Below are 57,671 nucleotides of genomic sequence, written 5' to 3'. Positions count from 1 at the left end.
TCATATATTATGAAAAACAGATAAACAGGAGAAAGGAGCAGTGTCTGATTTAAAAGAAATCACATGTCTTTTGCCGGAACGGTTAAAGCGGATTGTAGAGACGGAAGTTATGGTGCCGGGGAAAAACGGATTTTGTAAGCTTTCGGAAATACGAATAAGGATTAACCGTCCGGCAATTCTTATGTACAATAATAATAAAGAGAAAGTTATTGAAAATATAAAGATAACATCTGATGATATTGCATACATTATACAGATGGTGACAAGGTATTCAATGTATGCATATCAGGACAGTATACGTCAGGGATATGTGACTGTAAAAGGCGGCCACCGCATAGGTGTGGCAGGGCAGGCGATAACCCGGGACGGACATATATGCGGACAGAAATATATATCATATATAAATATACGTGTTGCACATGAAGTGGTTGGGTGTGCAGACGAAATAATTGATTTTATATGCAGCGGCGGATTTAAAAATACACTTGTCGTATCACCGCCGGGCTGTGGTAAAACAACGATTCTGCGTGATATTATAAGACATATTTCATATGGCATTGGATGTGTTCCGCTAAAAGTTGCCATTGTTGATGAACGTTCTGAAATAGCCTCGAGCCATGTCGGAATTCCGCAGAATGATATAGGAATACGCACAGATGTTCTTGATATGGGGCTTAAAAGCGAGGGGATGATTATGCTTGTAAGGTCAATGTCACCTCAGGTTGTTGCCGTTGATGAAATAGGAAGCATGGAAGATGTAATGGCAATAAAGCAGATTATAAACTGCGGATGTCATATCCTTGCATCAATACACGGTTATGGAATTGCAGACTGTATGAACAGACGTGAGCTTGCAGGGATGTTTGGAGCTAATGGATTTGAAAGAATAGTTGTACTTTCGGACAAGAATGGTGCAGGAACGATAGAAGAAATGAGGGCTGTAAAAAATGGGGGATTATAATGGATATCATAAAAATTACAGGGGCAGCAGTTGTTCTTATGTCGAGTTTTATGCTTGGAATGTACTTTGTTGTAGTAAATAAGACACGTATAAAAAATCTTGCAGATATAGATGAGACATGGAGAACAATATCGGCAGAAATCAGATTTCAGTCGGGAAGTCTCCCCGAGATATTTAAAAGATTTGCATTGCATGAGTATTCATTTGGCATAAAAGCACTTTATAAAGACGTATATGAGAATATGGTGGTTGACAGTGAAAAGGCAGCATTTGAAATTATATGGAGGGAGAGCGTCAGAAATAACGCATCAAAAAGTTGTTTTTTAAGGGAAGATGAAGAGTTTCTTATGCAGTTTGGAAATATGCCGGTGCATCTTGATATACAGACGCAGACGGACTTTGTCAATCATATGATAAGTATGCTTGATGACAGAATAAAAAAAGCACAGGATAAAACGGACAGCCAATGCCGGATATACAGATGTATGGGTATTGCAGCAGGAGTTTTTCTTGTGCTTGTTTTGATTTAAGGAGGGGTGCCGGTGGAGGTAAGTCTGATATTTAAAATTGCGGCAGTTGGAATTCTTGTATCGGTGTTAAGCCAGGTGTTAAAGCACAGCGGCAGGGAGGAGCATGCATTTCTTACAAGTCTTGCAGGACTTCTGCTGGTGCTTTACTGGCTGGTGCCGATAATTGTGAATCTGTTTGAAAATATGAAAAAACTGTTTGATTTTTAATGCTTTTAACAGACTGGAGTGTGCTTTATGAGTGTTTTAAAAATAGCTTCAACGGCTGTGTGTGCCGTGTTTTTTGCGATGATTTTAAAAAATGCGGGAAGCCAGCTATATGTGCTTGTGACGATGGCTGTATCTGTGCTTATTATTATTGCGGTTGCCGGGAAAATATCCGGAATTATTTCACAGATAACGAAGCTGTCATCATACCTTAGTAATGCGGGGCAGTATATGGCACTTATGATAAAAATAATAGGAATTACATATGTGGTGCAGTTTACATCAGATTTGTGCCGTGACAGCGGATACAGTGCATTGGCTGGACAGGTTGAGGTGTTTGGAAAAATAACAATAGCAGCAGTGAGTATTCCTGTTGTAAGCATGCTTCTTGAGACGGTGGAAAAATGCGTGGGATATTAAAAAAATTATTGTGTGGCGTGTTAGTATTTTTATATGCAGCATCATTTGTGATGTTGGCTTATACAAGTGTAAATGCTGAGTCTGTGACGGAAAAAAGCGGAAATTCTGTGGAAACAGATAATGATGGGGATACGGAAAATGCTGAATATGGATTATCTGTTGACGATTACGATTTTTCTGAAATTGATGAAATTATGAAAAAATACAGTTATGACAGGGAAAATACGGATTTTGAAAGTCTGGTGAAAAGCATAGCAGAAAGTGATTATTCACAGACAGGCATTATTAATGTGGTTATAAAGAATTTTCTGGCAGTTTTCAGGGAAAATACTGATACAGTTATAAAAATAATTATGCTTTCACTTCTGTCGGCAGGAATTAATTTTATTATTCCGTCATTTAATAAAAAACAGGTTTCAGATATATCGGAGATAATGCTTTATACAGGACTGGTAGTTATTGTTTCGGGATTTTTTTATTCATCATGTGTAGAGTGTGTGAATGCTATTGATGCCGGCCTTAAAATATATAAAGCGGTAATACCGGCTTTTCTTTCGGCTGTAACATTTATGACAGGGAGTGTGACAAGCGGTGTTTACTATGAAATGATGCTTCTTATGATAACAGTTGTTAACATTATATTTAAAAATGTGCTTCTGGGGCTTATTAAAGTGGATTTTATGCTTATTGTGGCAGATGCGTTTACAAAGAGCGAAAGATTTTCCAATATATGTAAATTTATTCCACCTGTTATTAAATGGACATGCAGAATTGTAATTACACTGTTTTCAGGAGCCGGATGGATTAAGGGGATGATAACTCCTGTTAAAGAGAGTGCAAAGAAAAAAGCGGTATATAAAGTGCTTAAAGTGCTGCCGGGAATAGGAGATTCAGCAGAAACGGTTTCTTTTACGATATTTTCGGCGGGAAGTGTGATAAAAAATGCAATAGGCATCGGAGGTGTTATATTGATAATATCGGCTGTAAGCCTGCCTGTGATAAAACTTTTAAGTTTTACTGTAATATTAAAGTTTACTGCTGCTGCAGTCCAGCCGGTTGCCGATAAAAAGTTCGCGAATATACTTGATGCTTCGGGAACGGTGACTGGTCTTATGACGCTTCTTGTTGTTATGTCGGCATGTCTTTTTATATTGTTTACTGCGATAGTGTGCACAGTTACAAATAATAGTTGAGGAATAAAATATGGATAAGCTTCTTGGCTGGGTAAAACAGATATTTGTCATAAGCATTTTGTCAGAACTTGTAATTCATATTCTGCCTGATGAAAAATATGAAGGAGTTGTAAGGCTTCTGTGCGGCTGTATGATAACTGCTGCCTGTATAATGCCTGTGCTTAATATTATAAATGCGGAATATGATGCGGATATTGATTTATTTGCAAAAACTTCACAGATAAGTGAACTTAGGTCACAAATAAGATTTTCAGGAAAAGACTCGTCAGATGTCATGATTGAAAAATATATAGAAACACAGCAGGAATTCGTCACGAAAAAGGTTATGGAAGAGGGATTTACGCCATCAGAGGTTGAAATAGTAATTGACACAGATGAAGACAGTGATACATATCTTGATGTCCAGAAAATAAATATTGCAATTGATAAAAAAGATAAAAAAATATTTTATGGTGAAAATAATAAAGAAATTGTGATATCGGAAAAAGTTATTAATCTTCGTAGCAGCATAGCACAATATTATGAATTAAATTCCGGGCTTGTTAATATTTATATTTTATAAGAATGTGGTGTCATAACGGATGTCTTTACCGGTGCCCGCATTAAGAGGCACGGAAAGGGGAATTTGTTTTATGGATAACGGATTAGTTGAAAAAATGTTGAATAAATCGGGAAAGGAAAAAATATTAATAGTATTACTCATAGGAGTATTGCTCCTTGTAATTGCAATTCCTGTAAAAAGTGACAAAACAGGCGGATATGTATCGGGCAGTGATACATACAAAACTTCTGACGAAGAAATATCGGATTATGATGTATATATGGAACAGCGTATAGAAAAGATTCTGTCACAGGTGGACGGAGTCGGCAAAGTTAATGTTATGGTTACGCTTGAAAATACGGATGATACAGCTATAGGCGGTGTTGTTATTGTGGCACAGGGAGGTGATAACGGTTCGGTTGTATCTAATATTACATCAGCACTTGAGGCGTTGCTTGGAATACCCGTCCATAAAATAAAAGTATTAAAAATGTCATAATTAGGGAGGCAGTTTTGAAAAAAATCAAAAAAAATCAGGTTATTATCACGGCACTTGCCATTATGATAGCTGTTGCAGGCTACATAAATTATACGGGGAATTTATCGGATATTATTTCAGTCAAAGATACTAAAGATGCAAGTTCAGACGGAGTTGTAATTGATGAGAATACGGGCGAAATTGTAAATAATGATGCAGAGCCGGATGACAATTCACTCATGGAGCCGGGTAGTGTCATGCTCACATCAGGAAGCAGCGTGTCGGACAGTATTATATCTGAAGCAAAGTTAAACAGGGAACAGCTTCGTGCAAAAAATAAAGAAATGCTTATGGAAATAGTAAATAATGAATCGCTTGATGAAGCAGCAAAGCAGGCCGCTGTAAATAAGCTTGCTGATATAAGTGATACATCGCAAAAGGAAATTGCAGCTGAACTTCTTCTTGAGGCAAAAGGATTTTCTAATGCGGTAGTGTCTGTGACTGATGGAAATGTGGATGTTGTAATTAACAGTACAAAGCTTGATGATACGTTAAGAGCACAGGTTGAAGATATTGTTAAAAGAAAAACAGGAGTAAGTGCAGATAAGATTACAATAAATATTTGCAATAATTAGGATTTTTTATTATAATGAACCTAATAACAATTTGACTTAGGAGGTTCACTATGACTAAAGAGTTTGAAGATAAAGGAAATAATTATTCTATTCGTGAGAATGTAAACATTGGCGAGGTTCGTGTTGCTGATGAAGTCGTTGCCATTATAGCAGGACTTGCAGCTACGGAAGTTGAGGGTGTTGAGTCTATGGCAGGCAATATTACGAATGAACTTGTTGCAAAACTCGGAATGAAGAATCTTTCAAAAGGTGTTAAGGTTACGGTTGAGGATAAGACAGTTACAGTTGATCTTGCACTAAATATAAGATTTGGATATGAGATTCCAAAAGTATCAAAGAAGGTACAGGAAAAAGTAAAATCAGCAATTGAAACTATGACAGGTCTTGATGTTGTAGCAGTTAATATCAAAATTGCAGGCGTGAACATTGAAGCAGAATAAGTTGTCTGAATAATTCAGGCAGGCTCATTAAACGCCAGACCGTATTTATAATATAAGCGGTCTGGCTTTAAAATTATACAAACAGGAAATGGAGAAAATTTTATGACAAGATCAGTTATGAGGGAACATATTTTTAAGATACTTTTTCGTGCAGAATTTTATGACACACAAGAGATGGCACAGCAGATTAATTATTATCTTGAAGAAGTTCCTAAGGTTACTGAAAAAGAAGTGAATGAGATTACAGGTAAAGTGCTTAATATTGTAGATAAGATACCTGAGATTGATGAGATGATTAACTCAGTATCAAAGAGCTGGCCAACAAGCCGTCTTGGCAAATCAGAGCTTACAATTATGCGTCTTGCCGTATATGAAATTAAGTTTGACGAAGATATTCCTACTAATGTAGCAATTAACGAAGCTGTTGAACTTGCAAAGAAATACGGTGCTGACAATGCACCTTCATTTATCAATGGTGTGCTTGCACAGCTGGCAGACTGATTAGCATATTGGGGAGAATAATGTAATGGCGGGCGTATATACGGTTGCACAGATGAATTCTTATATAAAAAATATGTTCCGTCAGGATTTTGTCCTTAGCAGGGTTGATGTCAGGGGAGAAGTGTCAAATTGTAAGTATCACACTTCCGGACATATATATTTTACTTTGAAAGATGAGAGCGGGACACTTGCGGCGGTAATGTTTGCAGGACAGGCCAAAAATCTGTCTTTCAGGCTTGAAAACGGCATGAAAGTTGTTGTCAGCGGAAGAATCGATGTTTATGAGCGTGATGGAAAATATCAGATTTATGTAAATAATATTACAGCTGACGGCATAGGAGATTTATATAAAAAGTTTGAAGAGCTGAAGTCGTATTATGAAGAGATGGGATATTTCTCAAATGAGTACAAGCGTCCGATTCCGCAATATGCTTCAAGGATAGGTATTGTCACTGCTTCGACAGGTGCTGCCATACATGATATTTTAAATATTGCACACAGAAGAAATCCCTACGTTTCGCTCACGCTTTATCCGGCTCTTGTACAGGGAAAGAATGCTGCACAAAGCATAGCACAAGGCATACGCACGCTTGATGCGATGAATTTTGATGTTATTATTGTCGGCCGTGGCGGTGGTTCTATAGAAGATTTGTGGGCTTTTAATGAAGAACCTGTAATTGAAGCAGTCTTTAATTCCAATACGCCGGTCATATCTGCGGTTGGACATGAGACTGATTTTACGATAACTGATTTTGTTGCTGATTTGCGTGCACCAACGCCGTCAGCGGCAGCAGAACTTGCAGTATCTGATATATCTGTTACACAGTCACGGATTGAAGGATATATGGAACTGTTAAACCAGTTGATGGAACGAAAGTTATACATGTACAGGTCACAGCTTGAAAATAAAAAACTGAAACTTGAACATTTAAGCCCGATGACAATTCTTGACAGCAGAAGGCATCAGCTTATCCAGACAGGACAGCGTATGGAAAATGCAATGAATAATATATTATTGTCAAGAAAGCACCAGCTTGAAATATATGCTTCAAAGCTTCATGGTCTGTCACCGCTTGAAAAACTAAGCCAGGGATATTCTTATGTTGAAAGTATACAGGGAAAACCTGTTAATTCAGTGAAAAATATTGATGCCGGCGACAAAGTAAAAATATATTTTAAAGATGGAAATGTTGATGCACAGGTGCTGGAGGTAAATAATGGCAAAATCAGCGACAATTGAGGAATCATTTGAAAAACTTGATAAAATTGTGTCACAGTTAGAAGACGGAAGCCTTTCCATGAATGAAGCGTTTAAGCTTTATAAAGAAGGCGTCCAGCTTGTAAATAACTGCAATAATATGTTGGACAAGGTTGAAAAACAGCTTGTTGTTCTTAACGGAAGTGAGGAAACGGATGATGTTTAAAGATGAGTTAGATAACCGTTTATTATATATTAATTCTGTGATTAAGGAATTTCTGCCGGAATCTGATAACGAATTATATAAAAAGATTATAGATGCCGCATGTTACAGCGTTGAGGCGGGCGGCAAAAGAATACGCCCGATGATAATGCTTGAGACATACAGGCTTTGTGGCGGAAAAGATGAAGAAATTGTAAAGCCGTTTATGGCTGCACTTGAATATATACATACATATTCACTTGTTCATGATGATCTTCCTGCTATGGATAATGATGATTACAGACGTGGAAGGCTTACAACTCATAAGGTATTTGGTGAAGATTTTGGAATTCTTGCAGGTGATGCACTTCTTAATTATGCATATGAGGTGATGACATCGGCAGTTTGTGCAGCTTCACCGGAAAATATGAAAAACTGTGCCGGTGCGGCAGCGGTTATAGCAAGGAAAGCCGGTATTTTTGGAATGGTCGGTGGACAGTCGCTTGATGTGCTGCTTACAGACAAGCCTGTAAATGAAAAAGAGATGGAATTTATATTTAATCTTAAAACAGGTGCACTTATTGAAGCGGCATTTATGGCAGGTGCAATACTTGCAGGAGCCGGTAAGGAGTGTGTCAGCCAGCTTGAAAAGGCAGGAAATCTTGTTGGTGTGGCGTTCCAGATTAAGGACGATATCCTCGATGTCACAAGTACACAGGAAGTTCTTGGAAAGCCGGTATTCAGTGATGAAAAGAATAATAAGACAACATATGTAACGCTTTATGGAATGGAAAAAGCCGCTGCTGATGTAGAAAATATGTCGGAAAAAGCTGAGAGCATCGTAAAGAGTATTGGAGATAATGAATTTTTAATTGAGCTTATAAATAAACTGATTAGCAGGGAAAAATAATTATGATTCTTGAAAAAATCAATAAACCTAATGATATTAAAAAACTTGATCCAATTGAATATAATCAGTTAGCATACGAGATAAGGCAGTTTCTTATTGAAAATATAAGCAAAACAGGCGGACATCTGGCATCTAACTTAGGTGTGGTTGAACTTACAATGGCTTTACATATTGTATTTAATCTGCCACAGGATAAGCTTATATGGGATGTAGGACATCAGTCTTACACACATAAGATTCTTACAGGTAGAAAAGACCTTTTTGGAGGGCTTCGCAAGTTTGGGGGAATGAGTGGCTTTCCTAAGAGGAATGAGAGCGATTATGATGCGTTTGATACAGGACACAGCTCGACATCTATTTCGGCAGGACTCGGATATGCCTGTGCAAGAGATGTAAGAAAACAACATTATGATGTTATTTCTGTCATAGGAGACGGTGCACTCACAGGCGGTATGGCATACGAGGCGTTAAACAATGCATCGCGTGTAAAGGGCAGCTTTATTATTGTTCTGAATGATAATACAATGTCTATCTCGAAAAATGTCGGTGGTGTTTCTGAGATGTTAAGTAACATACGTTCCTCAGATTCGTATTATGACCTGAAAGACAGTGTTGCCAATACACTCTATAAGCTGCCTAACGGAGACAAGCTTGTTGAATCAATTAAAAAGAAAAAGAGTAATCTGAAACAGATAATTTTTCCGGGACAGATGTTTGAAAGCATGGGGATTTCTTATCTTGGTCCTGTAAATGGACATGATATTGATAAGCTTATAAAAATCTTCAGAATAGCGAAAAGAATTGACAAACCTGTCCTTGTCCATGTTGTAACACAGAAAGGGCATGGGTACAGGCCGGCAGAGAGAAATCCAAGTAAATTCCACGGAATTGCACCATTTGATATAAAGACGGGTGAACTGCTCAAAAAATCGGACAAACCGACATATTCGGATGTATTTTCCGATGAAATATGCGAGCTTGCAAAAAATGATGATAAGATTGCTGCTATAACAGCTGCGATGCCAGACGGAACGGGGCTTGCAAAGTTTGCAAGATGGTTTCCTGAAAGATTTTATGATGTCGGGATTGCGGAGGAGCATGCTGTCACATTTAGTGCTGGACTTGCGGCAGGCGGATTGAAACCTGTCTTTGCAGTATATTCGTCATTTTTGCAGCGTGCATTTGACCAGATACTGCATGATGTGTGTATACAGCAGCTTCATGTTGTATTTGCGATTGACAGGGCCGGACTTGTCGGAAGCGACGGTGAGACACATCAGGGAATATTTGATTTATCATTTTTAAATTGTATTCCTAACATGACAATTTTTGCACCAAAAGATGGGGAAGAGTTAAAGCTTGGACTTCGTTTCGGACTGCAGGATTACAATGGTCCTTTTGCAATAAGATATCCAAGAGGAGAAGTAACGGACGCTTTTGATGATTTTGAAACAATGCCCGTTGTCTACGGAAAAGCAGAGATGATTCATAAAGGCAGTGAAATAGCACTTGTTGCGGTTGGCTCAATGGTTGAGACGGCATGTGAAGTAAGAAAGATTCTTAAAGAAAAAGGATTAGATGTCACAGTTGTTAATGAACGTTTTATTAAGCCGATTGATGCCGGCATGATTCATAAATTGTCATTTGACCACAAACTGATAGTTACAATGGAGGAAAATGTAGGACTTGGCGGATTTGGAGATACAGTCTGTCAATATGCAGATGATTCACAGCTTGATGTGAAAGTGCTTAATATTGCACTTCCTGATGATTATGTTGAACATGGCAATGTATCAATTCTCAAAAAAGAAGAAGGAATTGACGCAGCAGGTGTGGCAGACAGAGTGTTATCATTTTATACAAATATATAGAGGAAAAAGATATGGCAAAAGAAAGATTGGATGTTCTTCTTGTGAACAGAGGACTGGCTGTTTCAAGGGAAAAAGCAAAAGCAGTTATTATGTCAGGCTGCGTATATGTAGACGGACAGAAAGAAGATAAGGCTGGTTCTACATTTTCTGAAGAGGCACAGATAGAAGTAAGAGGCAATACACTTAAATATGTAAGCCGTGGCGGACTCAAATTAGAGAAGGCTATGGAGAATTTTGACGTTACGCTTGAAGGTAAAGTATGCATGGATGTAGGTTCGTCAACAGGCGGTTTTACGGACTGCATGCTCCAGAACGGTGCGGTTAAGGTTTATGCTGTAGATGTGGGACATGGACAGCTTGCATGGAAACTCCGTAATGATGAGCGTGTTGTCTGCATGGAAAAGACAAATATACGATATGTAACACCGGAAGATATTGCGGACAAAATCCAGTTCTCAAGCATTGACGTTTCATTTATTTCGCTTACAAAGGTTCTTGGCCCTGTAAAGGCACTTCTTGCCAAAGACGGACAGATTGTATGTCTTATAAAACCACAATTTGAAGCCGGCAGGGAAAAAGTGGGCAAACATGGCGTTGTCCGTGACCCGGCTGTACATCTTGAGGTTATAAATATGGTTATTGATTTTGCTGTTTCAATTGGATTTGAAATTAAAAATCTTACATTTTCACCGGTAAAAGGACCGGAGGGAAACATTGAATATCTTTTACATCTTCAAAATCATGCAGAGGGAACATATGAAGAAGTTCCTGTTGATGCATCCACAGTTGTAGAAGAGGCACATGCTGCACTTGACAAATAAACAGGAGTTGGCAACTACCATGAGAAAATTCTATGTTATTTCAAACAAAAACAAGGACCCTGAACAGGTTTGTGCAAAAAAAATCTGTGATTATATTATAAATGCAGGGGGAGAATGTGAATATTACAGTTCTGACAAAATCCAGCAGTCAGATGATTATAATTATACTGACAAATCAATTGTACCTGAAGATACAGAATGTGCTATTGTTCTTGGAGGCGACGGGACGCTTCTTCAGGCAGCGAGAGATTTAAATGAGCTTAATATACCTCTTTTTGGCGTAAATATCGGAACGCTGGGTTTCCTTACAGATGCCGATATGACATCATTTGGCAGTGCAATTGATGACATACTTGCCGGAAATTATGAGATAGACAGACGAATGATGCTTAATGGCAGGATTTTTCGTAAAGGGCAGCAGATATATGAAAATACAGCACTTAATGATATTGTTATCAACAGATGCGGAAATCTTCGTGTTATAGATTTTGATATTTATGTTAATGACCAGTATTTAAGTTCATATTCTGCTGATGGTGTGATTATTTCGACAGCTACAGGCTCGACAGCGTACAGCCTTTCAGCCGGTGGACCGATTATACAGCCGAATGCGGAACTTATGATGCTGACACCTATATGTCCTCATACGCTTAATAAAAGAAGTATTGTATTTGGTGCAAAAGATACTATTACAATAGTTATGAGTGATAACAAGCGGGTGCTTGAAGAAAGAATAGCAACATATGATGGTGAAAAGTTTTATAATGTTATTACAGATGATAAAATTGTGATAACAAAATCAGATAAAGTTTCTTCATTTATAAAAACGAATAAAGACAGTTTCTTGCAGCGTATTCGCGAAAAGCTTATGTGAGCCGCAAAAGGAGGGTATTGTGAAATCTGAAAGACATAGAAAAATTCTTGAAATTATAAATAAAAATGACATAGAGACACAGGAAGAACTTGCGGCAGCCCTTATTGATGCAGGCTTTAATGTAACGCAGGCAACAGTTTCAAGAGATATAAAAATGCTTAATCTCACAAAAATGGTTGTGAACGGACACAAAAAGTATGTTGTGTTTAAAAATGACAATAATAATATGAATGATAAGTATATACGTGTCCTTCGTGACGGTTTTTCTGATATGGATATGGCACAGAATATTCTTGTCATAAAGACAGTTCCGGGGATGGCGATGGCTGTGTGTGCGGCACTTGATGCGATTGATTATCAGGAGATTGTTGGCACAATTGCAGGCGATGATACGATAATGTGTGCTGTACGTTCTGTTGAGGATACAAAAAAACTTATGGAAAAATTAAAAAACATATTGAATTAATAGTGATTAAAGTATATAATGGATATATCGAACAGATGTTTTAAAGAACGGGAGTGATTATATGCTGACTAATCTACATGTAAAGAATCTGGCACTTATTGAAGAGGCAGATATTAATTTTTTTGACGGACTTAATATAATGACAGGTGAGACAGGTGCGGGCAAGTCTATTATACTTGGCTCTGTTAATATTGCACTTGGCGGCAAAGTTACAGCTGACATTATAAGAAAGGGGGCAGAGTATGCCCTTACGGAACTTGCTTTTCATATTGATGATAAGAAAAAAATAGCTGCACTTAAAGATATGGATATTGAAGATGCACAGGATGGAGATGTTATTATATCAAGAAAGATTATGCCCGGACGCTCGCAGATTAAAGTTAATGGAATGATCTGTACTGTATCACAGGTAAAAAGTATAGCATCACTTCTTATAGATATTCATGGTCAGCATGACAGTCAGCTTCTGTTAAAAGAAAGCAGCCATCTTGATATGATTGATTTGTATGGCGGCAGCACAGTTTCAGATGTCAGGAAAAGATATGATGTAGTATATAAACAGTACAGGGAAGCTTTATCACAGCTTGAGCAGATGGATACAGATGAGGAGAGCAGACAGCGTGAGATTTCATTTATTGAATTTGAACTGCATGAGATTGCATCAGCAGACCTGAAACGTGGAGAGGATGAAGAACTTGAAAGCAGATTCAGAAAGATGTCTAATTCACAAAGAATTATATCTGATTTATCAACAGCAGTGCAGCTTCTGTCAGAAGGTTCTGATAATGTCATGGATATGATGGGGATAGCTGTCAAATCGGTTATTGAGGCATCATCATTTGATGAGTCACTTAAATCAGTTGCGGATTCGTGTTCTTGTGCTGAAGATATGATTTCGGATGTATGCAGACAGATTTCTGATTATGTTAATGATTCTTCTTATGATGAGGAAGAATATAAAGAAGTCGAAGAAAGACTTGATATGATTAATTCTTTTAAGCTCAAGTATGGAAGGACTATAGATGATATTCTTGAATATGCCGATAAAAGGCAGGAGAAACTTGATGCACTGTATCATTATGATGCATCACTTGCCCAGCTGAAAGAGACTGTTCATGAAAAGGAAGAAGAGTTACAAAAGCTTGCGGATGAACTTACAGCTGCAAGAAAGAAAGCAGCATCTGGCTTTTGCAAAAAAGTAAGTGAAGGGTTATCTGAGCTTAATTTTCTTAATCATGAATTTAATGCTGAATTTGAACAGACAGGTCATTTTACTTCTAATGGAGGCGACTCTGTTAAGTTTATGATATCAACAAATGTCGGTGAGCCATTAAAACCGCTTTCAAAAGTTGCTTCGGGCGGTGAACTGTCAAGAATAATGCTTGCGATAAAGACTGTTATGGCAGGAAAAGATGATACGCAGACGCTTATATTTGATGAGATAGATGCTGGAATAAGCGGACGTACAGCCCAGCTTGTCGGTGAAAAGTTAAAACAGCTGTCTTGTGGACACCAGATAATATGCATAACACATCTTCCTCAGATTGCATCTATGGCTGATACGCATTTTGTTATAGAAAAGACGGCATCCGGTGATGTTACAACAACAGATATACGCCAGCTTTCAGATGAGAATAGCATTGATGAACTTGCAAGACTGCTTGGTGGAAGTGCAATAACGGATGCTGTAAGAAATAATGCAGTCGAAATGAAAAATATGGCAAAGGCATTTTTGAAAAAATAGACATTTATGGCAGGATTATGTTGCTAATTTGACAGTAATAACCTGATTTATTATTAATTGAAATGCAGATACTATTTTTATAAATCCTAATTTGTTTAAAGTGCGAAGGACATTTTGTGCAGGAGAATTCCTGTGTTATAAGTGTTTTGTGCAGGTTTGTACAGGAGGAATTTTATGAAAGGTATGTGCAGTTTAAAAAAGAAAATACATGCAAAAACAATTCTGTCTGTGCTTGCAGGAATAATAGCCGGTATTGCAATATTTGCAGGCGGATGTATATATGTTTACAATGTGTGCAGTGATATACCGCAGCAGATATATGTTGTATGCAATCAGGATACAACAATTGATTTGAATGTTCCTGTTGTTGCAACTGCAGATGCGGGGGTGGATACGAGTGCAGATCTGTCAAAGCCGTTTACTGTAAAGGCTGACACAACAGGCGATTATGAGCTTGCACTCAAATTATTCGGCATTATACCTCTTCCGTCTGTCAATGTATGTGTAGTAGATGAAAAGTATCTGTATCCGGGCGGATTTCAGGTTGGGCTATACCTGAAAACAGAGGGAATCTATGTTGCAGGAACAGGTGAGTTCAAAGACAGCACAGGTAATATGGTCTGTCCGGGTATGGAGGCAGTTCAGGCGGGAGATTATATAACAGCAGTTGATGGAAGTTATATTAATTATAAATATGAGCTTAATAAATATATCCAGACTAAAAAGGAGGAGCCCGTTGTACTTACAGTCAAAAGAGACAGTGGTATTTTTGATACATCTGTGACACCGGTACGTACTGATGAGGGGGATTATAAGGTCGGAATATGGGTTAAGGATGACGCACAGGGGATAGGTACGCTTACTTATATTGATTCTGATAATAATTTTGCGGCACTTGGACATGGAATCAGTGTCAATCAGTCGCAACAGACATTAAGCATTAATTCGGGAAGCCTGTATAATACCAGAATAGTTTCAATTGTAAAAGGACAAAAAGGAACGCCGGGAGAATTTATCGGAACAATTGATTATAAAGGGGTTAACAGGATTGGCAATATTGAAAAGAATTCTGTGTGCGGAGTGTTTGGGAGTATGACTAAGGATATGGTAAATGAGTATGGAATAACTCCCGTGAAAGTCGGTTTTAGTCAGGAAGTCCATAAAGGAAAAGCATATATCAGGATGTATGCGGATGGTGGTTTTAAAGATTATGAGATAAAAATAACCGGCTTGTCATATAGTTCGGATAAGAATATTACTTTAAAAGTTGTATCAGATGAACTCATAGACAAAACTAATGGCGTTGTTCAGGGAATGAGTGGATGTCCTATAATTCAGGATGATAAGATAGTTGGTGCTGTGACGCATGTTTTTATTGATGACCCATCATGCGGATATGGGATATTTATTGAGAATATGCTGCCGGACTGATTGGACGGCATGATTATGTCGAATCATGTCGAATGGTGCGATAAATATATATTGATTATTTCTCCGTCAGAAAATATAATAAAATTCGATATAAAATTTTTTGAGCGGAGGGCAGAAAAATGGGATGTTTAAAAATAGCAATTGCAGATGATAACGAAAATATGCTGCGTGCATTAGGTCAGGTTATTAATGGGGAGAGCGACATGAACCTTGTTGGTACTGCAACTAACGGTAAAGACACATATGATATTATAAAGAGCAAAGAGCCTGATGTTGTTCTGCTTGATATTATTATGCCTAACGGAGATGGGCTTGCTGTTATGCAGAAAGTCCAGCAGGATAAAGAGATAAAGAAAGAACCGGCATTTATTATAATAAGTGCAGTTGGAAAAGAAAGTGTTACGGAAGATGCTTTCAATATGGGAGCGGTATATTACTTTATGAAACCATTCAGCAATGATGCACTTTTAAGCAAAATAAGATATGTAAAAAATGAAGTGAAAAAGAAAAATTCGGCTGCGACAGACAAAAATATATGTACGGCTGATAATATGGCTGTTAATGAAAGAAATCTTGAAGCTGATATAACAGGCATGATTCATGATATAGGGATTCCTGCACATATAAAAGGGTATCAGTATCTTCGTGATTCAATAATGCTTTCGGTAAAAGACCGTGATGTAATTAACAGTATCACAAAAATATTATATCCGACTATAGCAAAGATGTATCAGACAACATCGAGCCGTGTTGAAAGAGCAATCCGTCATGCAATAGAGGTTGCATGGAACAGGGGAAATACAGAAACACTTAATGATTTGTTTGGATATACAATAAGCAATAGAAAAGGCAAGCCTACAAATTCGGAATTTATTGCTCTTATTGCAGATAAAATCAGGCTTGAGTATAACATTAAATAGTACGTGGGTATTATATACGACATAAAAATCTTGCGTATAAAGCACAAATATATTATAATAATCTTATATGGATAAAAAATATTATTATAAGTTATAGAGGTTTGTGTTAATGCGTAAAAGAATAATAAGATCGCTTACAGCGACAGTTTTAATTACATCAATCATGGGAATGACAGTTCTTGCGGATGAAGTTACTGATATTAAGAACCAGCAGAACAGTCTTGCACAGGAAAAGCAGAATGTAGAGGATGAACTCGCATTTCTTCTCACTCAGATGGACGAGCTTGAATTATCAATGGCTCAGAAGAATGATGAGATAGAGCAGGCTAACAAAGATCTTGCATCTGCACAGCAGAAGTTTAACTCACAGCAGGATGATATGAAATTGAGAATCAAATACATGTATGAAGATCAGTCAACAAGTCTTTCAGAAGTATTTCTTTCATCAAAGAACATGAGCGAAGTGCTTAATAAGGCTGAATATGTACAGCAGGTATATGATTATGACAGAAGCAAGCTTGATGAGATGTCTAATACTGCAAAGAGTATTTCGAATCTTATGGTAAGTCTTGAGAATGATAAAAAGTCACTTGAAAATATGGCATCAGAACTTACATCAAAGCAGGCTCTTTTGTATACAACTCTTGATGATTTGAATTCAAAAGATGCAGATTTGTCATCAAAACTTAAAGATGCACAGCAAAGAGCAGCTGCGGCAGTTGCTGCGAAGGCTGCACAGGCTGCTACAACGGCAAGTTCAAATGTAACAGCACCAACAACTGCTAATAATGATTCAGCACTTGCATCTAATGTTGTTTCGCTTGCATATTCACTTCTTGGAGTTCCATATGTGTCAGGCGGTTCAAGTCCTTCAGGTTTTGACTGTTCAGGATTTACGTCATATCTTTACAGACAGTATGGTGTATCTTTGTCAAGATCATCATCTGCACAGGCATATGGTGGTGAATCAGTTCCACTTGCAAGTGCACAGCCGGGTGATATTATATGTTATCCAGGACATGTTGCATTATATATTGGTGGTGGACAGATTATTCATGCTCCTTATCCGGGTGAAGTTGTAAAAGTTGCATCTGTTAATATTATGAGTATTACTGACGTAAGACGTTATTGGTAATTGCATGTTTTCATGCAGAAGGAGGGCGTAATGAAAAATGTTTTGTTTATTGCATCTGAGGCAGTGCCATTTATAAAGACAGGCGGACTTGCAGATGTTGTTGGTTCACTTCCAAAGTATTTTAACAAGGATGAATTCGATGTTCGTGTCATGATTCCAAAGTATACATGTATACCATGGGAATACCGCAAAGATATGGTTTATAAGACACACTTTTATATTGATCTGGCATGGCGTTCACAGTATGTTGGCGTGTTTGAACTTCAATATAATGGAATTACATTTTATTTTATTGACAATGAGTTCTATTTTTCAGGACCTAAACCATACAGCTGGATTCATGAAGATATAGAAAAGTTTGCATTTTTCAGTAAAGCAGCTCTTTCAGCTATTCCGGTTCTCGGATTTAAGCCGGATATTATTCATTGCCATGACTGGCAGACAGGACTTATTCCTGTATATCTCAAAGAAAGATTCTCACAGGGTGAATTTTATCAGGGAATTAAGTCAATTATAACAATACATAATCTCAAGTTTCAGGGAATATGGGACATTAAAAAAGTTAAAGACATTACAGGACTTCCGGATAGTTATTTTACACCTGATAAGCTTGAAGCGTATAATGATGCCAATTATTTAAAGGGCGGAATTGTATATGCTGACAGAGTTACAACTGTAAGTGCCACATATGCGGAAGAGATAAAGACTCCTTTTTACGGAGAGCATCTTGACGGACTTATGAATGCACGTGCTAATTGTCTTTCTGGTATTGTAAATGGTATCGATTATGATGTATACAATCCTGAGACAGATAAGAGTCTTGCTGCTAATTATAATCAGGTTACATTCCGTAAGGAGAAATGGAAGAACAAGGTTGCACTTCAGAAGGAACTTGGACTTACAGAGGATAAAGGCAAGTTCATGATTGGTATTGTATCAAGACTTACAGACCAGAAAGGATTTGACCTTGTGGCATATGTCATGGATCAGATTTGTGCGGAGGATGTACAGCTTGTTGTACTCGGCACAGGTGATGAAAAATATGAAAATATGTTCAGACATTATGAATGGAAATATAATGACAGAGTTTCTGCTAATATATATTATTCAGAAGATATGTCTCACAAAGTATATGCTGCCTGCGATGCTTTTCTTATGCCATCACTTTTTGAGCCTTGCGGACTCAGCCAGCTTATGAGCCTTCGTTATGGAACTGTTCCTATTGTAAGAGAAACAGGCGGTCTTAAAGATACAGTTGAGCCATATAATGAATATGAGAGTACAGGAACAGGATTTTCATTTGCTAATTATAATGCACATGAGATGCTTGGCATTATTAATTATGCCAAGAGTGTATATTATAATCATAAACGTGAATGGAATAAGATCGTTGACCGTGGAATGAAAGCAGATTTTTCATGGGATAATTCGGCACGTAAGTATGAAGAATTATACAGAGAATTATAAAAAAATACTTGCTTTTGCTGCAACAATATGTTAGACTATTAAAGTCTTGCGGATGTGGCGGAATGGCAGACGCAGCAGACTCAAAATCTGCCGGTGGCAACATCGTGCGGGTTCAAGTCCCGCCATCCGCATTGTATAAACCTGTCAGGGAATTTCTCTGACAGGTTTATTTTTTTGATTAATAATGATATACTATTATTATTGCAGACCATTGAGGATTGGAGACTGGCTATGATTGATTGTAAGAAGATTCAGAAAATGATTGTGCCTTTTTCAAAAGGCGAGCTGACACTCAAAGCAGAAGAAATGTTTGTTAAACATCTGGAACAATGCCAGGACTGCCGGGAAGAATTTGAAATTTATTATATAGTTGAATATGGACTTAATGAGGCTGCGACCAAAGAACTTAGCGAAAAGTATAAAAAATATCTTCATGATTATGATTTCAGCGGTCTTGTGGAAGAAAAATTAAAAGACAGTGAGAATAAGATTGCGGGAGTTAAAAAATTCAATCATCTTCTGCATATGTGTCTGTTGTTTGTAAATGCGTGTATGATAATGACAGTGCTGATAATAGCTGTAATAATATATTTGTAAGGAGACATGATGAGTAAAAAGTTAATTTTGATTGATGGACATAGTATTTTAAACAGGGCGTTTTTTGGAATACCTGATTTGACTAATTCAGAGGGGATTCATACTAATGCGATGTATGGTTTCCTTAATATTATGTTTAAATTTATAGATGAAGAAAAGCCGGATTATATAACTGTTGCTTTTGATTTGAGCGAGCCGACATTCAGACATAAAGCATATGAGGCGTATAAGGGAACAAGAAAGCCTATGGCACCTGAATTGAAACAGCAGGTACCGCTTATCAAAGAACTTCTACGCACGATGAATATTACAGTTATAGAAAAAGCCGGATATGAAGCTGATGATATTATTGGAACTATTGCAAAAAGGAGTGCGGCGGCTGGAATTGATGTGTCTGTTATTTCAGGTGACAGGGATTTACTGCAGCTTGCAGAAGAAAAAATACAGATTCGTATACCTAAGACAAAAAAAGGTGTCACAGAAGTAGAAAATTATTATCCTGAGGATGTTGTGGCACTTTATGGTGTTACACCGCTTGAATTTATTGATATGAAAGCACTTATGGGTGATACTTCTGATAATATTCCGGGAGCACCGGGAGTCGGACCAAAGACGGCATCTGCGATTATACAGAAGTATCACTCCGTTGATAATGTTCTGGCACATCTTGATGAATTAAAGCCGCCAAAGGCACAAAAGTCAATTACAGAAAATGCCGAACAGGTCAAAATGAGTAGATTCCTTGCGGAAATTAATATAAATGTTCCGCTGGATTATAATATAGAAAATGCTGAAATAGGAGATTTCTATAATCCGGCCTCATATGAATTGTTTAAAAAATATAATTTTAAAACAATGCTCAAAAGATTTGACAAAGATATGACAGCAGCTCCAAAGGCTGATGTTCTGAAAGATATTGTTGTAATACAGGAATTGGGCGATTCTGAAAATATTATAAAAAAAGCTTGTGAAGTTATAAATAATGGCGGAAATCTTGGATTGTCAATCATTCATGAAGAAAAATGCATATATGGTCTTGGAATCTGCCTTTCGGAAAAAGAGACATATTTTATAATAAAACAGGGATTTATAACAGATGAATATTTAAAAGATGCCGTACAAAAATTAGGTGTACTGTCTGATGCAAATAAAAAAAGGCAGATACGTGTATTTGATTTAAAGGAAATTCTGTGGGCGTTTGAAAAAGATGGAAATCTTAAGATTTCGCAGGATGCTTTTGTTGATGTAAGCATAGCTTCATATCTGTTAAAACCTAATGATGAAAATTATGAGCCGGAGCAGATCGCTTTACAGTATCTTAATATAACATTTCCTTCAAAATCGGAGCTGTTTGGAAAAGCAGGAGTGCAGGAGATGCTTATGACAAAGCTGGACGAACTTGCAGAATATGCATGTGAATCAGCTTATGTGAGTCTTTTTAGTGCTGATTTGATATTAAAAGAACTTGAAAATGAAAATATGACAGAGCTTTTTGCTAATATAGAAATGCCGCTTGTGTTTGTACTTTATGATATGCAGAAAGAGGGCGTACGCGTTGATAAAGAGGGGCTGAAATCTTATGGTGAAGTTCTGGGCGACCGTATACAGGTACTTGAAAAAGAAATATACGATGAGGCCGGTGAAGAGTTCAATATAAATTCACCAAAACAGCTTGGCATTATTTTGTTTGAAAAGATGAACATGCCGTACAAAAAGAAAACAAAGAGCGGATATTCAACTGCTGCCGATGTGCTTGACAAGCTTGCTCCTGAGTATCCGTTTGTTAAAAAAATTCTTGAGTACAGACAGCTTGCAAAGTTAAAATCTACTTATGCAGACGGTCTTGCAGCATATATAAGCGAAGACGGAAGAATTCATGGCAAATTCAACCAGACAATAACTGCGACCGGAAGAATAAGCAGTACAGAGCCTAATTTGCAGAATATACCGATAAGAATGGAACTTGGACGACAGATTAGAAAAGTATTTATACCAAAAGAAGGATGTGTTTTTCTGGATGCCGATTATTCACAGATTGAACTAAGAATTATGGCACATATGTCAAAAGATGAGAAGCTTATTGAGGCATATAATATGGCTGAAGATATTCACAGGATAACAGCTTCACAGGTGTTTGGTGTTCCGTTTGATGAAGTTACTGATTTGCAGCGAAGAAATGCTAAAGCAGTAAATTTTGGCATTATTTATGGTATCAGTTCATTTGGATTAAGTCAGGATCTTAGTATTTCAAGAAAAGAAGCATCTGATTATATTGAGCAGTATTTTAAAACATATCCTAAAATAAAAGGATATATTGATTCGATGGTTGAAGATGCGAAAAAAACAGGATATTCACTTACAATGTTTAACAGAAGACGTCCTATTCCGGAATTAAAATCAAGCAATTTTATGCAGCGTTCATTTGGTGAAAGAGTTGCAATGAATGCACCGATTCAGGGAACGGCGGCAGATATAATCAAACTTGCAATGATAAGAGTATATGATGCGTTGAAAAAAGGCGGATACAAGTCAAAGCTTCTATTGCAGATTCATGATGAACTTCTTGTTGAGACTTATCCTGATGAAATAGAAGATGTAAAGAAGATAATTGAGGACGGAATGAAAAATGCAGTTAAGCTGTCTGTTCCGCTTGAAATTGATATGAAACAGGGAAATAACTGGCTTGAAGCACATTAAGCACATAATTTTCAGTAAAAGTATATGTTTTATAATGTTGAAAGAATGGTAGAGAGTTATGAAAGTGATAGGAATAACCGGGGGCGTTGGCTGTGGTAAAAGTACAGTGCTTAATCTTATAAAAGAAAATTTTAATGCACTTATTATCATGGCGGATGATGTTGCAAAAGACCTGATGAAAAAAGGCAAAAAAGGATATGATGAAACAATTGCTTTTTTTGGAGACGAAATTATAGATGAGACAACTGGTGAAATAGACAGACCGAAGCTTGCATCAGTTATATTTTCTAACCCGAACAAGAGGATTGTTTTAAATAGTATAATTCATCCGGTTGTAAAAAAAGAGATAGTGTCAATGATAACACAGGCAAAAATAGATGATAAATATGACTATATATTTGTTGAAGCGGCACTTCTTCTTGATGACCATTACAATGTTTTCTGCGATGAGACATGGTATATATATGCTGATGAAGATTCAAGAAGAAAAAGATTGAAAGAAAGCCGTGGTTATTCTGATGAAAAGATTGACGGAATCATAAAAAGCCAGCTTGGTGAGGAAGAGTTTAAGAAAGGCTGTGATATAGTGGTCGATAACAGTGGTAACATCAATGATACGTATGCACAGCTTGTTAAATTATTGCAGATGTGATATATTTTTACTAATTTTAGGAAAGGGCTGATTGATATGACAGATTTAAAGGCCATAAAAGATGATCTGGTTTTTGGACTGGATATAGGAACACGAAGTATTGTCGGAGTTGTTGGATACCTTTCACATCAGGTTTTTCATGTTGTGGCAATGGCTGAAGAAAAGCATGCAACAAGAGCAATGCTTGATGGACAGATTCATGATATATATAAAGTCGGTGATACAATACGACGGGTAAAGAACAGTCTCGAAAGACAGATCGGATTTGCTCTTACAGATGTTTGTATTGCAGCAGCCGGACGTGTGTTAAAAACAGTAAATGCATCGGCAGAGTATGCGTTTGAAAATGAGACGAGGGTAACGCAGGAACATATTTATTCACTTAATCTTCTTGCGGTTGAAAAGGCACATGCACAGGTTAATGAAAACAGTACGGATATACATTATTACTGTGTTGGAAATACACCCGTTAACTACAAACTTAACAGTTTTGATATAAGTAACCTTGAGGGACATAAAGCAGAAAAAATCGGAGTTGAACTTATTGCAACATTTCTTCCTGAGGAAGTCGTTGACGGACTTTATCAGGCAGTTGAATATGCAGGACTTCATGTGGCAAGCCTTACACTCGAGCCTATTGCGGCTATGAATGTTGCTATTCCGGAACAGTACAGGCTTCTTAATATCGGACTTATAGATGTCGGTGCGGGGACATCGGATATATGTCTCACAAAAGATGGAAGCATTATAGCATATGGAATGATTCCACTTGCTGGTGATGAAATAACAGAAGTTATTGCAAAGACTTATCTTGTTGATTTTAATACTGCTGAGCAGATTAAAGTTGAAGCAAGTGATAAAAAAGAAGGGATTGTTGAGTTCAGGGATATAATGGGACTTACACAGAAAATTCCGGCAGAGCAGATACTTAAAGATTCGGAATCTGTTATAGATAAAATGGCTGATGCTGCAGCCCAAAAGATAATAGAGCTTAACGGGAACAGACCTGTAAATGCGGTATTTGTTGTTGGCGGCGGCGGAAAGATGGCAAGCTATACACAAAAGGTAGCTGAACATCTAGGCATTATGGCAGAGAGAGTAGCTGTGCGTGGAGAAGAAGTGCTCGGTTCAATTTCGTTTGATATTGACGGATTTAAAAAAGATTCATTATATGTAACACCAATCGGAATATGTACGAATTATTACACACAGAAAAACAGTTTTATGTTTGTTACTGTCAATGGTGAGAGAATAAAAATGTATGATAATAACAGACTTACAGTTGTTGATGCTGTTATGCAGGTAGGTTTTCCTAATGAAAAACTATTCCCACAGAGAGGCGGACAGCTTGAGTTTACTGTAAACGGAAAGACACGCCTTATACGTGGCGAGGCGGGCGATGGTGCTGTTATTATGATTAATGGGAAAAATGCCAATCTCAATACAAAGATTGAGCAGAATGATATTATAGAAGTTAAAGAATCAACAGCAGGTGCGAAAGCGTCAACAACAATCGGCCAGCTTGATGAATTCAAGGCGACTGTTTCATTTATAGTAGATGATAAAAAAGTAAACTGTCCAAGATTTGCATATGTAAATGGAGAGTTGAAATCAGAGTTTTATGAGATAAATAATGGCGATGATATTTCCATGGCTGATTTTTACACGGTTGAGCAGTTGTTTACTTTTCTTGATATGGATATGTCAAATCTTAATATTTATGTAAATAATGAGCCGGCACAAAATGATACAAAAGTATATGAAAACTTCTCTGTAAAGACACACGGGCTTTCTGATTATACAGTATCATCAGGTTTTGATGATGAAACTTATTCAGAAGCTGAAGATATACAAGAAAATGCTGAATATGCAGAAAATACAGAGTATACAGAATATGCAAAGTCTCATAAGGATAAAGCTGCCAAAGCAGGAACCAATACTGAAGGAAATACAGTGCAGGAAGAAGTTAAGCAGAGTGATGATGTTGTAAAAGATATATTTGTTCTTATAAATCATCAGCCGGTTAAGCTTTCTGGAAAGAAAAAGTATGTGCTCGTTGACATATTTGATTTTTATGATTTTGACCTCAGCAAGCCGCAGGGCTCTGATGTTGTTTTAAAACTTAACGGACAAAAAGCAGATTATCTTGCACCATTAAAAGATGGTGATTTGATTGACTTATACTGGGAGGGCTGAAAATGCGGCTGATGACGATTGCGAGCGGAAGCAGTGGAAATTGCATATATGTAGGCTCGGGAAATACACATATTCTTATTGATTCAGGAATAAGCCGCAAAAAAATTGCAGATGGACTTGCACTTGCCGGACTTTCAATGAAAGATATTTCGGCTGTGTTTGTGACACATGAGCATATTGACCATATAAAAGGACTAGGTGTTATATCAAGGAAAGACTCAATTCCGATATATTCGACCAAAGGCACTATTCGTGGAATTAAGGAATGTTCATCACTTGGAGAGATGGACGAGTCTCTTTTTAATGAGATAAATGCCGATGCGGATGTTTTTGTTAATGATTTGCAGATTCATCCTTTCAAGGTGTCACACGATGCCAATGAACCGGTTGCATATACTGTAAAGTGCAAAGAAAAAAAGATTGGAATTGCGACTGACCTTGGATTTTATGATGATTACATAGTGGATAATATAAAAGGCTCACAGGCAATGCTTATAGAAGCAAATCATGATGTAAATCTTTTACAGGTTGGAAGCTATCCATATTATCTTAAACAAAGGATTCTTAGTAATAAAGGACACCTTTCAAATGAGACATCGGGGCATCTTATAGACAGCCTTCTGGAGAATGATGTTAAAAATATTTTTCTCGGGCATTTGAGTAAAGAGAATAATTATGATAAACTAGCATATGAGACTGTCCGTCTTGAAATAGATATGAGTGACAGCGAGTACAGGGCTGATGATTTTGACATTACTGTTGCTAACCGCGATATACCGTCAAAGATAGTCGAAATCTAAAACAAAAGGAAAATATGGAGGAAAAAACAATGAAAAAATGTGTGATTACAGTGGTTGGAAAGGATACAGTGGGTATTATAGCAAAGGTATGTTCATATCTTGCAGATAACAGAATTAATATTCTTGATATATCGCAGACAATAGTTTCTGGTTATTTTAACATGATGATGATTGTTGATATGTCACAGCCGGCAAAACCATATGATGATGTCATTTCTGATCTTGATAATCTTGGTGATGAAATCGGGGTTGCAATTAAATGCCAGCGTGAAGAAATTTTTGATATGATGCATCGTATATAATCGTCAGAAGAAGGAGAAGTCAATGATTAACATATTTGAAGTAACTGAAACTAATAAGATGGTGGAGAAAGAGAATCTTGATGTAAGAACTATTACAATGGGTATTAATCTTCTTGACTGTGCAAGTGAAAATCTTGACGAAGTAAACGAAAAGATTTACAAAAAAATTACAACTCTTGCGAAAGACCTTGTTTCTACAGGAGAAAGCATTGCAAAAGAATTTGGTGTTCCTATTGTAAATAAGAGAATATCAATTACACCAATTTCACTTGTAGGTGCTGCAGCATGTAAGACACCAGAGGATTATGTTACTATTGCAAAGACTCTTGATAAGGCAGCACATGAAGTCGGAGTAAACTTTATTGGTGGATACTCTGCAATCGTATCTAAAGGGATGACAAGAAGTGATGAACTTCTTATCCGTTCAATACCTGAGGCTATGGCTTCAACAGAGCTTATATGCAGTTCTGTTAATGTTGGTTCAACAAAGACTGGTATTAACATGGATGCCGTACGTCTTATGGGACAGATAGTAAAAGAGACAGCAGAAAAGACAAAGGATGCAGATTCGCTTGGATGTGCAAAGCTTGTTGTTTTATGTAATGCACCTGATGATAATCCTTTTATGGCGGGAGCATTTCACGGTGTTTCAGAAGATGATGCGATTATCAATGTCGGCGTAAGCGGTCCTGGCGTTGTTAAATATGCACTTGAAAGTGTACGCGGTGAAAGTTTTGAGGTGTTATGTGAGACGATTAAAAAGACAGCTTTCAAGATTACAAGAGTTGGACAGCTCGTTGCACAGGAAGCATCAAAGAGACTCGGAATACCATTTGGTATCATAGATTTATCACTTGCTCCTACACCGGCTATCGGTGACAGCGTTGCTGATATTCTTGAAGAAATCGGACTTGAGCACGCAGGAGCACCGGGAACAACAGCAGCACTTGCACTTTTAAATGACCAGGTTAAAAAGGGTGGTGTAATGGCCTCTTCTTATGTTGGCGGATTAAGTGGTGCATTTATTCCTGTAAGTGAAGACCAGGGTATGATTAATGCTGTTAATGCGGGAGCATTGTGCATTGAAAAGCTTGAAGCCATGACTTGCGTATGTTCTGTAGGACTTGATATGATTGCGATTCCGGGAGATACAAAGGCTGAGACAATTTCAGGAATTATTGCGGATGAAGCTGCAATCGGTATGGTAAACCAGAAGACAACAGCTGTAAGAGTTATTCCTGTTGTCGGAAAGGGTGTCGGAGAGACTGTAGAATTCGGCGGACTTCTCGGATATGCACCTATTATGCCGGTCAACCAGTTTGACTGTTCTGCATTTGTAAACAGAAAAGGAAGAATTCCTGCACCAATCCACAGTTTTAAGAATTAATTAAAATGGAAGAGTATGTTAATATAAATCACACATTTGAACCGGTATATGATAAAAATACAAGAATATTGATTCTTGGTACATTTCCGTCTGTTAAATCAAGAGAATATGGATTTTATTATGGGCACCCGCAAAACCGTTTTTGGCGGGTGCTTTCTGGAATTACAGATTCGCAGCTGCCTGTTTCAATACAGGAAAAGAAAGAATTTTTATTATCGCATCATATAGGAATCTGGGATGTAATAAAAAGCTGTACAATAAAAGGTTCTGACGACAGCAGCATAAAAAATGTTACAGTTAATGATTTTACAAAAATATTAAACAAATCAGACATACGGGCAATATTTGCGAACGGAAATAAGGCATATGACCTGTATGAAAAATATGTCTTTGAAACTGTTGGGATTAAAGCTGTGAAACTGCCGTCAACAAGCCCGGCAAACGCAAGGTGGAATCTTGAAAAACTTGAAACGGCATATAGTGAGATGCTGAAATATATAGCGGATTAATATATATAACAAGGAGTTTATGCTATGAACTCCTTGTTGTTTTATGCTTGTTATTTTATATATAAAGGCTGTCTGAATTCGTCTTTATTTATTATGCCGGATTTTGTGTATACAATCTGGTTGTATAAAGATGCGGCATGAATTTCGTCGGTTAAAAGATTTTTGTAATCGGCAGCTTTTGTGATTATCGGAACAGGACATGTCTTTTTGATTTGACTTAGATATTCACGGCCTTTTTTGTCAAAACCAAGAATTCTTATATATGGAAGAGACTTATATTGCGATATATTTTCTTTTTTTATATCAAGAATAATATGCATAAGGCACCGGCTCAGCCTCGTATAAGTAAAGCCGCGTGTTTTTATTTTTTCAATAAATCCATTAAATGAGTCGCAGCCTGTAAATGATGAATATATACGGCATGCAAGGTCTTTATTAATGTCATGGTATGCACATAATGTTTCAATGCATGCATTTTTATTATATTTGGCAATATAAAAAATGTTTGAAATTTTGTAATTCAGCATAGAAGAAAAATCATCAGCATATATAAGTGCATTGTTCTGGCTTTCGGATGCTAATATATTGTACATCGCTTCGGGCATGACATTTTGAAGCTCTTTTATATTTTTACAGCGGCTGTCATTGTTTTTGTGTATGCCGCTGTCATGCAAAATTTTTCTTATTGCAGATGCACTGGCTATATTTTCATGAATTTCGATGTCGTGGTAACCGCTTATTTTTCTTGTGAGTGCGACAGGAGTGACAGCACTTTCTGATTTTATTATTTCTTTTATATATTCAATTGCTAAAATATTATTTGGTGATGAAATTAATCTGCTTATATCATCTGATTTAAAAAATTCTGATAACGCTTTAGCTCTGGCAGTTGGAAATGAATCTCCACATGTGAGGGCTTTTTTTAGATGCTTTTTGTATTCATCGGGCTCGTTGACAAGTGTTATTGCTATTTTTTTCAGCATTTGGATATCAGCATTTTCACATCCGAAAGAAATGAAAGATGCATTTAATGCATTAAGTGTCGCTACGGCACCTGCTGCGAAAATTTCCGCACTTGAAACAGCATAAAATAAAGGCAGTTCAACTACAAGATTTACGCCGGAATCAACGGCAGCACGGCATCGTTTGTATTTGTCAGTTATGGCAGGAATTCCACGCTGCACAAAATTACCACTCATAACAGCGATTGCAATATCTGCATTTGTAATTTCGAGCGATTTTTGAAGGTGATATAAGTGCCCATTATGGAATGGGTTATATTCGGTTACAAGACCGGCTGCTTTTATATTCTGCATTTTTAACTCCGTTTTACGCACAATAAAGTGTTTTATATATAAATATTTTAACATACTTAACTTTGTGCGGCAAATAAAACAATATAATAACTTGTACTTGCCAAAAATTTGGTATATAATTTAGAAAAAGTATTGTAAGTGATACTTATTGATATTTACATAATACAAGGAGGAGTCAGTAATCATGGCATTTATTGACACAATTAAAGAAAAAGCTAAGGCAGACAAGAAGACTATTGTATTGCCAGAATCTATGGATAAGAGAACATATGAGGCTGCTGAGAAGATTTTAAAGGAAGGTATCGCTAATCTTATTATTATCGGTACACCTGAAGAAATCGCTGAGAACGGCAAGGGTTATGATATTTCAGGTGCAACAGTTGTTGATCCTTTTAACGACCCTAACAAGCAGAAGTATATTGATAAGTTTGTAGAATTAAGAGCTAAGAAGGGTGTTACACCTGAGCAGGCTAAAGAGATGATGGAGAAGGATTATATGTACTACGCATGTCTTATGTGCAAGTGCGGTGATGCTGATGGTGCTGTTTCTGGTGCGTGCCATTCAACAGGTAACACAATCAGACCAGCTTTACAGCTTCTTAAATGTAAGCCGGGCGTAAGCAGCACATCAGGTTTCTTCCTTATGGAAGTTCCTGATTGTGAACTTGGTGAGAATGGTCTTTTCGTATTTGCAGACTGTGCTGTTAATATTGACCCTGATTCTGAACATCTTGCTGAGATTGCAGCTTTATCAGCTCAGTCATTCGAGATGTTTGTTGGAAAGCCTGCTAAGGTTGCTATGCTTTCATTCTCATCATATGGCAGTGCAAAGCATGAGAGAGTAGATCTTGTTTCAGAGGCTACAAAGATTGCTAAAGAGAAATATCCAGAACTTGCTGTTGACGGAGAACTTCAGTTAGATGCTGCATTAGTTCCAGAAGTAGCTGCATTAAAGGCTCCAGGTTCACCAGTTGCCGGCAAAGCTAATACATTAGTATTCCCTTCACTTGAAGCAGGAAATATTGGATACAAGCTTGTTCAGAGACTTGCAAAGGCTGAGGCTTATGGTCCTGTTCTTCAGGGTCTTTCAATGCCTGTTAATGACCTTTCAAGAGGATGTTTCGCTGATGATATCGTTGGTACAGTAGCTTTAACAGCAGTACAGGCTCAGATGTCAAAGTAATTTACAAAGACATTATTTAAAAAGCAATTAGTAAAAGTATTATTTAAGGAGAATTTTTTAAATATGAACATTTTAGTATTAAACTGTGGAAGCTCATCACTTAAATACCAGTTGATTAACATGGATGATGAGAGCGTAATTGCAAAAGGTCTTGTAGAAAGAATCGGTATTGAAGGTTCTATTCTTACACATAAACCAACAGGCAAAGACAAATATGTTGTTGAGACACCTATGAAGGATCACAACATTGCTGTAAAACTTGTACTTGACGCTCTTATGGATGCAGAACATGGCGTTATTAAGTCAACAGACGAAATCGCTGCTGTAGGTCACAGAGTTCTTCATGCAGGTGAGAAATATATCGAGTCATGTATCGTTACAGAAGATGTTAAGAAAGTTGTAAGAGAGTGTTTTGATTTGGGACCTCTTCACAATCCGGCTAACTTAATTGGTATTGAGGCTGTTGAGGCTGCTATGCCAGGTAAGCCAAATGTGGCTGTATGGGATACAGCATTCGGTGGAACAATGGAGCCAAAGGCATATCTTTATGCTATTCCTCGTGAATATTATGAGAAATATGGCGTAAGAAGATATGGTTTCCACGGAACAAGCCACAGCTTTGTATCTAAAGAAACTATCAAGTTTGCTAATCTTAATCCAGAGACAGCAAAAGTTATTGTTTGCCACCTCGGTAACGGAGCTTCAATTTCAGCATCAATCGGCGGCAAGTGTGTAGATACATCTATGGGTCTTACTCCGCTTGAAGGACTTATCATGGGTACACGTTCAGGTGATCTTGACCCTGCAATTATTGAATATCTTTGCAACCATGAGAATTTAACTGTAAGCGAGATGCTTAATATTCTTAATAAAAAGTCTGGTGTTCTTGGCATGTCAGGCGGTATTTCATCTGACTTCAGAGACCTTAATGCTGCAGCTAACGAAGGCAATGAGATTGCTAAGGTTACACTTGAGGCATATGCTTACAGAGTTGCTAAGTACATCGGTTCTTACACAGCAGCAATGAATGGTGTAGATGCAATCACATTTACAGCAGGTGTAGGTGAGAACGCAGCATGGTTAAGACCAATGGTTTGCAAGTATCTTGGATTCCTCGGAGTTAAGCTTGATGAAGCTGCTTCTGAGAAGGCTTGTGGCGTTGAAGGCATTATTTCAACAGCTGATTCAAAGGTTAAACTTTGTGTAATTCCTACTAATGAGGAACTTGCTATTGCAAGAGAGACATTAGCATTAGTTAAATAATTTTGTCTGACAAATTTTTTGTAAATTTTGTTTAATAAATTAAATATTTTGTTGACAAATATTGTGGCGGTGCGTATAATAGACAAAGTGTGGTAAACGTAATTGCGTTATGCTTTGACTTTTACGCACCGTATATAGTGTGAATTGGAGACAATTATGCTAATTGATTTAAGAAAGCTTCTATCCGGTACAGAGGATGAACTTACAGTCAGTGCTTGTCTTGATATGGACAAGTTCGATGACGGTTTGAACAGTTATGAGATTGTAAGTAAAGAGCCGTTTGAATTAAAGATTGTGAAGGTCGGCAAGTCCAAGCTTCATATTATCTGCAGTGGTTCGGTTGATATGAATATTCCCTGCGACAGATGCCTTAAACCTGTATTGACAAGCGTCAGTTTTGATATTGATGATACTGTTGAGATGGAAGAGAATGCATCTGAGGATGAAGAGCCAGAAGAAAAAGACTATATTGATGGATACAGCCTCGACGTTGACAGACTTGTTTTCGGCGAATTATTGTTATCCATGCCAGGGAAAGTCTTATGTAAAGATGACTGCAAGGGATTATGTCCTGTTTGCGGAACAGATTTGAATGTCACTGAATGTGATTGTGAAAAGGAATCCCTGGATCCCAGAATGTCTGTTTTCAAAGATATTTTAAACAATTTTAAGGAGGTGTAACCTATGTCAATTTGTCCTAAGAATAAATCTTCAAAGGCTAGAAGAGATAAGAGAAGAGCTAACTGGAAAATGAGTGCTCCTAATCTTGTAAAGTGCAGCAAGTGTGGTGCTTTAATGATGCCTCACAGAGTTTGCAAGTCTTGTGGATCATACAACAAGAAAGAAATTATCACTGTTGATTAATTTTTTTCTTACGTTTATAAATGCCGGGTTGTGTCTGTATGGATATGACCCGGTTTTTTTGTTATAAAAGGTAGGAAGATGTGTCTGTTTATGATATACTTTTATTTAAAAAAGTATTGCTTATATATATAAAAAGTGATATACTATTTTCATTGAAATGATTATGGATTATATAAAAGAAAATATGCAAACAAATTATAAAGGTGTGACAGAAACGGAAGGTGTTTTATGATAAAAAAGGAATTGATTGAAAATTTCAGAAAACAGGCTGATTTTATTGCTTTGAACAAATTAAAAAATGGTGATAAAAAGAAGCAGACACAGATTCTTAATAAAGAAATAAAAAAATATTGCGAATTGCTAATTAAAGAGGAAACTGGGAAATATCTGGATTGCAGTGAACAGGATAATTCAGTGTTATTGAATCAAATACTTTTGATTACATATGCATCATATGTTGTTATGCTGGAAGCAAGACATAAGTTATGGAATTATGAATATATGTCATTCACACGACGTATAGGGGAATTATGGGAAGTGTTTTGTAAAATACCGTTTTATTATCCGTTAAAAGAATTGGAAATAATCGCAGCACCAAAGTATAAAAAAGTGCAGGAAAATTTTGAAAATAAGTCATTTGAGTACATAGATTCGCTTGCAATAGATGAAACGCAGAAAAGAATATTAAAATATTATTATTCAATACCATGGAGAATGCTTGATAGCGGAAATATAAAGCTTGAACTTGATTTACATTTCAGGCAGAATGGACAGGATTATAATTGTGATTTTAAAAGTGGATTTGGCTCAAATGAAAAAGGAAATGTAAACAGGATATTACTGGTCGGCAGTTTTTATAAAAATATAAATGACAGACAGAGGGCAGTTCTTTTTGTGAGACAGGAAGAAAAGAAAAACAATCATTATCTACAGACATTAAAACAATCACCGTTCTGGGAGTGTTATTGTTCGGATGAATGCTATAAAAAGATAGAGTATTTTACAGGGTTTGATATAAAAAAATGGATTGATGATAATATTGATTGGGAAAATGATATAAGTAATAATTTCAGGGATTATTTAAAAGAGAACGGACTTATAGAGTATCTTAAATGGTAGATGACGCTAAAGAAAGGTTATATATGAAAGATTTATATTGTTCATATTATACGGAATCAGATGAAATTACATCATATATGATTTCAAAATTAAATATTAAAGATAATGATATTATACTTGAACCTTCGGCTGGTGAGGGGATTTTTATTGATGGTATAATAAATCAACAGAAGAATGTTCAGATTGATGCTCTTGATATTAATGAGAAAGCCGTAAATATTTTAAAAAAGAAATATTGGGATATGCCAAATGTAAAAGTAAGGCTCACAGACACATTATTGGACAGACAGCTTGATATGTACGCAGACAGACAGTTATGGCTTAAAATTACCGATACGTTGGAAGATAAAGAACTTGATTATATATCGGATAACGGTGGCTATTATGATAAAATAATAGGAAATCCTCCGTATGGAGCATGGCAGGATTATGATAAACGTAAAATTCTGAAAAAAAAATATAAGGGTCAGTATGTAAAAGAGACATATGCATTGTTTTTGTACAGATGTATATTTTTGCTTAAAAAAGGAGGAAAATTGTCTTTTATAATACCTGATACATTTCTTTTTTTGAACATGCATAAGAGTCTCAGGGAGTTTTTGCTTAAATCGACTAAAATTGGAGAAATTCTTATATTTCCTTCAAATTTTTTTCCGGGAGTGAATTTTGGATATTCCAATTTATCTATTATTACTCTTGAAAAAGACGATTGTGAGAGTGTAAAAGATAATGATGTAAAGATTTTTACGGGATTTAAGACTGTGCGTGAGTTGGGTAGGATTGACGAAAACAGTGAAAATTTGCAGTGTTTTTGTTATAAACAGAGTGATATATTAAAAAATGAAAATTATAAGTTTATTATAACGGATAATTCCAAAATTGCGATTATAAATGATTCAAAAGTTAGAATCGGAGATGTTGCCGATGTTGTGACAGGTTTTTATTCGGGAAATAATAAAGAGTTTATATGTGCCAAAAGTAAAGAAATTAAAGGTGCCCAAAATTACAGAATGGTTGACTGTGATAAAATATATGATTGCTATGATTTAACAGGAATAAAAAATGTGGCAGAAGGATATGTGGCATATGTTAAGGGGTCTTCCGATACAAGATATATCAGGAAAGAAGATGAATGGTATGTACGCTGGGATAAAGAGACTGTCGATTTTTATATAAAAGATAAAAAAGCAAGATTTCAAAATTCAAAGTTTTATTTTAAAACAGGCATAGCAATTCCAATGGTTAAGTCTAAACAGATAAAAGCAACTTTGATGAGAAACAGAGTGTTTGACCAATCAATTGTCGGTATATTTCCAAAGGAAAAAAATAAAATTTATTATATGCTGGCGTTGATGAATTCTAATGTAATCAATAAACTGCTTCATATTATTAATCCCACAGCTAATAATTCGGCTAATTATATAAAACAGCTGCCATATAGAGAGCCTGGCTATGAGATGTTGATGAAAATAAATTCGAATGTCGTAAAAATATTAGATATGAATCCGGAAACTGATATTGATAAAATTGAGGCAGTTAATGAAGAAAACAATAAAATATTCGATTTGTTATATCAAGATATATTGTAAAATATATTACATATGTGCAAGTGCGTCAGCTTGATTTTAAAACAAATTTATAGTATATTAAAAGACGATTGATATTTTTATATTTTAAGAATGGAGATAAATAATGTCAGATATATGCAGAGTAGCACTTGATGCGATGGGTGGAGATAATGCACCCGGTGAAGTCGTAAAGGGTGCAGTTGAAGCAACTAAAAAAGAAAATGATATTCACGTGGTTCTTGTCGGTAAAGAAGCAGCAATACAGGCAGAACTGGATAAATATGATTATAGCAAAGAACAGATTGAAGTTGTTGACGCGGCTGATGTCATAGAGACAGGTGAACCGCCTGTTATGGCTGTAAGACGCAAGAAAGAATCTTCACTTGTAAAAGCAATGTATCTTGTAAAAGAAGGAAAGGCAGATGCATTTGTCTCAGCAGGAAGTTCTGGTGCAATACTTGTAGGTGGTCAGACAATTGTAGGCAGAATCAAGGGCGTTGAACGTCCTCCGATGGCACCGCTTATTCCTACAGCAACAGGAGTGTCACTTCTTGTTGACAGTGGCGGTAATGTCGACGCAAGACCTAGCTTCCTTGTTCAGTGGGCTAAGATGGGTTCTATTTATATGGAGAACATCCTGGGAATAAAGAATCCGAGAGTTGCTATTGTAAATATCGGTCTTGAAGAAGAAAAGGGCAATGCACTTGTAAAGGAAACCTATCCTTTATTAAAGGAATGTAAAGATATTAATTTTATAGGAAGTATAGAAGCAAGAAATATTCCTAAGGGAGATGCAGATGTTATTGTATGTGATGCATTTGTTGGAAATGTAATATTAAAGCTTTACGAGGGAACAGCTTCTACACTGATAAAGAAGATTAAAGGTGCGATGATGTCAAGCTTTAAGACTAAGATAGGTGCACTTTTAATAAAGAAATCGCTTAAAGAGGAGTTAAAGACTCTTGATGCGACAGAGTACGGCGGAGCACCACTGATAGGTCTTAACGGTCTTGTGGTTAAGGTTCATGGCAATGCCACATCAAAAGAGATTGGCAATGCACTTATACAGTGTGTTAAATTTAAAAAACAAAAAATTAATGAAAAGATTACAGCTTCACTTAACGTTGAAGAGTAATATAGGAGGTTTATCATGGAATTTGAGAAGATTCAGAAAATTATTGCGGATGTATTAAACATCGAACCTGAGAAGATTACAATGGAGTCAGCATTTGTTGATGACCTTAATGCAGATTCACTTGATGTATTGCAGATAGTAATGGGAATTGAAGATGAGTTTGACATTAAGATTCCTGATGAAGCAACAGAGAAGATTGTTACTGTTGCAGATGCAGTAAACGAGATTAAGTCAGCAGTTAAATAATGTGAACGGGCTGTCTTATATGACAGCCCGATTTTTTTAGCCACAAAGGCAGAATGGAGATTAATGTGAAAAACAACTCTGATTTAAAAGAATTCCAGAACAGAATTGGTTATCATTTTAATGATGAAAAGTATTTGAAAACAGCACTTACACACAGTTCATTTGCTAATGAAGTCAAGATGAGAAAAGTAAACGATAACGAGAGACTTGAATTTCTTGGAGATGCGGTTCTTGAGCTTACCTCAAGCGATTACATATATAAAAACCATTCCGAGATGAATGAAGGCTCTATGACAAGACTCAGAGCAAGTATAGTATGTGAGCCTACACTTGCACTCTGTGCGAGGGCATTCGGATTAGATGAGTTTATAATGCTTGGAAAAGGTGAGGAACTTACCGGAGGACGCAAGCGTGATTCAATAGTTTCAGATGCATGTGAGGCTGTAATTGGTGCGATTTATCTTGACGGTGGTTTTGCTAGTGCAAAAGAATTTATCACGAAGTTCATATTAAATGATCTTGATAATAAAAAACTCTTTTATGATAGCAAAACTATCTTACAGGAGGTAGTTCAGGCTAACGGAATTGAAGTAAAGTATGAAATGATAGGCGAAAAAGGACCTGAACACGATAAAATATTTGAAGTGTGTGCAAGTGCAGGAGATTTATTTAATGTAAAAGCAGAGGGACACACAAAAAAGGCCGCACAGCAGAAAGCGGCATATAATGCACTTATTCTGCTTAAAGAGCAGGGTGTTGATATTAACCCGAAGGGAAAAAGATAGATGTATTTAAAAAGTATAGAAGTCCAGGGCTTTAAGTCATTTGCCAACAAAATAGTTTTTGACTTCCACAATGGTATTACAGGCATTGTTGGACCGAATGGTTCAGGAAAGAGTAATGTTGCTGATGCTGTAAGATGGGTTCTCGGTGAACAGAGTGCGAAGCAGCTTCGAGGTGCAAAGATGGAAGATGTCATATTTGCCGGAACAGAAGCGAGAAAGCCTGTAGGATATGCTTATGTTTCAATAACACTAGATAATTCAGATCATGCACTTGCTGTCGATTATGATGAAGTAACAGTTACACGTAAAGTATTCCGTTCTGGTGAGAGCGAATACCAGATGAACGGACATGCGTGCCGTCTGAAAGATATTACAGAGCTTTTCTATGATACAGGTATCGGTAAAGAAGGATATTCTATTATCGGTCAGGGTCAGATTGATAAAATATTAAGTGGTAAGCCTGAGGAGAGAAGAGAACTCTTTGATGAGGCTGCAGGAATTGTAAAGTTTAAGAGAAGAAAAGCTGCAGCGATAAAAAAACTCGAACACGAACGGGATAATCTTGTCCGTGTGAACGACATTTTGTCAGAACTTGAAAAGCAGGTAGGTCCATTAGAGAAGCAGTCAGAAAAAGCGAGGGAATACCTCAGGTTAAAAGAAGATTTAAAGACAAGAGATGTCAATGCATTTCTTCTGGAAAGCGATAAAATCCGCGAAGATTTGACAGCGGTCAATGAAAAGATAAGTATTGCTGAAAATGAACTTTTGCAGGCAAATGCTGAGTATGAGAGCACAAGAGCAGAATATGATTCAATTGAATCAAAGCTTTCAGAAGTTAATGGCAGGATAGAATCAATAAATACAGAACTTTCAGATACAGAAGTTGAAAAACAGCGTCTTGAAGGTCAGATAAATGTATTTGCTGAACAGATAAAAACGATTGAAGCCGGAAACAGACATTTTTCAGAGCGAATTGCTGATATAGACAAAGATATAGAGCAAAAAAACAAGTCACTTGAAGATGTAATAAATCAGAAAGACACACTGAAAGACAGTTTGTCTGAGTTTGAAGAAAAGCAGGCTGAAAATGACAGAAAGCATGAAGAAATAACAGCACAGATAGAAGATATTTCATCTAAGATTGATGCAAACCAGAATAAAATCTATGATATTTTAAATGAAAAATCTAATATAAATGCCGATAACCAGCGTTTCAAGACAATGCTCGAACAGCTTAATATTAAAAAAGCAGAGTTAAGCAGCAGGATAATCCAGGGCAAAAGTCAGGAAAATGCACAGGATTCAGTGATTTCTTCTTTGGAGAATAAGCTTAAAGAAACAGAAAATACTATTGCTGAATATACATTATCAATAGAACATAAAAATGCTGCTGTTGCTGATAACAAGCAGAAAATTGCTGATTTAAACAGTGCGGCAGACAAACTTTCACAGCAGTATCACCGTGAAAAATCAAGACTTGAGTCGTTAATAGCAATCACAGAAAAATACGACGGTTACGGTAACAGCATAAGAAAGATTATGGAACTGAAATCTGAAAATGAGGGAATAATCGGTGTTATTGCGGATATAATCAAAGTCGAAAAGAAATATGAGACTGCGATTGAGACGGCTCTTGGCGGAACAATCCAGAATATTGTAACTGATAATGAAAATACAGCAAAAAACCTTATTGCATATCTTAAAGAAAATAAATTTGGACGGGCAACATTTCTTCCTTTATCGTCAATATCGGGAAGAAATACAATAGAAAAAGAGCCGTGCATGAATGAAAAAGGTGTTATAGGTGTTGCGAGCAGCCTTGTAAGAATTTCGTTTGAGTATGAAAATCTGGCAAAGTACCTTCTTGGAAGAATTCTTGTTGTTGATAATATTGATAATGCACTAGCTATTGCAAGAAAATACAAACATTCTTTAAGAATTGTTACGCTTGAAGGCGAACAGTTAAATCCGGGTGGTTCAATGACCGGTGGTGCATTTAAGAATGCGGGAAATCTTCTCGGACGACGCCGTGAGATTGAAGAGTTAAAAGTTAATACTACAAATGTCAATAAGCAGTTTAATGATACAAAAAATGAGATAGCTGAGTTAAGAAAGCTTGTTGCATCAATAAGAGAAGAACTTGATGTGCTTAATAAGCAGATGCGAGAAGCGCAGCTTAATAAAAATACAGTCCAGTTAAATCTCAAACAGGCACTTTCAAAGAAATCAGAGATTATTGATTCATACAAAGATTCGCAGATTCAGGTTGCTGAGATAGGAAAAGAGATAGAATCTGTATTACAGCAGCAAAGCCTTGTGAGCGGTAATCTTGAGAACTTAAACAGTTCTACAGAAAGTTCACAGAAAGAAATTGATGAGCTTACATCACTTCTTGAGAGCAAAAAACAGGAAGAGGCAAAACATCTTACTGATTCAGAGCATGTTAAGATAGAATATTCTTCGCTTTTGCAAAAAGAAAGCTTTATAGATGAAAATAAGTCACGTCTTGAGAGTGAAATAAGCCGTCTTAATCAGGAAAAAGAAGAAATAAAGCAGAAACAGGAACTTACAGCTGGAGATGTCAAGTCAAAGCAGGCAGAGATAGAAGATGTTAATATTTTAATTAAAAATGCAGCAAAAAAGATTTCAGAATGCAGTCTTGAAATTACCAAGCTTAAAACACAGCGTGACGCAATGAATTCAAGCCATAAAGTGTTCTTTGAAAAACGTGAAAAGCTTAACGAACATATAACTGATCTTGACAAGGAAGTTTACCGTCTTAATTCTGGTAAAGAAAAACTTGAGGAGAGCAGTGATTCAATTACAGATTATATGTGGAGTGAGTACGAGCTTACTTATAGTTATGCATTGGAACTTAAAAATCCTGAATTTGACAATCTTTCATCATTAAAGAAAGAAATACATTCTCTTAAAACTGCCATTAAAAATCTGGGTGATGTAAATGTTAATGCGATTGAGGAATACAAAGAAGTAAATGAGCGATATATTTTCTTAAAGGGCCAGCATGATGACCTCATTGAAGCGGAAAGTTCGCTTACACAGGTGATTGAAGAACTTGACAATGGCATGCGTGTCCAGTTCGCACAGAAGTTTGAGGAAATTAAAAAAGAATTCGATAAAGTATTTAAAGAACTTTTCGGAGGCGGACGTGGAACGATTGAACTTGTTGAAGGTGATGATATTCTTGAAGCAGGAATTGTTATTATTTCACAGCCGCCCGGAAAGAAACTGCAGAATATGATGCAGCTTTCAGGTGGAGAAAAAGCACTAACGGCTATAGCACTTTTATTTGCAATTCAGAATCTTAAACCGTCGCCATTCTGTCTTCTTGATGAGATTGAAGCCGCACTTGATGATTCAAATGTAGGAAGATTTGCTAATTATCTTCATAAGCTTACAAAGCATACGCAGTTTATTGTAATTACACATAGACGTGGTACAATGTCGGCAGCGGATAGGCTTTATGGTATAACGATGCAGGAAAAGGGTGTATCTACACTTGTATCAGTAGATTTAATTGCAAATGATTTGGACAAAGATAATAAGAAGGAGTAGTATGGGATTATTCAGTAAATTAAAAGAAGGATTAACAAAGACAAGAAACAATATTGTCTCAGGTATTGATTCGGTGTTTTCGGGATTTTCAAAGATTGATGATGATTTTTATGACGAACTTGAAGAGACACTTATAATGGGTGATATCGGCGTTCGTGCAACAGAAGAGATTATCGAAGATTTAAAGGAAAAAGTTAAAGAAAATAAAATAAAACAGCCTGAGGAATGTAAGCATCTTCTCATTGAAACAATCAAAGAAAAGATGAATCTTGGCGAAAATGCCTACGATTTTGAAAATAAGCAGTCTATAGTAATGCTTATTGGCGTAAATGGTGTCGGAAAAACTACTTCTGTAGGCAAACTTGCCGGTTTATTAAAGGCACAGAATAAAAAAGTTATTATGGCTGCCGCAGATACATTCAGGGCTGCTGCAATTGAACAGCTTACGGAGTGGTCAAAACGAACAGGAACTGATATAATAGCACAGAGTGAAGGTTCAGATCCGGCTGCCGTGATTTTTGATGCCGTAGCTGCTGCAAAAGCCCGTAATGCAGATGTATTGTTATGCGATACGGCAGGAAGACTTCACAATAAGAAAAACCTTATGGAAGAGCTTAAAAAGATTGACAGGGTTATTGAGCGTTCATATCCGGAAGCGTACCGTGAAAATCTTATCGTGCTTGATGCAACTACAGGTCAGAATGCACTTTCACAGTTAAAGGAATTTAGCGAAGTAACTAATATTACCGGTATAATTCTCACTAAGATGGATGGTACTGCAAAGGGCGGTATCGCTGTAGCAATTCAGGCAGAGATGGGAATACCTGTCAAATATATCGGTGTTGGAGAGCAGGTTGAGGACTTACAGAAATTTGATTCAGATGTGTTTGTAAATGCACTTTTTGATGTAAATGAAAATAATGATGAGCAGTAAAGCTTAAAAGGAGAAACCATGGAAGAATTATCACTTAAAAAATTTGAAGAAGCCGCTGAAAAAGTTAAAGAGGTCACACTTGCAACAAATCTTGTATACAGCGAATATTTCAGCAACCAGTCAGGAAATAAGGTATATTTAAAGCCGGAAAACATGCAGTATACAGGTGCATATAAAGTAAGAGGTGCATATTACAAAATCAGCACAATGTCAGAAGACGCAAGAAAAAAAGGACTTATTACAGCTTCTGCCGGTAATCATGCACAGGGTGTTGCATATGCAGCATCAAAGTATGGTGTTCCTGCAACAGTAGTAATGCCTACGACAACACCTCTTATCAAAGTAAATCGTACTAAAGGTTATGGTGCAAAGGTTGTTTTATACGGAAATGTATATGATGAAGCATGTGAATATGCAATGAAACTTGCAAAAGAGCAGGGGCTTACATTCGTTCATCCTTTTGATGACTTAGATGTTGCAACAGGTCAGGGTTCAATCGCAATGGAGATTATAAAAGAGCTTCCTACAGTTGATTATATCCTTGTTCCAATCGGTGGCGGCGGACTTGCAACAGGTGTTTCAACACTTGCAAAGCTTCTTAATCCGAATATCAAGGTAATCGGTGTAGAGCCTGCGGGAGCCAACTGTCTTCAGGAATCATTAAAAGAAGGTAAAGTTATTACACTTCCTACAGTAAATACAATCGCTGACGGTACTGCCGTAAAGACACCGGGAAGCAAGCTTTTTCCATACCTTCAGAAGAATCTTGACAGCATAATTACTGTTCCGGATGAAGATTTAATCGTTGCTTTCCTTGATATGGTAGAAAATCACAAGATGATAGTAGAAAATTCAGGTCTTCTTACAGTAGCAGCATTAAAGCAGATGAATGTAAAGGATAAGAAGATTGTATCTATTCTTTCAGGCGGCAATATGGATGTTATCACAATGTCATCCGTAGTACAGCAGGGTCTTGTCCAGAGAAGCAGAATCTTCACTGTATCTGTTCTTCTTCCTGATAAGCCGGGTGAACTTGTACGTGTCGCTTCAATTATTGCGGAGGCAAGCGGAAATGTAATCAAACTTGAGCACAACCAGTTTGTAAGCATTAACAGAAAGGCAACTGTTGAACTTAGAATAACAATAGAAGCATTTGGTCACGAACACAAGGAAGAAATTGTTAAAAAACTTGATGAAGCAGGACTCCGTCCACGTATAGTTAAGGTTAATATTTAAGATAATACATAAAGTCCGTGATAAAAAATCTTATACGGCAGAAAAGACACATCATGACATAATAAAATTGTTGTGATGTGTCTTTTGGTGTAATAATCACATTTATAAATGTTTATGTGGAGAATAGTTATATGAAAAATAATTATAAGAATTTTAATTTTTTGAATTATATTGCAGCTGTGATTCTTGTTATTTTGTGTATTGTGCAGATAGTGCCGGATACATCTGTTAAAGCAGAAACAGCAGAAAATACAGGAGATATTACAGAAATCCATACAGCGGCCGAGCTTGTGAAAGCATCAGAAAATCAAACTGGAAGTTACAGACTTATGGCAGATATTGACATGACAGGCATAGACTGGACACCGTGGGACTTTTCGGGAAAATTTGACGGCAATGGTTATACAATACTTAACCTTTCTGTGACAAAAACAAACAGACGCACAATGAAAACATACGACGGAAACAGAAAAGAATATGATACATATGGTGCGGGATTGTTTGGAATACTTTCTAATGCTGATGTGAGCGGTCTTAATATCAAAGGCACAAGAATTGAATTTGCTACAAATAATCATTGCTTTGCAGCTCCAATGGCAGGACTTTGTAATAACAGCAATATATCAGATTGTATCATAAGCGATTCTTATGTAAGTCTTACAGATTCGGCAAAAATGTGGGGAACAGGCGGAATCGCAGGTTTTGGAAGCGGTAATCTTGACAATGTTTCAACTGATGTGACACTTGTGTGCATTGATACGGATAAACAGGTAAAAGACGAACAGTTTATGGGTGGAGCATATGCGGCAGGTTTCCTTAATATTAGAAATTGTAAAATAAATATCGACGGTTATGATTCAGACCATGGTTACGTCCATGATGGTGGGCTTGTTGGAATGTATATGGTATATCCATATGATTTATCTCTTACATATGCCGGTGAAGTCCTTAACAATGAAGTTTATGGACAGATTACATTTTATGAGGATAATACAGACAGACGAGCATATTGTAAGGCAAATATGGGAGAAGTCATGAACTGGACATATGCGTATTCGGGATTTAAATATGATTTTGATGCCAACGAAACATTTGATTATTCTGTTACGTTACTTCCGGAAAAATGTGATAATCCTGTATACAATGATACAGTAACAGAACCAACTGTCACAGATTTTGGCTTTACAACACATACATGTCAGGGCTGTGGGTATACATACAATGACAAATACACAATATATAAAGAATATAAAGATGATTCCGAGGAAGTTACATCGCCTGACAATGATATGAACATGTCAGATGATTCGTTTGGTGTTACTAAAAAGAAGGATAACCATGTTATACCTGTACTTGTTGTTATTTTGCTGACTGTTGTAATGATTCTTCTTATAGTAAGATATATTCAGGTGAGAAATCAAAGAAAAAGACGCAGGAGACACAGAAGAAGATGAAAAATACTATCTATATGGCACCGATGGAAGGTCTGACGGACTTTACATTCAGAAATGCATATGAAAAAATATTTGGAAAAGGGAAAATTGCAAAATATTTCACACCTTTTATTTCACCGAATAAGTCCGAAAAATTTCTTGCAAGAGAAATACGTGACATAGACAGAGAGCATAATAATGGAATTAATACAGTTGTTCAGGTTATGACAAATGATGCAAAAGATTTTATCTGGACTGCCAGGATGCTTTATGATGAGTACGGTTATAATGAGATAAACTTAAATGCAGGCTGTCCTTCAGGCACAGTTGTTTCAAAAAACAAAGGTTCTGGAATGTTAAACGAGCCGAAGCTTCTTGATAAATTTCTTGACGCAGTGTTTGAAGATGATTTTATAAGGGAAAATATCAAGGTTTCAGTAAAAACGAGGGTTGGTGTAGAGACAGATACAGCATTTCCGGAGATAATTGATATTTATAATAAATATCCGCTTGAGGAACTTATAGTGCATCCGAGACTGCGTACAGATTTTTATAAAAATGACCTTAATCTTGAAGCGTATGATTATGCAGTAAAAAACAGTAGAAGTAAAGTGGTTTTTAACGGAGATATATTTACAAGAAAAAATTTCCTTGATATAAAGAAAAAATTTCCACAGACAGATACATTTATGCTCGGAAGAGGTCTTATTGCGGACCCCGGTCTTATAGATGTGATTGTTTCTGAAAATCCTGAAGATTTCAGCCGTGACCTTATTAGCGATAAAAAACGCATGAAAGAGCTGCATGACCTTGTGTTTGATGCGAGATTGCACATAATGCCGGGCGACACGCATGCCATTCACAGGATGAAGGAAATGTGGTGTTATATGGCATATGTATTTGACGATTGTAAAAAAGAAATAAAAGCAATAAAAAAATCACAGAAAGTAGCTGATTACAAATCGGCGGTTGATATATTTTTTAATGTAGCAAAACTTACAGAGAAAGATTATATATTATTTTCAAAAAAATTCTGATAAGTTATACAATATGTTATTGATATATAGTGCCGGTTTATGTAAAATAATATCACAAATGTTAATTTGGGAGATAAATATGAGTAAGATTTATTTTGTGCGTCATGGTGAGAGTGAGTGGAATGTGGCAGATAAAATATGCGGACAGACCGATATACCGCTTACCCAGAGAGGACATGAACAGGCTGTAATGACAGGCGAAAGTTTCGTCGCAAGGAAAATTAAAGCTGATATGATTTTGTATTCACCACTTTTAAGAGCTGCAGATACGGCAAAGCATATTTCAGATATAACGGGAATACCGGCAAGAGAAGAGATGCGTCTTATCGAGCAGAATTTCGGTGTATGGGAAGGAACATCACCACGTAATTCACATGAGTTTTATGAAGCCAAAAAAGGATTTGTACAAAGATTTGGCAGCGGTGAATCCATGTTTCAGCTCGCACAAAGAATATACAATCTTCTTGATGAGTTGAAGGCAGATAGTGACAAAACATATATCCTTGTTGCACATAACGGAATTGCAAGAATCGTCTGTTCTTACTTTAAAGATATGACTAATGATGAGTTTGCCGCCTATGGTGTTGCCAATTGCAGTATTACAGAATTTGAGTTCTGAGATTTTGAAAATTTGAGTTGAAAAATTGACACTTAAAAGTAGTTGTACTATCATCTGAATCAGATGTATATACAACTACTTTTGTGCTATTGTATAGGGCAAAGATACGATACCGGCTATAGTAGGCTGCTAGAAATGGGAAGGTGATTTGATGTCGGAAAAAAATTTTAAATCAGACAGGATATTGTCATATTTTAAGAAAGAATGGCTGGTTCTTATTATTGTTACGGTTTCTGGGCTGATTTACAATATCGGACTTTTGGCAGGACCTCTTTTTGAAGGTAAAATGACTGGTTGTCTTATTGACATTTTAAACGGAAATAAGCAGTTTGCCGATATGCTTACACTTGTTCTGCTTTATATACTGATAACGGCGGCTGTACAGTCTTCAAGATATATTAAGCGTTTTTATGTAAGGCGTTTTGCAAATAATGTAAATAAGAGAATGAAAGAGATATTATATGGAAGCCTTGTACATAAGAGCAGACCACAGCTGCATGAGGAGAGTGCAGGTACGATTCTCACAAAAGCGATTCTTGATGTTGATGACTGTGTTGAGGGTATGAGAAAGTTCACAACTGAAATATTCGATACAGGAGTTGCTCTTTTGGCATATGCATGTATGCTTTTATTTTATGACTGGAAACTAGCACTATTGTGTATGATATTCCCGCCTGTCTCTTATATTATGGCAGAAAAGATGAAGTTCATAATCCAGACTTCCGGTGCAAAATATAAAGAGCAGTCAGGAGTGTTAAGCACTGCGACGCTTGATATTGCATCCAATGCCATAACATACAGGGTGTTTGGACGAGAGCATCAGAGACGCGAAGCTTATGAGGAAAGTCTTACAGCTTATGAAAAATCAGCAGTAAAAGCTAATATTTGGAATACGTCGCTCACATCTGTTTACAGAGTCATATCAATGGCGGGCGTAATATTTATACTGTATTTCGGTGGCAGAAATGTACTCGGCACAGGCTGGAGTGCATGGAGCATAGCAACATTTACAACATTTGTATCGTGCTTTACAAAGCTTTCGGTAAAGTCTTCAAGTGCAGCAAAACTTTTTAATGCAGTACATAAAGCACAGGTTTCATGGAAACGTATCAAACCGCTTATGCGTATGAAAAACGATGATGGTGACAGAAAAACATATTATGCAGGAGAACTTGAAGTCAGCAATATGGGATTTTCATATCCTGACGGCAAAGTAATATTTGACGGAGTCTCATTTACGGCGGCACCGGGTGAAATTATTGGTATAACCGGTCCCGTTGCCTGTGGTAAGTCAACACTTGGAAAAGTATTTCTGGGTGAGTATCCTTACCGTGGAAGCATCAAGTTTTCCGGGGAAGAGATGAAAGGTGTTGACAGTACGAAAAACGGAATAGTTGCATATCTTGGTCATGATTGTGAACTTTTTGACGATACGGTCAGGAATAATATTCTTATGGGCGATGACGGAGATGTCAATTATTACCTTAAAATGGTGTGCCTTGATAAGGAAGTTGCACTTATGGAAAATGGCGTTGATACGCTTATTGGAAGCAGTGGGGTGCGTCTTTCGGGTGGTCAGGCACAGCGTCTTGCACTTGCAAGAACCATCTGCCATAAAAAGCCGGTTATTATTCTTGATGACCCATTTTCGGCACTGGATAAGGATACAGAGAAGCAGATATTTAAAAATCTTGGTGAGATGGTATCAGACAGTATTGTTATGATAATTTCACACAGACTCTATCTGTTTCCGCAAATGAATAAGGTTCTATGGCTTAATGACGGAAAAACAGAGGTCGGAAGCCATGATGAGCTTATTAAAAAGTGCAGTGAATATGCGTTGCTTTACAATGGACAGAATGGAGGCGGTACTGGTGAAAAATAATGAAAATGAAAAAACCGCAAATTCAGGAAAAAAACCAAAATATGTAAAGAAAATAATAACAGAAACTATTTTAAAATATAAACTTTTGTCATTTGGAATTGTTGCAGCCGTATGTCTGGCAGTCATATTTTCACTTATTCCGCCGCTTATTCTCGGAAAAATCATTGATATGTTTACAGCTGGACAGATGCCGGGACTTGGTATGGTGATTGCATATTTTGCAATGCTTTTTTTAACAGGGCTTACTGAATCGGCAAGAGAGGGACTTCTTACAGTTTTTGGACAGAAAATAACACATGCTATGAGAAGCCGTCTAATGGAAAAATTCACATCTCTTACCGCCGACGAATTAAATGGATTGGAGCCGGGTTCGCTTGTATCACGTTTTATAGGTGATGTTGACATGATTGAAAATCTGTTTACATCGGGAATTATAAGTATGTTTGCCGATGCATGTAAAATTATAAGTATTCTTGTTGTAATATGGTTTAAAAATAAAGGACTTACGCTTGTATTTATAATCCTGCTGCCGTTTTTGTTTATTTTTACAAGACATGTGCAGAAAAATATGCTTGCGGCCCAGATTATGAACAGACGTGCTGTAAGCCGTGCGTCAGGACATGTTCCGCAGACATTAAAAAATATAAGAACAATTCATTGCTTTGGCAAAGAAAAGTATATGGAAAAGCAGTATGACGAATATATAAATGACAGTTATCATGCGATGGAAAAGACAAATTTTTATGATGCAGTATATTCGCCTGTAATTCTTATTTTAAATGCTGTTGTTGTTGCAGCTGTAATGTTGCTTTCGTCATCTGGTAACAGTGCAGTCATCACATTTTTCGGAATGTCAGCAGGTACTGCGGTTGCAGTTATGAATTACATTTCCCAGATATTCTCACCGGTTGAAAGTCTCGGTATGGAGATTCAGACAATACAGTCAGCGATAGCCGGTATACACAGAATTAATGAATTCATGGCACTTGAAGAGGTTGAAAAACACGATGTTGTACAGGAAATTGAAAAACAGTATACACAGTGGCAGGATGAAGGTAAGCCACAGGTTCAAAGCGTAAGGTATGAAGCCGGTGGAAATAAGCCTTTTGTGGAGCTTCGCAATGTGACCTTTGGCTATGATGAGGACAGAAAAATCCTTAATAACATAAATATCAGTGTTATGCACGGAGAGCAGGTAACTCTTTCAGGACGTACAGGTGCAGGAAAGAGTACAATATTTAAGCTTCTTTTGGGACTTTACAAACCGCAGTCAGGAGAAGTACTGATTAACGGAATACATGCCGACACAATTACTGATAAGGATAAAAGAAAGCTGTTTGCCTATGTTGAACAGACATTTCATATGGTTGCAGGCACTGTAAAAGAGCAGATTACACTTTTTGATGACAGTATTTCCGATGAAGATGTAAAAAATATCTGTATTACAACAGGGCTTGATGATGCGATAACAAGCCTCGAAAAAGGCTATGATACAATATGTACGCCGGATTTGTTTTCACAGGGACAGTGGCAGCTTTTATCAATAGCCCGTGCGGCAGTGGCAAAACCACAGCTTCTCCTGCTTGACGAGATAACGGCAAATCTTGATACAGAAACAGAAAAAGCAGTTCTTAATGCATTGAATAATGTATGTAAAGACAGAACGGTAATATCTATTTCGCACAGGGTTACTGCAAAAACAGGTAGAATTATTCCTGTTGAATCGAATGTGTGAGTTATATATAGGGTTTATCTGATTCGACGGCGAAGTGATTAAGCGATAAAATTACGATATAAAGCGTGTTAAATTTTGCGGACAAAAAAATTCGGTTCACAAATTTAACACGCTTTTTACACATTTGATACATTTCTGTATATTATTATACACTCATAAAACAAATAACAGATGAGTGGTCAGTTTGTCAGACTTAGAATAATGACAGAAATGAGGAGTGTATATGATTAATTACAAAAAACTTACGGCTGCAATGGCAGCGGGAATAATAGCAATATTTACAATAACAGGCTGTGCGATGCCGTGGCAGAAGGCAGCAGATGATTCATCATCAAATGTATCTACGGTTTCTGCCGGGAATCTTTCGCAAAGCGGTGAGAATGCACTGTCGCTTGAATTTGACAGCGAAGATTTAGATTCGTCATATAACGAATCAGAATGTACAAAGATAAATCTTTCAGGAAGTGGTGCAACTGTTTCAGGAAGCGGTGTTACTGTTGAAAACGGAAATATTACAATAACATCTGCGGGAAGCTATATTATTTCCGGAACATTAACAGACGGAAGCATAAAAGTGAATTGCAGCGAGAAAGGAACTGTAAGATTGATTTTAAACGGTGTTTCAATAAGCAGTTCAAGTACGGCACCTGTTGTTGTTGAGGAAGCAAAAAAGGTTCTTGTAACTCTCGCTGACGGCACAACTAATACAATTACAGATAAAACACGCCAGTCTGTGGATGACGAAGATTTTTCTTCGGCAGTTTATTCAAAAGCAGACCTTGTATTTAACGGAAGCGGAACTCTTAATGTCAATGCTGGATACAGAAATGGTATCAAGAGCACGAACGATTTGAAAGTTGTATCTGGAACCTTTAATATAACAAGCAATGAGGATGGAATAATCGGAAAAGATTTGCTCGGAATTAAAGACGGTAAATTCACAATTAAATCGGGAAGCGACGGAATGAAGTCAACGTATGATACGGATACTTCAAAAGGAAATATCGTAATAACAGGCGGCGAATTTGATATAACGGCTTCAAATGACGGTGTTCACTGCAACGAAGATATTCTTATTTCGGGTGGAAATCTTACAATTAGCAGCGGTGATGACGGTGTTCATGCAGATGATAATCTTCAGGTTGACGGCGGCACTATAGATATTAAGAAATGTTGCGAAGGTCTTGAAGGTGTACAGATTACTTTAAACGACGGTGATATTTCAATAGTGGCAAGCGATGACGGCATTAATGCGGCTGACGGTTCGTCATCTTCCGGTATGGGAATAGGCGGCTTCGGCGGCGGTCAGAATGGAGGCTTCGGCGGCGGTCAGGCATCATCTTCAGACAGCAGTGTTTTACTTACAATCAACGGCGGAAATATATTTGTAAATGCAGGCGGTGACGGTCTTGATTCAAACGGTAATATTGTGATGAACGGAGGCAATGTAACGGTTCTTGGCCCTACAAGCGATGGCGATACAGCACTCGATTTTGACGGTGCATTTACAATTAACGGGGGTGTACTTATGGCATTTGGTTCAAGCGGAATGCTTGAAACACCGACATCGGCACAGAACGGATGCTGTATTGTTACAACATTAGGCACTGTAAGTGCAAATTCTGCATTTTCACTTACGGATTCATCAGGAAATGTGATAATGTCATATATACCAACAAAGAATTATGCGTCTGCGATTGTATATTCATCAGATATTAAGAGCGGAAGCACATATACGGTAACTGCGGGAAGCACAACACAGTCAATTACGGTGAACAGCAATGTTACAACAAACGGAGTCAGTGGAGGCTTCGGCGGTGGTCAGAATGGCGGTTTCGGAGGCGGACAGCGTGGAAGACAGCCTGGAGGCAGTAACCAGCAGGGTGGAAATCAGCAAGGTGGAATGCCGGGCGGAAATTCGGGCAACGGACGTTCAAATAGTGTCAGCAGTTCAACTGTAAATCAGGTATAAACTATAAATAAAATAAAGTATATATAACAGGGCAGAACACAGTATAACAGTGTGTCCTGTCCTGTTTTTGCTGTGCTTTTTGATAAGATACATCTTTGTATTTAATTTGGGATACCACAACACAATATAACAGTTGACATACAGATATATACTGTTATATACTGTTTGCGAGGTGATGAAATGAATATAAAAGTAAATTCTACATTGATGATTCCTATATACGAACAGATTGTTGACCAGATAAAAACACTTATACGTATTGGCAAGCTGGAAGAAAATGATATGCTTCCGTCGGTGCGTTCTCTTTCAAAAGAATTAAAGATTAGTGCACTGACAGTTAAAAAAGCTTATGATTATCTTGAGAACGAAGGTTTTGTTGTGACGGTTCACGGTAAAGGAACGTATGTTGCTGCGTCCAATTCCGAAATACAGGAAGAGGAGCAAAGAAAAGAAGTTGAACTTGATATTGAGATGGCTGTAAAGAAGGCGAGACGATACGGTATTAGTGATGAAGATATAAAGGGTATTTTTTCACTTGTTATTGATGAAAATTAAAAGACGGTAGCTTTAATGATGTTTAGTTGTTAAAGCTGCCGTCTTTTTATGTCTTGTTGTATTTAATTAGTTTGTTGTGAATATAGCCGGTATTATTGGAAATCCACCACATTTACCCAATGCTCGAGAAGTTCTTTTTCATCAGGTTTGTTTTTTGCCATTCTTGCGGCGGCAACAATAGGAAGCCAGCCTGTTACATACGATTTTTTAGTGTCTGTTGCAACACAGAACTGTGTCATATACATATCTGCGATATCGATGCTGCTGTCAGAGTATTGCAGCTTTAACAGAAGATAAGTGTTGGCTATGTCGGCACTGGCATTGCCCTGCGTTGCGTGAACCCAGTCAACAGCGGTGATTGATGTTATGTCGGCATTATCATCAATATTTACGATTATGTTGTCAGGACAAAAATCACCATGGCACAATTTTGTGTGCTTTGGCATCGTATTAAGTCTTGTGAGCAGTTCGTATTTTACAGAACTATCAAGAGTTTCAATGTCATTAATCTGTCTTATTAATTTATCTTTAAGCTTTAAGAGAAGCGGGTTAGATTTCTTTTGAAAATCAACCTGATATTCAACCATTTTTTTGATATAATCAGCAGTTTTTTCGGGATGCTCTTTTATAAGCTGTGTAAGAGTTATGCCGTCCGTATATTCACTTGTGATTTCCCATTGGCCATTGTTTACAGATACAGAAAGAAGCTTTGGAATATTAACTCCGGCATCTTCAACTCTTGCAGTATTTAATGCTTCATATAAAACATCTGATTTGTTATAATCTTTGGAAAAAACTTTTATTGCGGTATTATTTTCAAGATAAACTGATTTTAAATTGTTTTGTGAAATGCATTTTTTCATATAAACACATCCTTTCTTATTCGTCAATTTCGACTGGTTTTCCGTAATATGCCTTGAGGTACATTGCCTTAATTTCTTTCATTAGAGGGTAGCGTGGGTTTGCACCTGTACACTGGTCATCAAATGCCATTTCTGTCATTTCGTCGAGAGTGCGTAAAAATTCTTTTTCATCAACGCCATAATCTTTTATAGTCTTTTTGATTCCGACTTTTTCCTTCAACTCTTCAATGGCTGCAATAAGATTTTCAAATTTTTCGTCATCATTTTTTCCTTTGATATGAAGAAAATCTGCACATTCTACATAACGTTCTTTGCAGTGAGGATATTGATACTGTGAAAATGTTCCCATTTTAGCAGGAACTTCTGCAGCATTGAATCTCATTATATCAGTGATGAGGAGTGCGTTTGCAATACCATGAGGAAGGTGGTGGTATGCACCGAGCTTGTGAGCCATAGAGTGGCATACTCCAAGAAATGCATTTGCAAATGCCATTCCGGCCATGGTTGAAGCTGTAGCCATCTGTTCACGGGCTTTTGCGTCGTGCGGACCATTTTCATATGCGGCAGGAAGATATTCAAATATATTTTTCATAGCTTTTAAAGCAAGACCGTCTGTGTAGTCTGTTGCCATAATAGATGCATATGCTTCGAGAGCATGAGTGAGTGCGTCTATGCCAGAAGCAGAAGTAAGACCTTTTGGCTGGTTCATCATCATATCAGCATCAACAATTGCCATTTTTGGAAGAAGCTCATAATCAGCGAGAGGATATTTTATTCCGCTTTCTTCGTCTGTGATAACAGCGAAAGGAGTAACTTCAGAACCTGTTCCTGATGAAGTAGGAATGGCAATGAAGTAAGCTTTTTCTCCCATTTTAGGGAATGTGTATATACGTTTTCTTATATCCATAAAACGCATAGCCATATCCATGAAATCAACTTCAGGATGTTCATACATAACCCACATTATCTTGCCGGCATCCATTGCTGAACCGCCGCCTACAGCGATTATGCAGTCTGGTTCAAAGAGCTTCATGGCTTTTGCACCTTCCTTTGCACATGCAAGTGTAGGGTCAGGAGCAACATCGTAAAATACTGTGTATACAATACCGAGTTCATCAAGTTTGTCGGTTATGCATTTTGTGTAGCCATTTTTGTAGAGGAACTGATCTGTTACTATGAATGCTTTCTTTTTGCCAAGAACTGTCTTTAATTCATTGAGTGCAACAGGAAGGCAGCCCTTTTTAAAATATACTTTTTCAGGTGCTCTGAACCACAACATGTTTTCTCTCCTTTCAGCAACGGTTTTAATATTAAGAAGGTGTTTGACACCGACATTTTCGGAAACTGAATTGCCGCCCCATGAGCCACAGCCGAGTGTAAGTGAAGGCGTCAGCTTGAAATTGTATAAGTCACCGATGCCGCCCTGAGAAGAAGGGGTGTTGATAAGAATACGGCATGTTTTCATAGTTTCTTCAAATATATCAAGTTTTTCTTTTTCTGTTTCTGAATTAATATAAATAGAAGAAGTGTGTCCGTATCCGCCGTCTGCGATAAGATGTGAAGCTTTATCTATTGCATCGTTGAAATCGTCTGATTTGTACATTGCAAGAACAGGTGAAAGCTTTTCGTGTGCAAATTCTTCAGACAAGTCGACAGAAGCAACCTCTCCGATGAGAATTTTGGTCTCACGTGATACATCAACTCCGGCGAGTTTTGCAATGGTATATGCACTCTGACCTACAATCTTTGCGTTGAGAGAGCCATTGATAAGGATAGTTTTTCTGACTTTGTCAAGCTCGGTCTTTGTAAGAAAATGGCAGCCTCTTGCAATAAATTCATCTTTTACGGCTTTGTAAACTTTTTTGTCAACAATAACAGACTGCTCAGAAGCACAAATCATACCATTGTCAAATGTTTTTGAGTGGATGATTGAATTGACTGCAAGAACAACATCGGCTGTTTCGTCAATAATGGCAGGAGTGTTGCCGGCACCTACACCGAGTGCGGGTTTTCCTGATGAATATGCAGCTTTAACCATTCCAGGACCGCCTGTTGCAAGAATTATATCAGCCTCTTTCATAAGTGTGTCTGTAAGTTCGAGAGACGGAATATCAATCCAACCTATAATGCCCTTTGGAGCACCAGCTTTTACTGCAGCGTCAAGAACAACTTTTGCAGCTGCAATTGTTGATTTTTTAGCTCTTGGATGAGGGCTTATTATTATTGCATTTCTTGTCTTTAAACATATTAAAGACTTGAAAATAGCAGTGGAAGTAGGGTTGGTCGTAGGAATTACTGCGGCTACAACACCAATTGGTTCAGCAATCTTTTTTGTTCCATAAGCTGAGTCCTCTTCGATGACGCCACATGTCTTTGTGTCACGATAAGCATTGTAAATATACTCAGAAGCATAATGGTTTTTGATTACTTTGTCCTCTATAATTCCCATTCCTGTTTCCTCAACTGCCATTTTGGCAAGTGGGATTCTGGCCTGGTTTGCAGCAATAGCTGCCGCTGTAAATATTTTATCAACTTGTTCCTGTGTGTAAGTTGAAAAAATCTGCTGTGCTCTACGCACTTCATTGATTTTCTTTTCAAGTGCGTCTACTGTGTCAACAATTTCTGTACCCGACATAATTTTTTCTGACATACAAAATCCTCCTTGTTTTTGCGGAGCAAAAATCCTAATGTGCATCTTTGATGCACTATATCCTCATGGCGAGGAGAGGATTTATCCTCCTTGTTATTGTTCCTTTTCTCATAATTGCAGCAGAGCTAATATTTTCTGCCATAAAAGATTGTTATTATTTTAACAAAGTTAATATAACACTATATTTTTTTTGTGTCAATATGCATATTATTAACATTGCTTGATATTTTTTTAAAAAATTTTTAAAATTCCATTGCGTGATACTATGTTATGTTGTATCATTAATATAGTTTTAGAAATAGTGGGGGATGAATTGACTATTTATAGAATATGTGAGGAATTATTTAATATGAAAGATACGTTTAAAAAGTATTTATATCTTGCCGGAAGCTTGTTTCTTGCATTTGCTTTGTCTATTGTGCTGTTTTTTGTTTTATATAAGATAGATGCGATAAAGAGTGTTATCGGGCATATTGTAAAAACTATGATGCCATTTATAATTGGTGCAGTATTGGCATATATAATTTGTCCTTTGTGTAATAAGCTTGAAGTTTTGTTTGATAAATTATTTTCAAAGATGAAGAACGAACAGACTAAGGAAAAAATATCAAGGACATTAAGTGTATTTGCAGGAATGATTATTGCGGTTATTGCAATTTATCTTGTACTTATGATTGTTATTCCACAGCTGATTGACAGTGTTGTAAGACTCGTTCAGATTCTGCCATCAAGTGCAGATAAGCTTATAGGATGGCTTAATCATTCGCTTAGCTCTAATGAACAATTGCTTCAATATTCGCAACAGGTGATTGATAAGGCATATACGATGCTTGAGGACTGGCTTTCAAACGGACTTCTTGATTCTGTTGAGAAAGTGGCAACCGGGATTTCGTCAGGTGTAATTAATCTGCTCGGTGTGCTTCTTAATATATTTATAGGTTTTATAGTTGCTGTATATCTGCTGCTTTCAAGAAAAAAATTTGCACGGCAGGCAGAACTTATCGTGTATAGTATATTAAAAAAAGAAAAGGCTGACACTGTAATGGAAGAGGCAAGATATTGTGACCGCGTTTTCGGTGGGTTTATCAATGGAAAGATTCTTGATGCAGTAGTGGTTTCACTTATTTGTTATGCCGGCATGATGATTTTCAGATGGATTAATCCGGGAAAAGTCATGATGAGTGAAACACTTGTTGCTGTAATAGTTGGGATTTTTAATGTAATACCATTTTTTGGATGGTATATCGGGTTGTTTTTATCAGCACTTCTCATACTTATGGTTAATCCCATGCAGTGCATTTTCTTTGTGATTTTTGACTTTATATTACAGCAGATAGATGGTAATATTTTAGGTCCTAAGATTATAGGTGATACAACAGGAATTTCAAGTATATGGGTGCTTTTTTCCATATTCCTGTTTGGAGATATATGGGGATTTGCAGGTATGCTTCTTGGAGTTCCGATGTTTGCCATTATGTATCACTGGATTAAAAAGCTGGTATTTAAGGGGCTTGATAAGAATGAACAGACACAGATGAGTGTTGATTATGAGAATGATTTTCCAAAAAAGAAAAAGACTCATCAATAATATAAGGAGTTATGATACATATTTTAT

Annotated in this window: 54 protein-coding genes and 1 tRNA gene (1 of these 55 only partly in view); 52 read left to right on the top strand and 3 right to left on the bottom strand. The window is 37.0% G+C overall.

Going from position 1 to position 57,671, the window contains the following annotated elements; genetic code table 11:
* Nucleotides 1-40 precede the first annotated feature (40 nt).
* The 31 genes from spoIIIAA (at nucleotide 41) to WMO38_RS05725 (ending at nucleotide 28,082) form a co-directional block, all read left to right on the top strand.
* Nucleotides 41-961 carry a stage III sporulation protein AA gene (spoIIIAA, locus tag WMO38_RS05875; protein WP_349161873.1) on the top strand — a complete coding sequence of 307 codons (921 nt, stop codon included), beginning with the start codon at nucleotides 41-43 and terminating at the stop codon, nucleotides 959-961.
* Nucleotides 961-1,491 carry a stage III sporulation protein AB gene (locus WMO38_RS05870; protein ID WP_349161872.1) on the top strand — a complete coding sequence of 177 codons (531 nt, stop codon included), beginning with the start codon at nucleotides 961-963 and terminating at the stop codon, nucleotides 1,489-1,491. The genes spoIIIAA and WMO38_RS05870 overlap by 1 nt, the downstream gene beginning before the upstream one ends.
* A 12-nt stretch (nucleotides 1,492-1,503) precedes the next feature.
* Entirely contained in the window at nucleotides 1,504-1,698 is a 195-nt protein-coding gene (gene spoIIIAC / locus WMO38_RS05865) for a stage III sporulation protein AC (RefSeq protein WP_021866802.1), read from the top strand.
* A gap of 27 nt (nucleotides 1,699-1,725) precedes the next feature.
* The gene (locus tag WMO38_RS05860; RefSeq protein ID WP_021866801.1) at nucleotides 1,726-2,115 is read left to right on the top strand and encodes a stage III sporulation AC/AD family protein; all 390 of its coding nucleotides are present in this window, start codon (nucleotides 1,726-1,728) and stop codon (nucleotides 2,113-2,115) included.
* Complete coding sequence (locus WMO38_RS05855) at nucleotides 2,100-3,308, top strand: stage III sporulation protein AE (RefSeq protein ID WP_349161871.1); 1,209 nt, start codon at nucleotides 2,100-2,102, stop codon at nucleotides 3,306-3,308. Before WMO38_RS05860 ends, WMO38_RS05855 begins: the two co-directional genes overlap by 16 nt.
* 10 nt (nucleotides 3,309-3,318) lie before the next feature.
* The gene (locus WMO38_RS05850) at nucleotides 3,319-3,870 is read left to right on the top strand and encodes a stage III sporulation protein AF (protein ID WP_186836865.1); all 552 of its coding nucleotides are present in this window, start codon (nucleotides 3,319-3,321) and stop codon (nucleotides 3,868-3,870) included.
* Nucleotides 3,871-3,940: 70 nt separating this feature from the next.
* A complete protein-coding gene (locus WMO38_RS05845) occupies nucleotides 3,941-4,348 on the top strand; it encodes a SpoIIIAG-related protein (RefSeq protein WP_243204295.1) in 408 nt (135 codons plus the stop codon).
* A 14-nt stretch (nucleotides 4,349-4,362) separates the two neighbouring features.
* Nucleotides 4,363-4,962, top strand: coding sequence for a SpoIIIAH-like family protein (locus tag WMO38_RS05840; RefSeq protein WP_021866797.1), 600 nt, complete (start codon nucleotides 4,363-4,365; stop codon nucleotides 4,960-4,962).
* A 50-nt stretch (nucleotides 4,963-5,012) separates the two neighbouring features.
* The gene (locus WMO38_RS05835) at nucleotides 5,013-5,402 is read left to right on the top strand and encodes an Asp23/Gls24 family envelope stress response protein (RefSeq protein WP_021866796.1); all 390 of its coding nucleotides are present in this window, start codon (nucleotides 5,013-5,015) and stop codon (nucleotides 5,400-5,402) included.
* A 102-nt stretch (nucleotides 5,403-5,504) separates the two neighbouring features.
* Nucleotides 5,505-5,903, top strand: coding sequence for a transcription antitermination factor NusB (gene nusB / locus WMO38_RS05830; RefSeq protein ID WP_021866795.1), 399 nt, complete (start codon nucleotides 5,505-5,507; stop codon nucleotides 5,901-5,903).
* Between the two features lie 25 nt (nucleotides 5,904-5,928).
* Nucleotides 5,929-7,143, top strand: a complete 1,215-nt coding sequence (xseA, locus tag WMO38_RS05825) for an exodeoxyribonuclease VII large subunit (RefSeq protein WP_186836866.1) — start codon at nucleotides 5,929-5,931, stop codon at nucleotides 7,141-7,143.
* Nucleotides 7,121-7,327 (top strand): exodeoxyribonuclease VII small subunit, encoded by a 207-nt coding sequence (gene xseB, locus WMO38_RS05820; protein WP_021866793.1) that lies wholly within the window; start codon nucleotides 7,121-7,123, stop codon nucleotides 7,325-7,327. Before xseA ends, xseB begins: the two co-directional genes overlap by 23 nt.
* The gene (locus tag WMO38_RS05815; RefSeq protein ID WP_349161870.1) at nucleotides 7,317-8,213 is read left to right on the top strand and encodes a polyprenyl synthetase family protein; all 897 of its coding nucleotides are present in this window, start codon (nucleotides 7,317-7,319) and stop codon (nucleotides 8,211-8,213) included. The genes xseB and WMO38_RS05815 overlap by 11 nt, the downstream gene beginning before the upstream one ends.
* A gap of 2 nt (nucleotides 8,214-8,215) precedes the next feature.
* Nucleotides 8,216-10,084 carry a 1-deoxy-D-xylulose-5-phosphate synthase gene (gene dxs / locus WMO38_RS05810; RefSeq protein WP_349161869.1) on the top strand — a complete coding sequence of 623 codons (1,869 nt, stop codon included), beginning with the start codon at nucleotides 8,216-8,218 and terminating at the stop codon, nucleotides 10,082-10,084.
* Nucleotides 10,085-10,095: 11 nt separating this feature from the next.
* Nucleotides 10,096-10,905 carry a TlyA family RNA methyltransferase gene (locus tag WMO38_RS05805; protein WP_349161868.1) on the top strand — a complete coding sequence of 270 codons (810 nt, stop codon included), beginning with the start codon at nucleotides 10,096-10,098 and terminating at the stop codon, nucleotides 10,903-10,905.
* Between the two features lie 19 nt (nucleotides 10,906-10,924).
* The gene (locus tag WMO38_RS05800; protein ID WP_349161867.1) at nucleotides 10,925-11,779 is read left to right on the top strand and encodes an NAD(+)/NADH kinase; all 855 of its coding nucleotides are present in this window, start codon (nucleotides 10,925-10,927) and stop codon (nucleotides 11,777-11,779) included.
* A 19-nt stretch (nucleotides 11,780-11,798) separates the two neighbouring features.
* Nucleotides 11,799-12,245, top strand: coding sequence for an arginine repressor (gene argR, locus WMO38_RS05795; protein WP_021866788.1), 447 nt, complete (start codon nucleotides 11,799-11,801; stop codon nucleotides 12,243-12,245).
* Between the two features lie 61 nt (nucleotides 12,246-12,306).
* Nucleotides 12,307-13,989, top strand: a complete 1,683-nt coding sequence (gene recN, locus WMO38_RS05790) for a DNA repair protein RecN (protein WP_349161866.1) — start codon at nucleotides 12,307-12,309, stop codon at nucleotides 13,987-13,989.
* Nucleotides 13,990-14,163: 174 nt separating this feature from the next.
* The gene (gene spoIVB / locus WMO38_RS05785; RefSeq protein WP_349161865.1) at nucleotides 14,164-15,420 is read left to right on the top strand and encodes a SpoIVB peptidase; all 1,257 of its coding nucleotides are present in this window, start codon (nucleotides 14,164-14,166) and stop codon (nucleotides 15,418-15,420) included.
* 119 nt (nucleotides 15,421-15,539) lie between these two features.
* Nucleotides 15,540-16,340, top strand: coding sequence for a sporulation transcription factor Spo0A (gene spo0A / locus WMO38_RS05780; protein WP_186836871.1), 801 nt, complete (start codon nucleotides 15,540-15,542; stop codon nucleotides 16,338-16,340).
* Between the two features lie 109 nt (nucleotides 16,341-16,449).
* The gene (locus tag WMO38_RS05775; RefSeq protein ID WP_349161864.1) at nucleotides 16,450-17,475 is read left to right on the top strand and encodes a C40 family peptidase; all 1,026 of its coding nucleotides are present in this window, start codon (nucleotides 16,450-16,452) and stop codon (nucleotides 17,473-17,475) included.
* 30 nt (nucleotides 17,476-17,505) lie between these two features.
* Nucleotides 17,506-18,942, top strand: a complete 1,437-nt coding sequence (glgA, locus tag WMO38_RS05770; protein ID WP_349161863.1) for a glycogen synthase GlgA — start codon at nucleotides 17,506-17,508, stop codon at nucleotides 18,940-18,942.
* A 48-nt stretch (nucleotides 18,943-18,990) separates the two neighbouring features.
* Nucleotides 18,991-19,073: transfer RNA gene (locus tag WMO38_RS05765), tRNA-Leu, on the top strand.
* A 100-nt stretch (nucleotides 19,074-19,173) separates the two neighbouring features.
* Nucleotides 19,174-19,539, top strand: coding sequence for a zf-HC2 domain-containing protein (locus WMO38_RS05760; RefSeq protein ID WP_349161862.1), 366 nt, complete (start codon nucleotides 19,174-19,176; stop codon nucleotides 19,537-19,539).
* 9 nt (nucleotides 19,540-19,548) lie between these two features.
* A complete protein-coding gene (polA, locus tag WMO38_RS05755; protein WP_349161861.1) occupies nucleotides 19,549-22,236 on the top strand; it encodes a DNA polymerase I in 2,688 nt (895 codons plus the stop codon).
* Between the two features lie 58 nt (nucleotides 22,237-22,294).
* Nucleotides 22,295-22,888 carry a dephospho-CoA kinase gene (coaE, locus tag WMO38_RS05750; protein ID WP_349161860.1) on the top strand — a complete coding sequence of 198 codons (594 nt, stop codon included), beginning with the start codon at nucleotides 22,295-22,297 and terminating at the stop codon, nucleotides 22,886-22,888.
* Between the two features lie 36 nt (nucleotides 22,889-22,924).
* Nucleotides 22,925-25,084: a cell division FtsA domain-containing protein gene (locus WMO38_RS05745; RefSeq protein WP_349161859.1), complete on the top strand. Its 2,160-nt coding sequence runs from the start codon at nucleotides 22,925-22,927 to the stop codon at nucleotides 25,082-25,084.
* Between the two features lie 2 nt (nucleotides 25,085-25,086).
* Nucleotides 25,087-25,884 carry an MBL fold metallo-hydrolase gene (locus tag WMO38_RS05740; protein WP_021866778.1) on the top strand — a complete coding sequence of 266 codons (798 nt, stop codon included), beginning with the start codon at nucleotides 25,087-25,089 and terminating at the stop codon, nucleotides 25,882-25,884.
* 29 nt (nucleotides 25,885-25,913) lie between these two features.
* Entirely contained in the window at nucleotides 25,914-26,186 is a 273-nt protein-coding gene (locus WMO38_RS05735; protein ID WP_021866777.1) for an ACT domain-containing protein, read from the top strand.
* A gap of 22 nt (nucleotides 26,187-26,208) precedes the next feature.
* Nucleotides 26,209-27,573 (top strand): PFL family protein, encoded by a 1,365-nt coding sequence (locus WMO38_RS05730; RefSeq protein ID WP_021866776.1) that lies wholly within the window; start codon nucleotides 26,209-26,211, stop codon nucleotides 27,571-27,573.
* Between the two features lie 5 nt (nucleotides 27,574-27,578).
* The gene (locus WMO38_RS05725; RefSeq protein WP_021866775.1) at nucleotides 27,579-28,082 is read left to right on the top strand and encodes a DNA-deoxyinosine glycosylase; all 504 of its coding nucleotides are present in this window, start codon (nucleotides 27,579-27,581) and stop codon (nucleotides 28,080-28,082) included.
* Nucleotides 28,083-28,132: 50 nt separating this feature from the next.
* Here WMO38_RS05725 and WMO38_RS05720 read toward each other — a convergent pair whose 3' ends face one another.
* On the bottom strand, nucleotides 28,133-29,398 hold the full coding sequence (locus tag WMO38_RS05720) for a nucleotidyltransferase (protein WP_349161858.1): 1,266 nt from the start codon (nucleotides 29,396-29,398) through the stop codon (nucleotides 28,133-28,135).
* 184 nt (nucleotides 29,399-29,582) lie between these two features.
* Here WMO38_RS05720 and pta point away from each other — a divergent pair, with 184 nt between their 5' ends.
* The 19 genes from pta (at nucleotide 29,583) to WMO38_RS05625 (ending at nucleotide 52,543) form a co-directional block, all read left to right on the top strand.
* Complete coding sequence (gene pta, locus WMO38_RS05715) at nucleotides 29,583-30,581, top strand: phosphate acetyltransferase (protein WP_021866773.1); 999 nt, start codon at nucleotides 29,583-29,585, stop codon at nucleotides 30,579-30,581.
* Between the two features lie 63 nt (nucleotides 30,582-30,644).
* Nucleotides 30,645-31,844, top strand: a complete 1,200-nt coding sequence (locus WMO38_RS05710; protein ID WP_021866772.1) for an acetate kinase — start codon at nucleotides 30,645-30,647, stop codon at nucleotides 31,842-31,844.
* 156 nt (nucleotides 31,845-32,000) lie between these two features.
* Nucleotides 32,001-32,525: a YceD family protein gene (locus WMO38_RS05705; RefSeq protein ID WP_186836879.1), complete on the top strand. Its 525-nt coding sequence runs from the start codon at nucleotides 32,001-32,003 to the stop codon at nucleotides 32,523-32,525.
* A 3-nt stretch (nucleotides 32,526-32,528) separates the two neighbouring features.
* Nucleotides 32,529-32,708, top strand: coding sequence for a 50S ribosomal protein L32 (gene rpmF, locus WMO38_RS05700; protein WP_021866770.1), 180 nt, complete (start codon nucleotides 32,529-32,531; stop codon nucleotides 32,706-32,708).
* Between the two features lie 228 nt (nucleotides 32,709-32,936).
* Nucleotides 32,937-33,827, top strand: coding sequence for a hypothetical protein (locus tag WMO38_RS05695; RefSeq protein ID WP_349161857.1), 891 nt, complete (start codon nucleotides 32,937-32,939; stop codon nucleotides 33,825-33,827).
* Between the two features lie 23 nt (nucleotides 33,828-33,850).
* A complete protein-coding gene (locus WMO38_RS05690) occupies nucleotides 33,851-35,416 on the top strand; it encodes an Eco57I restriction-modification methylase domain-containing protein (RefSeq protein ID WP_349161856.1) in 1,566 nt (521 codons plus the stop codon).
* 103 nt (nucleotides 35,417-35,519) lie between these two features.
* Complete coding sequence (plsX, locus tag WMO38_RS05685; RefSeq protein ID WP_349161855.1) at nucleotides 35,520-36,530, top strand: phosphate acyltransferase PlsX; 1,011 nt, start codon at nucleotides 35,520-35,522, stop codon at nucleotides 36,528-36,530.
* A 15-nt stretch (nucleotides 36,531-36,545) separates the two neighbouring features.
* Entirely contained in the window at nucleotides 36,546-36,776 is a 231-nt protein-coding gene (gene acpP / locus WMO38_RS05680; RefSeq protein ID WP_021866768.1) for an acyl carrier protein, read from the top strand.
* Between the two features lie 65 nt (nucleotides 36,777-36,841).
* Nucleotides 36,842-37,561, top strand: coding sequence for a ribonuclease III (rnc, locus tag WMO38_RS05675; protein ID WP_021866767.1), 720 nt, complete (start codon nucleotides 36,842-36,844; stop codon nucleotides 37,559-37,561).
* On the top strand, nucleotides 37,562-41,137 hold the full coding sequence (smc, locus tag WMO38_RS05670) for a chromosome segregation protein SMC (RefSeq protein WP_349161854.1): 3,576 nt from the start codon (nucleotides 37,562-37,564) through the stop codon (nucleotides 41,135-41,137).
* Between the two features lies 1 nt (nucleotide 41,138).
* Nucleotides 41,139-42,071, top strand: a complete 933-nt coding sequence (gene ftsY / locus WMO38_RS05665; protein ID WP_021866765.1) for a signal recognition particle-docking protein FtsY — start codon at nucleotides 41,139-41,141, stop codon at nucleotides 42,069-42,071.
* Between the two features lie 18 nt (nucleotides 42,072-42,089).
* Nucleotides 42,090-43,307: a threonine ammonia-lyase gene (ilvA, locus tag WMO38_RS05660; protein WP_021866764.1), complete on the top strand. Its 1,218-nt coding sequence runs from the start codon at nucleotides 42,090-42,092 to the stop codon at nucleotides 43,305-43,307.
* Between the two features lie 131 nt (nucleotides 43,308-43,438).
* Nucleotides 43,439-44,761 (top strand): hypothetical protein, encoded by a 1,323-nt coding sequence (locus tag WMO38_RS05655; protein ID WP_349161853.1) that lies wholly within the window; start codon nucleotides 43,439-43,441, stop codon nucleotides 44,759-44,761.
* On the top strand, nucleotides 44,758-45,777 hold the full coding sequence (locus WMO38_RS05650) for a tRNA dihydrouridine synthase (RefSeq protein ID WP_349161852.1): 1,020 nt from the start codon (nucleotides 44,758-44,760) through the stop codon (nucleotides 45,775-45,777). The genes WMO38_RS05655 and WMO38_RS05650 overlap by 4 nt, the downstream gene beginning before the upstream one ends.
* Nucleotides 45,778-45,856: 79 nt before the next feature.
* On the top strand, nucleotides 45,857-46,396 hold the full coding sequence (locus WMO38_RS05645) for a histidine phosphatase family protein (protein WP_186836886.1): 540 nt from the start codon (nucleotides 45,857-45,859) through the stop codon (nucleotides 46,394-46,396).
* Between the two features lie 151 nt (nucleotides 46,397-46,547).
* A complete protein-coding gene (locus tag WMO38_RS05640) occupies nucleotides 46,548-48,281 on the top strand; it encodes an ABC transporter ATP-binding protein (protein WP_349161851.1) in 1,734 nt (577 codons plus the stop codon).
* A complete protein-coding gene (locus WMO38_RS05635; protein WP_349161850.1) occupies nucleotides 48,271-50,016 on the top strand; it encodes an ABC transporter ATP-binding protein in 1,746 nt (581 codons plus the stop codon). The genes WMO38_RS05640 and WMO38_RS05635 overlap by 11 nt, the downstream gene beginning before the upstream one ends.
* Nucleotides 50,017-50,239: 223 nt before the next feature.
* Nucleotides 50,240-51,988, top strand: a complete 1,749-nt coding sequence (locus tag WMO38_RS05630; RefSeq protein ID WP_349161849.1) for a carbohydrate-binding domain-containing protein — start codon at nucleotides 50,240-50,242, stop codon at nucleotides 51,986-51,988.
* A gap of 180 nt (nucleotides 51,989-52,168) precedes the next feature.
* Nucleotides 52,169-52,543 carry a GntR family transcriptional regulator gene (locus WMO38_RS05625; RefSeq protein WP_349161848.1) on the top strand — a complete coding sequence of 125 codons (375 nt, stop codon included), beginning with the start codon at nucleotides 52,169-52,171 and terminating at the stop codon, nucleotides 52,541-52,543.
* Nucleotides 52,544-52,635: 92 nt separating this feature from the next.
* Here the strand turns inward: WMO38_RS05625 and WMO38_RS05620 are convergent, their stop codons facing one another.
* Together WMO38_RS05620 and adhE are read right to left on the bottom strand one after the other, a co-directional pair.
* Complete coding sequence (locus tag WMO38_RS05620; RefSeq protein WP_349161847.1) at nucleotides 52,636-53,406, bottom strand: phosphotransferase; 771 nt, start codon at nucleotides 53,404-53,406, stop codon at nucleotides 52,636-52,638.
* 16 nt (nucleotides 53,407-53,422) lie between these two features.
* On the bottom strand, nucleotides 53,423-56,056 hold the full coding sequence (gene adhE / locus WMO38_RS05615; RefSeq protein ID WP_349161846.1) for a bifunctional acetaldehyde-CoA/alcohol dehydrogenase: 2,634 nt from the start codon (nucleotides 56,054-56,056) through the stop codon (nucleotides 53,423-53,425).
* A gap of 349 nt (nucleotides 56,057-56,405) precedes the next feature.
* Between adhE and WMO38_RS05610 the strand changes: the two genes are divergently transcribed.
* Both WMO38_RS05610 and WMO38_RS05605 read left to right on the top strand, forming a co-directional pair.
* Nucleotides 56,406-57,644: an AI-2E family transporter gene (locus WMO38_RS05610; protein ID WP_349161845.1), complete on the top strand. Its 1,239-nt coding sequence runs from the start codon at nucleotides 56,406-56,408 to the stop codon at nucleotides 57,642-57,644.
* Between the two features lie 25 nt (nucleotides 57,645-57,669).
* Nucleotides 57,670-57,671, top strand: a 2-nt sliver of a protein-coding gene (locus WMO38_RS05605) for a GNAT family N-acetyltransferase (RefSeq protein ID WP_349161844.1). 1,219 nt of this gene lie beyond the right edge of the window; just 2 of its 1,221 coding nucleotides fall inside the window; only part of the start codon is in view: it crosses the right edge, with 2 bases visible at nucleotides 57,670-57,671; its stop codon lies beyond the right edge, outside the window.

Origin of the sequence: Lachnospira hominis (ex Hitch et al. 2025) (genome assembly GCF_040096395.1) — a bacterium.
In the GTDB taxonomy this organism is placed as follows: domain Bacteria; phylum Bacillota; class Clostridia; order Lachnospirales; family Lachnospiraceae; genus Lachnospira; species Lachnospira hominis.
The sequence above is the reverse complement of the archived record's forward strand: the minus strand, read 5'-3'. Positions and strand labels throughout refer to the sequence as shown.

Bases quoted from the DNA above. Each gene is read 5' to 3' on its own strand.
- glgA (WP_349161863.1), top strand. From the start codon at position 17,506: ATGAAAAATGTTTTGTTTATTGCATCTGAGGCAGTGCCATTTATAAAG.
- WMO38_RS05800 (WP_349161867.1), top strand. From the start codon at position 10,925: ATGAGAAAATTCTATGTTATTTCAAACAAAAACAAGGACCCTGAACAG.
- WMO38_RS05690 (WP_349161856.1), top strand. From the start codon at position 33,851: ATGAAAGATTTATATTGTTCATATTATACGGAATCAGATGAAATTACA.
- recN (WP_349161866.1), top strand. From the start codon at position 12,307: ATGCTGACTAATCTACATGTAAAGAATCTGGCACTTATTGAAGAGGCA.
- WMO38_RS05695 (WP_349161857.1), top strand. From the start codon at position 32,937: ATGATAAAAAAGGAATTGATTGAAAATTTCAGAAAACAGGCTGATTTT.
- WMO38_RS05625 (WP_349161848.1), top strand. From the start codon at position 52,169: ATGAATATAAAAGTAAATTCTACATTGATGATTCCTATATACGAACAG.
- WMO38_RS05845 (WP_243204295.1), top strand. From the start codon at position 3,941: ATGGATAACGGATTAGTTGAAAAAATGTTGAATAAATCGGGAAAGGAA.
- WMO38_RS05725 (WP_021866775.1), top strand. From the start codon at position 27,579: ATGGAAGAGTATGTTAATATAAATCACACATTTGAACCGGTATATGAT.
- WMO38_RS05805 (WP_349161868.1), top strand. From the start codon at position 10,096: ATGGCAAAAGAAAGATTGGATGTTCTTCTTGTGAACAGAGGACTGGCT.
- ilvA (WP_021866764.1), top strand. From the start codon at position 42,090: ATGGAAGAATTATCACTTAAAAAATTTGAAGAAGCCGCTGAAAAAGTT.
- WMO38_RS05870 (WP_349161872.1), top strand. From the start codon at position 961: ATGGATATCATAAAAATTACAGGGGCAGCAGTTGTTCTTATGTCGAGT.
- WMO38_RS05720 (WP_349161858.1), bottom strand. From the start codon at position 29,398: ATGCAGAATATAAAAGCAGCCGGTCTTGTAACCGAATATAACCCATTC.
- WMO38_RS05645 (WP_186836886.1), top strand. From the start codon at position 45,857: ATGAGTAAGATTTATTTTGTGCGTCATGGTGAGAGTGAGTGGAATGTG.
- WMO38_RS05855 (WP_349161871.1), top strand. From the start codon at position 2,100: ATGCGTGGGATATTAAAAAAATTATTGTGTGGCGTGTTAGTATTTTTA.
- polA (WP_349161861.1), top strand. From the start codon at position 19,549: ATGAGTAAAAAGTTAATTTTGATTGATGGACATAGTATTTTAAACAGG.
- WMO38_RS05815 (WP_349161870.1), top strand. From the start codon at position 7,317: ATGATGTTTAAAGATGAGTTAGATAACCGTTTATTATATATTAATTCT.
- spoIVB (WP_349161865.1), top strand. From the start codon at position 14,164: ATGAAAGGTATGTGCAGTTTAAAAAAGAAAATACATGCAAAAACAATT.
- coaE (WP_349161860.1), top strand. From the start codon at position 22,295: ATGAAAGTGATAGGAATAACCGGGGGCGTTGGCTGTGGTAAAAGTACA.
- spo0A (WP_186836871.1), top strand. From the start codon at position 15,540: ATGGGATGTTTAAAAATAGCAATTGCAGATGATAACGAAAATATGCTG.
- WMO38_RS05735 (WP_021866777.1), top strand. From the start codon at position 25,914: ATGAAAAAATGTGTGATTACAGTGGTTGGAAAGGATACAGTGGGTATT.
- WMO38_RS05655 (WP_349161853.1), top strand. From the start codon at position 43,439: ATGAAAAATAATTATAAGAATTTTAATTTTTTGAATTATATTGCAGCT.
- WMO38_RS05835 (WP_021866796.1), top strand. From the start codon at position 5,013: ATGACTAAAGAGTTTGAAGATAAAGGAAATAATTATTCTATTCGTGAG.
- rpmF (WP_021866770.1), top strand. From the start codon at position 32,529: ATGTCAATTTGTCCTAAGAATAAATCTTCAAAGGCTAGAAGAGATAAG.
- ftsY (WP_021866765.1), top strand. From the start codon at position 41,139: ATGGGATTATTCAGTAAATTAAAAGAAGGATTAACAAAGACAAGAAAC.
- smc (WP_349161854.1), top strand. From the start codon at position 37,562: ATGTATTTAAAAAGTATAGAAGTCCAGGGCTTTAAGTCATTTGCCAAC.
- WMO38_RS05730 (WP_021866776.1), top strand. From the start codon at position 26,209: ATGATTAACATATTTGAAGTAACTGAAACTAATAAGATGGTGGAGAAA.
- WMO38_RS05775 (WP_349161864.1), top strand. From the start codon at position 16,450: ATGCGTAAAAGAATAATAAGATCGCTTACAGCGACAGTTTTAATTACA.
- WMO38_RS05610 (WP_349161845.1), top strand. From the start codon at position 56,406: ATGAAAGATACGTTTAAAAAGTATTTATATCTTGCCGGAAGCTTGTTT.
- xseB (WP_021866793.1), top strand. From the start codon at position 7,121: ATGGCAAAATCAGCGACAATTGAGGAATCATTTGAAAAACTTGATAAA.
- WMO38_RS05740 (WP_021866778.1), top strand. From the start codon at position 25,087: ATGCGGCTGATGACGATTGCGAGCGGAAGCAGTGGAAATTGCATATAT.
- dxs (WP_349161869.1), top strand. From the start codon at position 8,216: ATGATTCTTGAAAAAATCAATAAACCTAATGATATTAAAAAACTTGAT.
- plsX (WP_349161855.1), top strand. From the start codon at position 35,520: ATGTCAGATATATGCAGAGTAGCACTTGATGCGATGGGTGGAGATAAT.
- pta (WP_021866773.1), top strand. From the start codon at position 29,583: ATGGCATTTATTGACACAATTAAAGAAAAAGCTAAGGCAGACAAGAAG.
- nusB (WP_021866795.1), top strand. From the start codon at position 5,505: ATGACAAGATCAGTTATGAGGGAACATATTTTTAAGATACTTTTTCGT.
- WMO38_RS05620 (WP_349161847.1), bottom strand. From the start codon at position 53,406: ATGAAAAAATGCATTTCACAAAACAATTTAAAATCAGTTTATCTTGAA.
- WMO38_RS05710 (WP_021866772.1), top strand. From the start codon at position 30,645: ATGAACATTTTAGTATTAAACTGTGGAAGCTCATCACTTAAATACCAG.
- WMO38_RS05650 (WP_349161852.1), top strand. From the start codon at position 44,758: ATGAAAAATACTATCTATATGGCACCGATGGAAGGTCTGACGGACTTT.
- adhE (WP_349161846.1), bottom strand. From the start codon at position 56,056: ATGTCAGAAAAAATTATGTCGGGTACAGAAATTGTTGACACAGTAGAC.
- WMO38_RS05760 (WP_349161862.1), top strand. From the start codon at position 19,174: ATGATTGATTGTAAGAAGATTCAGAAAATGATTGTGCCTTTTTCAAAA.
- acpP (WP_021866768.1), top strand. From the start codon at position 36,546: ATGGAATTTGAGAAGATTCAGAAAATTATTGCGGATGTATTAAACATC.
- WMO38_RS05640 (WP_349161851.1), top strand. From the start codon at position 46,548: ATGTCGGAAAAAAATTTTAAATCAGACAGGATATTGTCATATTTTAAG.
- WMO38_RS05850 (WP_186836865.1), top strand. From the start codon at position 3,319: ATGGATAAGCTTCTTGGCTGGGTAAAACAGATATTTGTCATAAGCATT.
- WMO38_RS05630 (WP_349161849.1), top strand. From the start codon at position 50,240: ATGATTAATTACAAAAAACTTACGGCTGCAATGGCAGCGGGAATAATA.
- WMO38_RS05745 (WP_349161859.1), top strand. From the start codon at position 22,925: ATGACAGATTTAAAGGCCATAAAAGATGATCTGGTTTTTGGACTGGAT.
- xseA (WP_186836866.1), top strand. From the start codon at position 5,929: ATGGCGGGCGTATATACGGTTGCACAGATGAATTCTTATATAAAAAAT.
- WMO38_RS05860 (WP_021866801.1), top strand. From the start codon at position 1,726: ATGAGTGTTTTAAAAATAGCTTCAACGGCTGTGTGTGCCGTGTTTTTT.
- WMO38_RS05705 (WP_186836879.1), top strand. From the start codon at position 32,001: ATGCTAATTGATTTAAGAAAGCTTCTATCCGGTACAGAGGATGAACTT.